This is a genomic window from Acidithiobacillus concretivorus (assembly GCF_018853445.1).
In the GTDB taxonomy this organism is placed as follows: domain Bacteria; phylum Pseudomonadota; class Gammaproteobacteria; order Acidithiobacillales; family Acidithiobacillaceae; genus Acidithiobacillus; species Acidithiobacillus concretivorus.
This window is the reverse complement of sequence record NZ_JABELD010000022.1, coordinates 1-47,285: the sequence shown is the minus strand read 5'-3', so window position 1 is coordinate 47,285 and position 47,285 is coordinate 1. Positions and strand designations below refer to the sequence as shown.

At 54.0% G+C, this 47,285-nt stretch carries 48 protein-coding genes, 1 tRNA gene, 1 other RNA gene and 1 pseudogene; 17 read left to right on the top strand and 34 right to left on the bottom strand.

Annotated elements, in window-relative coordinates:
- Positions 1-102: 102 nt before the first annotated feature.
- From hpnJ to HJG40_RS03435, 11 genes are all read right to left on the bottom strand, one after another.
- Entirely contained in the window at positions 103-1,533 is a 1,431-nt protein-coding gene (hpnJ, locus tag HJG40_RS03485; RefSeq protein WP_215862909.1) for a hopanoid biosynthesis associated radical SAM protein HpnJ, read from the bottom strand.
- Entirely contained in the window at positions 1,533-2,708 is a 1,176-nt protein-coding gene (gene hpnI, locus HJG40_RS03480; RefSeq protein ID WP_215862908.1) for a bacteriohopanetetrol glucosamine biosynthesis glycosyltransferase HpnI, read from the bottom strand. Before hpnI ends, hpnJ begins: the two co-directional genes overlap by 1 nt.
- A gap of 41 nt (positions 2,709-2,749) precedes the next feature.
- Positions 2,750-3,739: a hopanoid-associated sugar epimerase gene (gene hpnA / locus HJG40_RS03475; RefSeq protein ID WP_215862907.1), complete on the bottom strand. Its 990-nt coding sequence runs from the start codon at positions 3,737-3,739 to the stop codon at positions 2,750-2,752.
- A complete protein-coding gene (locus HJG40_RS03470) occupies positions 3,736-4,473 on the bottom strand; it encodes a phosphorylase family protein (RefSeq protein ID WP_215862906.1) in 738 nt (245 codons plus the stop codon). The genes hpnA and HJG40_RS03470 overlap by 4 nt, the downstream gene beginning before the upstream one ends.
- Complete coding sequence (gene shc, locus HJG40_RS03465; RefSeq protein ID WP_215862905.1) at positions 4,455-6,434, bottom strand: squalene--hopene cyclase; 1,980 nt, start codon at positions 6,432-6,434, stop codon at positions 4,455-4,457. Before shc ends, HJG40_RS03470 begins: the two co-directional genes overlap by 19 nt.
- Positions 6,431-7,471: a phytoene/squalene synthase family protein gene (locus tag HJG40_RS03460; RefSeq protein ID WP_215862904.1), complete on the bottom strand. Its 1,041-nt coding sequence runs from the start codon at positions 7,469-7,471 to the stop codon at positions 6,431-6,433. Before HJG40_RS03460 ends, shc begins: the two co-directional genes overlap by 4 nt.
- Positions 7,472-7,591: 120 nt before the next feature.
- The gene (locus HJG40_RS03455; protein ID WP_215862903.1) at positions 7,592-9,001 is read right to left on the bottom strand and encodes a sigma-54-dependent transcriptional regulator; all 1,410 of its coding nucleotides are present in this window, start codon (positions 8,999-9,001) and stop codon (positions 7,592-7,594) included.
- 6 nt (positions 9,002-9,007) lie between these two features.
- Positions 9,008-10,459: a sensor histidine kinase gene (locus HJG40_RS03450; protein ID WP_215862902.1), complete on the bottom strand. Its 1,452-nt coding sequence runs from the start codon at positions 10,457-10,459 to the stop codon at positions 9,008-9,010.
- A 4-nt stretch (positions 10,460-10,463) separates the two neighbouring features.
- A complete protein-coding gene (locus HJG40_RS03445) occupies positions 10,464-11,504 on the bottom strand; it encodes an NAD(P)H-dependent glycerol-3-phosphate dehydrogenase (protein ID WP_215862901.1) in 1,041 nt (346 codons plus the stop codon).
- Between the two features lie 3 nt (positions 11,505-11,507).
- Positions 11,508-11,957 (bottom strand): protein-export chaperone SecB, encoded by a 450-nt coding sequence (secB, locus tag HJG40_RS03440; protein WP_010636876.1) that lies wholly within the window; start codon positions 11,955-11,957, stop codon positions 11,508-11,510.
- A gap of 168 nt (positions 11,958-12,125) precedes the next feature.
- Positions 12,126-12,380: an AbrB/MazE/SpoVT family DNA-binding domain-containing protein gene (locus HJG40_RS03435; protein WP_368355869.1), complete on the bottom strand. Its 255-nt coding sequence runs from the start codon at positions 12,378-12,380 to the stop codon at positions 12,126-12,128.
- A gap of 167 nt (positions 12,381-12,547) precedes the next feature.
- On the opposite strand from HJG40_RS03435, the gene HJG40_RS03430 reads away from it, so the two are divergent.
- Positions 12,548-12,623, top strand: a tRNA-Glu gene (locus HJG40_RS03430).
- A 166-nt stretch (positions 12,624-12,789) separates the two neighbouring features.
- Here the strand turns inward: HJG40_RS03430 and HJG40_RS03425 are convergent.
- Together HJG40_RS03425 and HJG40_RS03420 are read right to left on the bottom strand one after the other, a co-directional pair.
- A pseudogene (locus HJG40_RS03425) lies at positions 12,790-13,968 on the bottom strand (IS1182 family transposase).
- Positions 13,969-14,155: 187 nt separating this feature from the next.
- A complete protein-coding gene (locus HJG40_RS03420) occupies positions 14,156-14,377 on the bottom strand; it encodes a PIN domain-containing protein (RefSeq protein WP_215862899.1) in 222 nt (73 codons plus the stop codon).
- Between the two features lie 383 nt (positions 14,378-14,760).
- Between HJG40_RS03420 and HJG40_RS03415 the strand changes: the two genes are divergently transcribed.
- From HJG40_RS03415 to HJG40_RS03405, 3 genes are read left to right on the top strand one after another with little or no spacing between them, the layout of a single operon-like run.
- Entirely contained in the window at positions 14,761-16,479 is a 1,719-nt protein-coding gene (locus tag HJG40_RS03415; RefSeq protein ID WP_215862898.1) for a proline--tRNA ligase, read from the top strand.
- Positions 16,480-16,490: 11 nt separating this feature from the next.
- Entirely contained in the window at positions 16,491-16,991 is a 501-nt protein-coding gene (locus tag HJG40_RS03410) for a universal stress protein (protein ID WP_215862897.1), read from the top strand.
- The gene (locus HJG40_RS03405; protein WP_215862896.1) at positions 16,972-17,382 is read left to right on the top strand and encodes a hypothetical protein; all 411 of its coding nucleotides are present in this window, start codon (positions 16,972-16,974) and stop codon (positions 17,380-17,382) included. Before HJG40_RS03410 ends, HJG40_RS03405 begins: the two co-directional genes overlap by 20 nt.
- Here HJG40_RS03405 and HJG40_RS03400 read toward each other — a convergent pair.
- The gene (locus HJG40_RS03400) at positions 17,376-18,002 is read right to left on the bottom strand and encodes an ABC-type transport auxiliary lipoprotein family protein (protein WP_215862895.1); all 627 of its coding nucleotides are present in this window, start codon (positions 18,000-18,002) and stop codon (positions 17,376-17,378) included. The two genes, HJG40_RS03405 and HJG40_RS03400, sit on opposite strands and share 7 nt — an antisense overlap.
- Before the next feature lie 19 nt (positions 18,003-18,021).
- Positions 18,022-18,960 carry an MlaD family protein gene (locus HJG40_RS03395; protein WP_215862894.1) on the bottom strand — a complete coding sequence of 313 codons (939 nt, stop codon included), beginning with the start codon at positions 18,958-18,960 and terminating at the stop codon, positions 18,022-18,024.
- Positions 18,961-19,112: 152 nt separating this feature from the next.
- Between HJG40_RS03395 and HJG40_RS03390 the strand changes: the two genes are divergently transcribed.
- Genes HJG40_RS03390 through HJG40_RS03380 form a run of 3 tightly spaced genes read left to right on the top strand, consistent with a single transcriptional unit; the run spans position 19,113 to position 22,110 of the window.
- A complete protein-coding gene (locus HJG40_RS03390; protein ID WP_215862893.1) occupies positions 19,113-19,766 on the top strand; it encodes a protein-L-isoaspartate O-methyltransferase family protein in 654 nt (217 codons plus the stop codon).
- A 6-nt stretch (positions 19,767-19,772) separates the two neighbouring features.
- The gene (locus HJG40_RS03385) at positions 19,773-20,318 is read left to right on the top strand and encodes an isochorismatase family protein (protein ID WP_215862892.1); all 546 of its coding nucleotides are present in this window, start codon (positions 19,773-19,775) and stop codon (positions 20,316-20,318) included.
- A gap of 16 nt (positions 20,319-20,334) precedes the next feature.
- Positions 20,335-22,110, top strand: coding sequence for a M61 family metallopeptidase (locus HJG40_RS03380; protein ID WP_215862891.1), 1,776 nt, complete (start codon positions 20,335-20,337; stop codon positions 22,108-22,110).
- 29 nt (positions 22,111-22,139) lie between these two features.
- On the opposite strand, the gene HJG40_RS03375 is transcribed toward HJG40_RS03380, so the two are convergent.
- The 4 genes from HJG40_RS03375 to HJG40_RS03360 all read right to left on the bottom strand — a co-directional run bounded on the left by HJG40_RS03375 (position 22,140) and on the right by HJG40_RS03360 (position 23,533).
- Complete coding sequence (locus HJG40_RS03375) at positions 22,140-22,769, bottom strand: 5-formyltetrahydrofolate cyclo-ligase (RefSeq protein ID WP_226856995.1); 630 nt, start codon at positions 22,767-22,769, stop codon at positions 22,140-22,142.
- A gap of 1 nt (position 22,770) precedes the next feature.
- A non-coding RNA gene (gene ssrS, locus HJG40_RS03370) (6S RNA) lies at positions 22,771-22,951 on the bottom strand.
- Between the two features lie 8 nt (positions 22,952-22,959).
- A complete protein-coding gene (locus tag HJG40_RS03365; protein ID WP_215862890.1) occupies positions 22,960-23,274 on the bottom strand; it encodes a cell division protein ZapA in 315 nt (104 codons plus the stop codon).
- A gap of 19 nt (positions 23,275-23,293) precedes the next feature.
- Positions 23,294-23,533 (bottom strand): hypothetical protein, encoded by a 240-nt coding sequence (locus HJG40_RS03360; RefSeq protein ID WP_215862889.1) that lies wholly within the window; start codon positions 23,531-23,533, stop codon positions 23,294-23,296.
- Between the two features lie 88 nt (positions 23,534-23,621).
- Between HJG40_RS03360 and mrdA the strand changes: the two genes are divergently transcribed.
- From mrdA to HJG40_RS03335, 5 genes are all read left to right on the top strand, one after another.
- Positions 23,622-25,574 carry a penicillin-binding protein 2 gene (gene mrdA, locus HJG40_RS03355; protein WP_215862888.1) on the top strand — a complete coding sequence of 651 codons (1,953 nt, stop codon included), beginning with the start codon at positions 23,622-23,624 and terminating at the stop codon, positions 25,572-25,574.
- 12 nt (positions 25,575-25,586) lie between these two features.
- The gene (locus HJG40_RS03350; RefSeq protein ID WP_215862887.1) at positions 25,587-26,195 is read left to right on the top strand and encodes a 50S ribosomal protein L25/general stress protein Ctc; all 609 of its coding nucleotides are present in this window, start codon (positions 25,587-25,589) and stop codon (positions 26,193-26,195) included.
- A 6-nt stretch (positions 26,196-26,201) separates the two neighbouring features.
- On the top strand, positions 26,202-26,771 hold the full coding sequence (gene pth / locus HJG40_RS03345; RefSeq protein ID WP_215862886.1) for an aminoacyl-tRNA hydrolase: 570 nt from the start codon (positions 26,202-26,204) through the stop codon (positions 26,769-26,771).
- A 9-nt stretch (positions 26,772-26,780) separates the two neighbouring features.
- Positions 26,781-27,872: a redox-regulated ATPase YchF gene (gene ychF / locus HJG40_RS03340; RefSeq protein ID WP_215862885.1), complete on the top strand. Its 1,092-nt coding sequence runs from the start codon at positions 26,781-26,783 to the stop codon at positions 27,870-27,872.
- Positions 27,873-28,013: 141 nt separating this feature from the next.
- Positions 28,014-28,418 (top strand): YidB family protein, encoded by a 405-nt coding sequence (locus HJG40_RS03335; RefSeq protein ID WP_215862884.1) that lies wholly within the window; start codon positions 28,014-28,016, stop codon positions 28,416-28,418.
- Here HJG40_RS03335 and HJG40_RS03330 read toward each other — a convergent pair.
- From HJG40_RS03330 to HJG40_RS03320, 3 genes are read right to left on the bottom strand one after another with little or no spacing between them, the layout of a single operon-like run.
- Positions 28,387-28,908: an RNA pyrophosphohydrolase gene (locus tag HJG40_RS03330; protein ID WP_215862911.1), complete on the bottom strand. Its 522-nt coding sequence runs from the start codon at positions 28,906-28,908 to the stop codon at positions 28,387-28,389. The two genes, HJG40_RS03335 and HJG40_RS03330, sit on opposite strands and share 32 nt — an antisense overlap.
- Positions 28,909-28,963: 55 nt before the next feature.
- Positions 28,964-29,413: an NUDIX hydrolase gene (locus HJG40_RS03325; RefSeq protein ID WP_215862883.1), complete on the bottom strand. Its 450-nt coding sequence runs from the start codon at positions 29,411-29,413 to the stop codon at positions 28,964-28,966.
- Positions 29,414-29,415: 2 nt separating this feature from the next.
- Positions 29,416-30,123 (bottom strand): pseudouridine synthase, encoded by a 708-nt coding sequence (locus tag HJG40_RS03320; protein WP_215862882.1) that lies wholly within the window; start codon positions 30,121-30,123, stop codon positions 29,416-29,418.
- Between the two features lie 85 nt (positions 30,124-30,208).
- Here HJG40_RS03320 and HJG40_RS03315 point away from each other — a divergent pair, with 85 nt between their 5' ends.
- Positions 30,209-31,240, top strand: a complete 1,032-nt coding sequence (locus HJG40_RS03315) for an agmatine deiminase family protein (protein ID WP_215862881.1) — start codon at positions 30,209-30,211, stop codon at positions 31,238-31,240.
- 49 nt (positions 31,241-31,289) lie between these two features.
- Here the strand turns inward: HJG40_RS03315 and HJG40_RS03310 are convergent, their stop codons facing one another.
- From HJG40_RS03310 to HJG40_RS03265, 10 genes are all read right to left on the bottom strand, one after another.
- Positions 31,290-31,994: a hypothetical protein gene (locus HJG40_RS03310; protein WP_215862880.1), complete on the bottom strand. Its 705-nt coding sequence runs from the start codon at positions 31,992-31,994 to the stop codon at positions 31,290-31,292.
- Positions 31,995-32,303: 309 nt separating this feature from the next.
- Complete coding sequence (locus HJG40_RS03305; protein WP_215862879.1) at positions 32,304-33,533, bottom strand: pesticin C-terminus-like muramidase; 1,230 nt, start codon at positions 33,531-33,533, stop codon at positions 32,304-32,306.
- A 108-nt stretch (positions 33,534-33,641) separates the two neighbouring features.
- A complete protein-coding gene (locus HJG40_RS03300) occupies positions 33,642-34,094 on the bottom strand; it encodes a lysozyme inhibitor LprI family protein (RefSeq protein ID WP_215862878.1) in 453 nt (150 codons plus the stop codon).
- A 133-nt stretch (positions 34,095-34,227) separates the two neighbouring features.
- The gene (locus HJG40_RS03295) at positions 34,228-34,677 is read right to left on the bottom strand and encodes a universal stress protein (protein WP_215862877.1); all 450 of its coding nucleotides are present in this window, start codon (positions 34,675-34,677) and stop codon (positions 34,228-34,230) included.
- A 37-nt stretch (positions 34,678-34,714) separates the two neighbouring features.
- Complete coding sequence (locus tag HJG40_RS03290) at positions 34,715-36,250, bottom strand: DHA2 family efflux MFS transporter permease subunit (RefSeq protein WP_215862876.1); 1,536 nt, start codon at positions 36,248-36,250, stop codon at positions 34,715-34,717.
- Positions 36,247-36,690: a MarR family winged helix-turn-helix transcriptional regulator gene (locus tag HJG40_RS03285; protein WP_215862875.1), complete on the bottom strand. Its 444-nt coding sequence runs from the start codon at positions 36,688-36,690 to the stop codon at positions 36,247-36,249. Before HJG40_RS03285 ends, HJG40_RS03290 begins: the two co-directional genes overlap by 4 nt.
- A 135-nt stretch (positions 36,691-36,825) precedes the next feature.
- Complete coding sequence (locus tag HJG40_RS03280; RefSeq protein WP_215862874.1) at positions 36,826-37,500, bottom strand: YceI family protein; 675 nt, start codon at positions 37,498-37,500, stop codon at positions 36,826-36,828.
- A gap of 90 nt (positions 37,501-37,590) precedes the next feature.
- A complete protein-coding gene (locus HJG40_RS03275; RefSeq protein WP_226856991.1) occupies positions 37,591-38,310 on the bottom strand; it encodes a M48 family metallopeptidase in 720 nt (239 codons plus the stop codon).
- Positions 38,311-38,318: 8 nt separating this feature from the next.
- On the bottom strand, positions 38,319-38,795 hold the full coding sequence (locus HJG40_RS03270) for a TspO/MBR family protein (RefSeq protein ID WP_215862872.1): 477 nt from the start codon (positions 38,793-38,795) through the stop codon (positions 38,319-38,321).
- A 56-nt stretch (positions 38,796-38,851) separates the two neighbouring features.
- Positions 38,852-39,601, bottom strand: a complete 750-nt coding sequence (locus tag HJG40_RS03265) for a hypothetical protein (RefSeq protein ID WP_215862871.1) — start codon at positions 39,599-39,601, stop codon at positions 38,852-38,854.
- 236 nt (positions 39,602-39,837) lie between these two features.
- On the opposite strand from HJG40_RS03265, the gene carA reads away from it, so the two are divergent.
- The 4 genes from carA to HJG40_RS03245 are packed head-to-tail and all read left to right on the top strand — an operon-like array spanning position 39,838 to position 45,540.
- A complete protein-coding gene (gene carA, locus HJG40_RS03260) occupies positions 39,838-40,980 on the top strand; it encodes a glutamine-hydrolyzing carbamoyl-phosphate synthase small subunit (protein ID WP_215862870.1) in 1,143 nt (380 codons plus the stop codon).
- Entirely contained in the window at positions 40,973-44,191 is a 3,219-nt protein-coding gene (gene carB, locus HJG40_RS03255; protein WP_215862869.1) for a carbamoyl-phosphate synthase large subunit, read from the top strand. Before carA ends, carB begins: the two co-directional genes overlap by 8 nt.
- 18 nt (positions 44,192-44,209) lie before the next feature.
- Positions 44,210-44,686, top strand: coding sequence for a transcription elongation factor GreA (gene greA, locus HJG40_RS03250; protein ID WP_215862868.1), 477 nt, complete (start codon positions 44,210-44,212; stop codon positions 44,684-44,686).
- 23 nt (positions 44,687-44,709) lie between these two features.
- On the top strand, positions 44,710-45,540 hold the full coding sequence (locus HJG40_RS03245) for an undecaprenyl-diphosphate phosphatase (protein ID WP_215862867.1): 831 nt from the start codon (positions 44,710-44,712) through the stop codon (positions 45,538-45,540).
- Positions 45,541-45,559: 19 nt separating this feature from the next.
- Here HJG40_RS03245 and HJG40_RS03240 read toward each other — a convergent pair whose 3' ends face one another.
- Both HJG40_RS03240 and HJG40_RS03235 read right to left on the bottom strand, forming a co-directional pair.
- Positions 45,560-46,747 carry an MFS transporter gene (locus HJG40_RS03240; RefSeq protein ID WP_215862910.1) on the bottom strand — a complete coding sequence of 396 codons (1,188 nt, stop codon included), beginning with the start codon at positions 46,745-46,747 and terminating at the stop codon, positions 45,560-45,562.
- A gap of 31 nt (positions 46,748-46,778) precedes the next feature.
- Positions 46,779-47,285: UbiA family prenyltransferase (locus tag HJG40_RS03235; RefSeq protein WP_215862866.1), on the bottom strand; the 507-nt coding region annotated here is incomplete at its 5' end.

Here is a 47,285-nt window from a genome sequence, read left to right as displayed (position 1 = left end):
ACACCCTTCTGATATGCTGATTCCACCGCCTCATTAACCGCGAGATCCAGTCCGAAATCGTCGGCGTTAACGACCAGCCGCCGGGTATGCCCCTGCCCCACTTCAGCCGTGGCGTTGCCGCAGGAAGCGCACAAACTCGACGCCTTCCCGCAAACGACGCTTCATCATTTGGGTGCTTTTAAGCATCTCACCAGTAATTTCAGCAATTTTTCCGGCGCGGAAATAGAAACGCTTGTACATGGTTTCCACTGAATCAAAAATTTCCGTGTGGTTCAGATGCGGATAACTCATGGGGCTGATCTGCACACCGCGATCATTGACCATGTGGGCCTCGTCTTCCTCGGTCAACCAACCCTGTTCCTTGGCTTGGTTGTACAAAAAAGTGCCGGGATAAGGTGCCGCCAGTGAAACCTGAATAGTGTGAGGATTGATTTCTTTGGCAAATTCAATAGTCTTCTGGATGGTTTCCTTGGTTTCACCAGGCAGACCAAGTATGAAAGTACCATGAATGACAATGCCCAACTTGTGACAGTCCGCAGTGAACTTACGCGCCGACTCCACTTTGATGCCTTTTTTGATGTTATTCAGAATCTGCTGATCGCCCGACTCATAACCCACCAGCAACAGCCGCAGGCCGTTTTCACGCAGCACCTTGAGGGTCTCGTATGGCACATTGGCTTTGGCGTTGCAGGACCAGGTCACCCCCAGCTTGCCCAGCCCCCGGGCGATTTCTTCGGCGCGCGGGCGATCATCGGTGAACGTATCATCATCAAAGAAAATTTCTTTTACCTGCGGGAAATTTTTCTGGATGTAACGCACTTCTTCAATGACATTGGCTGCACTGCGGGTCCGATAACGATGTCCGCCAACCGTCTGCGGCCAAAGACAGAACGTACACTGAGACCGGCACCCTCGTCCCGTGTAAAAAGAAATATAAGGATGCTTGAGGTAGCCAATAAAATAATCCTCAATGTGCAGATCCCGCTTGTAGACTTCAGACACAAAAGGCAAGGAGTCCATATCTTCAATCATGGCCCGGTCGGGGTTATGAATCAGCTGGCCATCTTCCGCACGATAATTGATGCCATCCACTTCACTCAAGGGCCGACCTTCGGCAATTTCCTTGAGAGTAAAATCAAATTCTTCGCGAGCCACAAAATCGACAGCAAGACCCGCATCCCGCAGGGACTCATCGGGTTCTACCGCCACTTTGGCCCCGACCAGGCCAATCATCATTTTCGGATAGTGCTCCTTGAGCAACTCTGCCATGCGCACATCCGATGCAAAAGAAGGGGTGCTGGTATGGATGATGCACAACTCGTAGCCTGCAGCCACTTCCAGGGTTTCTTCCACGCTCACGTCGGCAGGGGGTGCATCCAGCAGGCGACTGCCGGGGATCATTGCAGCGGGCTGGGCCAGCCAGGTGGGAAACCAGAAAGAACGAATTTCCCGCTTGGCCTGGTAACGGGAACCAGCACCGCCGTCAAAACCTTCAAAGGAAGGTGCCTGCAGGAAAAGGGTTTTCATCGTCATTATGTTACTCCATCGTGGCCGTTCAGCCGCCCGTCGGCGCTGACCGCATATTGTGACCCTCTCCAGGCAACGCGCCGTGCAAAGAGGGCATGAAACCAAATCCACAGCCCCAGAAAATCTGCCAGCAGGGCCGTACCCAAAGAATCTGTTGCACTGAGTTTGTGCATAATTTGCCTATGGTACACGAGGCGCAACAAGAGAACCATACCCAGCGGTATGATCCCCCAATAACCGACCCCCCAAAACATCCATGGCGTCAAAACCGTCACCAGCGGCAGTGGATAACTGAAAAAAGAAAAAAAGTGGCCCACCGGCTGAACACTGCGCGTAGTCCGCGACCAGCGCAGGGCGTGTTGGTAAAACGCCCGAAAACTGGCCTCATGGACCTGAGTATCCACCACATAATCTGACAAGATGGTGGCCTTTCCCAGCTGGCGGGCACGGGCTCCCAGCCAATAGTCGTCCGCCAGTTGATCAGCCAGGCTTTCCAGCCCGCCGATCGCCTCCAGCGTCGAACGCTGCAACGCCATGGTTGCTCCCCCACAAAATATATTGGGACCCAAGTGCGCGGAGACCCGTACCGAAGGCAGAAAAAGGCTGTTGATTTGGCTTGCAAGCAGTCTGGAACTGAAATGATGGTCAGGAAGCCCGCGATACAAACAGGTCAGCACACCGGTCTGAGCATCCATCAGCGGGGTTAGCAGATGATGCAAATACTGCGGTCCCACCACGATGTCAGCATCGCTGATCAGCAGTAAATCGTGATTGCAGGCCGCCAAAATACCCGCAAGATTATTCACTTTGGGATTACAACCCAAGGTGTTGTCGCTCAGTATCCAGCGCAGGGACAGGGCAGGAAATTCGTGTTGCAAGCGCTGCACCACAGCCACTGCCGGATCAGCAGCGTCCTGTACTCCGCAGATCATTTCGTAAAGGGGATAATCCTGCAAACAAAAACTACGCAGGCAGGCATAGAGGTTGCCATCATCTCCATGCAGGGGCTTGAGCAGACTGAGAGCGGGCAATTCTTGAATGGTATGGGGTGAAAAAGTGGCACCCGTATGCGTCAAGACCGGTTGCCAAACACGTAGCACCCACATGACCAGCAATTGATAAGCCAATGCCGCCAGAGCCAGCAGAAACGCCAGGCCCAACAGCCCTTCCTCAAAACCCATAAGCAGTCATATCCTGAACGGTGCGTTCTTGAATTTCAGTTTTAAAGATAATGATTTTCCGCAAACCACTTTACCGCATCGCGCAGGGCCTCTTCGGCGGGACGATGTACATAATGCAGCATTTCCTCGGCTTTTTGTGAGGAAAAATACATTTTGTGCGCCGCCATCCGCAACTCATCCATGGTCACCAATGGCGTGCCCCGACCACGCGCCCGGACCACACTTTCTGCAGCCCAAGCCAGAGGAAACAACATGTTGCGGGGAATACGCATGAAGGGCGAGCGTTTTCCGGTGAGTCCGGCAATGCGGGTCAAAATAGCCTGCAAGGATAAATTATCACCGCCAAGAATGTAGCGTTGTCCTGGCTCTCCGTACAAATAGGCCTGCCAGTGGCCCATGGCCACATCATCCACATGCACTACATTCAGGCCGGTATCCACATAGGCGGGCATTTTCCCGGCAGCGGCATCACGCACCAGCCGTCCGGTCGGTGTCGGCTTGCGGTCGGCAGGCCCGATAGGTGTGGAAGGGTTTACAATCACAATGGGTGCAGACTCGTTCTGACAAAGCTGTTGCAGAGCTTCCTCAGCCATAAATTTGGAGCGTTTATAATGCCCGATCATATCCGCAAGACTGGACGGAGCGGCTTCATCCGCCACCCGGCCATCCGCATAATGACCCAGTACGGCAACGCTGCTGGTATAAACCATGCGCTCCACCCCGGCGTCCAAAGCCGCCCGGGCCAAACGCTCCGAGCCGCTGACGTTGGCCGCGTACATGGGCTGTGGATCAGGCACCCAAAGACGATAATCTGCTGCCACATGAAAAACCAACTGACAACCCGCTACGACTTTATCCAGTGCCTGCGCATCGGCCAGGTCTCCCAGCACCGGCTCCACATCCAGACCATCCCAGTTGCTGGAATCTGCACCGCTGCGATGCAACACCCGCAGTTCCAGCCCTTCAGCGAGCAGGCGGCGTAGTACCGCGCCGCCGACAAAACCCGAGGCACCCGTCAATAAGGCTTTCATACGCTGCTAGTTTCCCGCGAGGGCGGCTGAAGCAGGCGCGACTGAAACAGGCGTGGCTGAATCAGGCGCAGGGTGTTTACGGCAGCCTGCATCTGCCGGCCCAAACCCATGAGCGGTGGCAAATCACCCGGATGAAGTAACAATCCCCGCAACAGGCGCATAATTTGGGGACGACCATAACCATCGACACTGTGAATGGCTGTGGCGGGAAGGGACTGATGGGCAGGGTCCACCACGCTGCGAATCGCCAGAAAAGGAATATCCGCTCGCGCTGCCCGTTGCGCCACAGCGCCACTTTCCATATCCACCGCCTGGGCTTCCGGATAATCTGCCCGGAGTTGGGCCTTGGCCGCCACCGAAGCACAGGCTTCACTGACCGAACAAAGCCCCCCAGCCAGCACTTTTCCGGAAAATTGTTGCAACAGCGCACTCCGCCAGCCCGCGTCCGCAGACCAACTACGTCCTGCCCAGAATATCTGCTCGGGAACCAGCAAATCGCCGGCCCGACAGGCAGGATTCAAGCCGCCGGCAGTGCCCCATGACAAAAGTCCGTCCACTCCGGCTTGCAACAACTGTTCAGCCGCCTGGTCAGCCCGAACCGGCCCCATTCCCGAAACCACCATGCAAAGCTGCGGCGCAATTTCCATCACTGTCTGGTAGCGCAGCTTCCCGGACAAAAGGATGCGCGCCTCGGCAGCCAGCGCTACAACGATACCTATCCGCTGCGGCTGCATCCCAAATTCCGGAAACGGGCCAGCGCCCAAAGCGGGAAATAAAAATTGTAGCCGTGGTAAATAAGGTAAAACACCTTGGGGAAGCCGGGCGCATTAAAGAAAGGATCCTGCCAGCCACCTTCACCATTTTGATGCGTCTGCAACCATTGAATACCCCGGCGCAGGGCCATAGAGCCGCGATCTCCCGCCGCCATCAAACCCAGGCAGGCCCAGGCAGTCTGGGCCGCCGTAGAAGCCTGACCCGCTCCAGCCAGACCGGATTCTGCGTAAGAATCGTTATTTTCTCCCCAACCGCCATCTTCCTGCTGCATGGCCCGCAACCATTCAGCGGCCCGGTCCATGGCCGGTTGCAAGGAAGGATCCTGCAACTCTCCCAGAGCCATCAGCACCGACCAGGTGCCATAAATATAGTTGGTCCCCCAACGTCCAAACCAGGCCCCGGAAGACTCCTGCTCACGCAACAAATAAGCGACGGCCCGGCGCAACACATCACGATCACGAGGCCTGCCCAGATAACCAAGAAACGCCACCACCCTGCCCGTCACATCCGCTGTCGGCGGATCCAGCAAGGCCTTATGATCAGCAAACGGGATTTCATTCAGATAATAGTGGGTATTATCCACATCATAGGCACCAAAACCACCATTGCGGGATTGCATTCCCGACAGCCAGTTTGCCGCTGTTTCGATACTTTCCCGATCTTCAGGACGCCCGGCACGCGCCAAGGCCCAGGCTACTGCCGCCGTATCATCCAAATCGGGATAATAGGGATTCGCATACTGAAAAGCCCAGCCACCGCCTGCCAGCTGCGGGCGCTGCACCTGCCAGTCACCCGGATCACTGCAAATCTGCCGTTCCTTGAGCCAGGCAATGGCTTTTTCCTCTTCGCCGGTAATGCTGTCTGGTCCACCGGATCCATCCACAGCGTCGGCTTCCAGCAACGCGTGAAGGGCCAGACAGGTGTCCCAGACCGGTGACATACAGGGCTGACAGTAGGCATCATCAGCGCGCTCCACCACCAGCTTGCGCAGCGCCGCAGCCGTAGCCTGACGGTAAGGATGTTCCGGCGCATAGCCCAACAAAGCCAGGGCTTCGTGGGCATTGACCATGGCCGGAAAAATGCCATTCAGACCATCTTCCCCATTAATCCGGGCTGTAAACCACTGTTCGGCGCGACGCACCGCAATGCGGCGAATGGCCGCAGGAATCCAGTTTTCAATAAACCCCCAAAACCGATCCAGCGCCAGAAAACCGCGTGCCACCAGGCCCTGTCGCGATGCGGCAAAGTAGTCCTGAATTTGTTCCGGAGGATGACGAAACAATTCGCGAATATGAACCTGCAAGGGATTTTTAGCCTGGGCCTTGAGGCTGCATAAAATAAAAAGAGGCACCATGACGGTCCGCGACCAGGACGCCACCTTGTAAATCTGAAAAGGAAACCAGCGCGGCAAAAGCATCACTTCCACCGGAATGGAAGGCACAGCACGCCACGGCACCTGGGCGAACAAGGCCAAAGTGATTCGGGTGAATACATTGGCATGTTCGGCGCCGCCATGGGCGAGGATGGCTTCTCTGGCGCGACGCATGTGCGGCAGATCCGGCGCGTCACCCGCCAGTTTCAGGGCGTAATAGGCCTTCACGGAAGCACTCAAATCAAAATGCCCGCCATAATACAGGGGCCAACCGCCGTGATCCGCCTGCTTGTCGCGCAAATACACCGCCATTTTAGACTCCAGCGCCGCATCACGCTCATCCATATAATGCTGCATCAGAATAAATTCGGCCGGAATAGTGCAGTCCGCTTCAAACTCAAAACACCAATGCCCATCAGCGGCCTGTTTTTCAAGGAGTAACGACCGGGTATGCTCCAGAGTCCGATCCAGCGCCCGGTCCAGAGTCTGCTCCAGGGGGCGACGCAAATACCCACCTACCAGCGGCAATGGCTGCAGCACACGGTTCATGCGGTCGCTATCCGTGCCGTTTTGCGCAGGGGTTTAATGCCGGCCCGGAAACCGGCCAGTAACAACACATCCGAACGATGCATGAGCTTGGATAACATAACCACCCACTGCACACTGCTGCGACTGATTTTCACCTCAGCGCCCGATGCAAAGGCCGGATTTTCGGCAATACGCCGTAAAGTCAGCACCGCCATCGCCAAGGCCCAGAGACAAAAATCACGCATACCGGTCTGATCCGCAGGAATCATCAGGGTATATTGCAGAGCGTTTTCCAGATGCCCGGCGGCAATATCCAGCAGGCTGTGCAAGGCGGCCTGAAAGCCCGGATCGTGACTACCTGGCTGGACGGCGGCAATATCACAACCATATTGGGCAAACACACTGGCGGGCATCCAACTAACCCCGCGTGCCCAGTCATCCCATATATCCTTAAGAATATTGGTCATTTGCAGACCCTGACCAAAAGAAACCGCCAAGCGTTGCATTTCAGCTTCCTGAGCACGCAAACGCGGTTCGTACTCCACAAAAAGGCTGGTCAGCATTTCACCGACCACGCCCGCCACCACATAGCAGTAATGATCCATGGCGGGCATGTCCACCAGCCCTTTCAGGGAAGCGTGCTGCTGAAACTCGGCCATGCCCGCCCCCATAATGCGAACACAGCGCGCCAGAGCCGCTTGCTGGCTGGCACTGAAACTGTGGGTAATCTGCACTACATCAGCGGTATGGCGAACCAGATCATGTTCTGCCTCAGGCATATCGGCTGACAGTTGCGCAGCAAATCCTTCGGCAAACACCGCCGGATCTTGGTGTCCCTCGACCACCTGCAAAAACACCTGCTGCCAGTGGGCTTTTTCTTCCCAGGGCATAACCGGGTCATCTTCAATGGTATCGGCAATACGGCACAGCAAATAACCATTTCCGACCGCTGCACGCAACGCTACGGGCAATTGCGGAATAGTCAGCGCAAAAGTGCGGGAAACAAGTTGCAGGCTTTGTTGCTGCCAGGCTAACGCCTGATCTAGCGCCGCAGTCATGCGGCGGTCCTGACTGGTGACATCCAAACTCCTTGTTTTATTGGTCCGGGCGCTAGTGCTGACCGGTCGCATCGCGGCAATGTAACGATCTCGCAACAATTCCGCAAGTGTAGACTATTTTTATCCAGGCTCCCCATCATCACCCAGACCATGTTTACGGACCCGATAGCGTAGCGTCTCGCGGGTAATTCCCAATACCCGCGCGGCCTTGGTGACGTTCCCCTCGTTCAGACTCAGCACCTGCTGGAGAATCTGCCGTTCCATCGCCTCCAGATCCATACTGCCATCCATAGGCAGAATGATGTGTTGGTCATCCACCGGACAGCCAGATGGGGCCGGACAGACGTTGTTGAGATTACCGGGTAACTGCAGCCATTCCCTGGGCAGCTCTTCGGTTTCGGAAAACAGCACCGCGCGTTCAATCACATTACGCAGTTCACGGACATTTCCAGGCCAGTCATAAGACTCCAGCGCGGCCCACACGGCCGGACTGATATAATGCACGCGCTTACCGGCCTGAGCATTGAATTCCGCCACAAAATGCGGCACCAGTTCGTGAAGATCCGTCTTACGCTCGCGCAAGGAAGGTAGGGCCAGACGAAATACGCTCAGACGATGGAACAAATCGGCACGAAAAGCCCCCTGAGCTACCTGCGCATCCAGATCCCGATTACTGGCGGCAATAAAACGCACATCCACGGCAATGGGGCGATCCCCTCCCAGTCGGCGCAAGCTATGATCTTCAATGACTTTCAACAACTTGGCCTGGAGTTCGAGCTCCATTTCCGAAATTTCATCCAGAAACAGGGTACCGCCACTGGCCTGCTCCACCAACCCCCGATGCCGCACGGCCGCCCCGGTAAAAGCCCCCGGCTCATATCCAAACAATTCGGATTCCAGCAATTCCCGGGGTAAAGCCGCACAGTTGATTTCCACCATGGGACCGCCAGCCTGAGCGCCACTATAATGCAAAATGCGCGCAGCCAGTCCCTTACCCGTGCCCGTTTCTCCAGAAATCACCAAGGCACTATAGGGAACCTGGCTGAGGCGATCGAGCATGCTGCGCACGTCAGCGGCAGCCGGACTTTCCCCCAGATAAGTTTCAGGACGATAGCGGCGATGCTGATTGGAGGTGTCTTCCGCCACCCGACGCTGGGCGCGGGCACCCCGGCCAGCCGAGCGCACCACCATTTCCAGACGCTCCATTTCACAGGGCTTTTCCAGAAAATCGTAGGCACCCAGCCGCAAAGCCCGCACCGAATCAGGCACACTCCCGAAGGCTGTCAGAAAAATCCATTCTCCGGTACCGCCTTTAGCCCGCACCTTTTCCAACAAATCCAGACTGTTACCATCCGGAAGGTTGAGGTCCGCTAAGGTCACCAGAGGACTCAGATCCTGCTTCAACAAGAGCTCTTCCGCATCGGCAAAGCGTTCCGCCCAGTGTACTTCCCAGCCTTCCTTTTCAAAAAAGCGGCACATTTCCCGCCCCAGAAAAATCTCATCCTCAATAATCAGCAACGCATCAGCCATGTTGGGTTACTCCTTACCAGCAATGTCAGGACAAGGTAATAACAAGCCTACTTCTGCCCCATGCGGATCCCGATTACGCAATTGCACCTCCCCCCCCAGACTGCGCACAAAACGCCGCACCATCGATAAACCCAGCCCGGTTCCCTGTTCCTTGCTGCTGGCAAAGGGGCGAATGCCCTCACGCAACAAAGTATCGGGAAAACCCGGACCATTATCAGACACCGTCACTTGCAACTGTTTATCCACCTGGGCAATAGCTACGCTGATAGTTCCACCCTCGCTGGCCAGTGCCTGCATGCTGTTTAAAATGAGATTAAGCAATGCCTGACGAAACTGGTCCAGAGGCAACAGACAATCACGACAATCGCCCGGCAAGAGCTCCAGTACAACCTGGGCAGGCATCTGATAACGCAACAGATTCAGCAAGGTTTCCACCGTTTCACGGGGCGCCACCCGGCGACCTTTTTCATGCACCTGACGCGCACCGCGCAATTGCTGATCCAGCAACCGACTGACCCGGCGCAGCTCATCTTCCATCAAGCCCAGACGCTCCGCCAGATCTGGATCGCGGATTTCCCGACGAATATTCGCACAACCCACCTGCAATCCCGCCAGTGGATTACGCAATTCATGGGCAAAGGCCGCAGCGGCTTCTCCCACCGCCGCCAGACGCTCCGAGCGGGCCACCGCCGCCTGTTGCGCGACCAGCGTATGGGCTGCTTCATTCACTTCCCGCTGCAAATCCTGCAAATACTGGCGCCGGGTTTTTTCCAGCTCTTCCAAACGCCCAATCATGTGATTGTAATACTGCAGCAAAGGACTGATGCCCGGATCTGCATGAGCTTCCGTCACCCGCCGAAAAGCGCCGATTTCCAGAGAACGCATAGCCCCCTGCAAACGCCGCAATGGACCCAAAATTCGCAGACGGAAAAACGCCAAAGTCACCAGCACAAAAATCATGAACGCAAACAGTGCCACGGCTGTTCCAATCAGGGTATAGCGGGCATCATGCCCCGCCGCCAATACCAGCCTGCGACCACGCAAATGCTCTTCCATGCTGACATCGGAAAGTTGCAATAAAGCCTGCGGCAAGAGGGCCGGGTCCTGCTTGGCCATCAACGCCTGCAAACGCCTCCAGTGCGCATTGGTTTTGACCTGCTCCGGATGCGCTGCCGCAATCCGCGCCAGATTGCGCTGCAGCACGGGCAGTGCCGCCGCAGAACCGTCACTATGCCAGGTACGCAAGGTTTCCTGAGAAGTCTGCGCCAAGCTCGCCATGTAAGCGGTATAAGCATCTAGCGTATGCAAATCCTGGTTGGTGTGGACCAGCAGCACGCCGAGCAACAGCAAAGCCAGCACCACAAACTGCACCAGCAAAAAACCAATGGTCCGGAAAGGCGCAAAAGGGATGCGCTTGCGGCTGTCTGATCCGCCACCCGGCAAACGCAAAATCGCCATAAACCTAGCAACTCCCCTTAACCGGGGAAGCGGTTATGGACTCCAGATCAGCAGGATGCTCGGCACGTGCAGCACGGCGCATCAGTTGTTCACTGGCCTCGCGTGGGCCCGCGCCAGCGTAAAGCACCCGATACACCTGCTCGGTAATGGGCATATCCACCCCCAGTTGCCGGGCCAGCAAAAACAAAGCCTGAGCACTGCGCACGCCTTCCGCCTCCTGGCCCAAATCACGCAATACAGTCTCCAAAGACAAACCCCGCCCCAGGCCCATACCCACCCGGCGATTGCGGGATAAATCACTGCTGGCCGTCAAAATCAAATCGCCCGCCCCCGTCAACCCCATAAAGGTTTCCGTGCGCCCCCCCAATGCCGTACCCAAACGGTGCAATTCGGCAATACCACGGGTAATGAGCGCAGCCCGGGCACTGTCACCATTGCCCAGCCCATCAGAAATGCCTGCCGCAATGGCCAGCACATTTTTGATCGCCCCCCCCAGACACACGCCCGCCACATCATCACTGCGATACACGCGCATCTGGTCACTGGCAAACACTTCCACCACCCGCCGTGCATCATCCATATTTGCAGCAGCAGCAGTCATAGCCAGCGGCTTACCCAGAATCAGATCATGCGCAAAACTCGGCCCGGAAAGTACCACTTTAGGCAAGGTCGGACAGCTTTCATCCAGCACCTGATCCAAACGCAAGGCACTTGGCAACTCCAGCCCTTTGGAAGCCAGCACCAGCAGCAGATCCGGGTGTAATAAAGCCTGGGGAATAGACGCCAGAAGCGTCCGCAAAGCATGGCTGGGAACCGCCAGCAGCACACCTTCAGCGCCATCCAGCGTCGCCGCCAGATCAGAGCCTATGCCCAGACCGGACGGAAAGTCGATATCAGGAAAAACCGGGGATAAACAAGTAGGGTCAATAAAACCCGGCAAAGTTTCCGGGTGGCGCCCCCAGAGCCGCACCACATGGCCCTGGCGGCACAAATGCACCGCCAACGCGGTTCCCCAGTGCCCCGCTCCAAGAACAGCCCAGCGCATGGTTTATTGCGTCGTGTGGCCCACTTGTTCTTGCTGCGCCTGCTGATACAGCGCCTCAAAATTGACGGGATGCAGATGCAGGGGTTGGAAACCGCCGCGTCCAACCATATCCGCCACCACTTCACGGGCATAAGGGAACAGAATGGTCGGACAATGCACAGCTATCAGCGCCGGCAAATGTTCTTCCGGAATATTCTGAATCCGGAACAGTCCTGCCTGCTGCACTTCCACCGCAAAGTAGGTGCTCTCACCCGCCTTGGCCTTGACCGTCACCGTCAGAATCACTTCCGTCAAGCCATCCATGCCTTCTACCTGATTGCTAGCCGTATTCAGACCCACATCCACGGTAGGCGCTTCGGTCTGTACAAAACTCAAGGGTGCGTTGGGGGACTCGAAAGAACTGTCCTTCACATATACCCGTTCAATCATGAATACTGCTTCTGCTTCTTCCATAAGATCCTTCTTCCTACAGGTGGCTAAAAGTACACTCCGCCCAGTCTAACCGAAGACCCCCCTGCGGGGCTATGGAATGACTAATCACTCCACGGCAAAAACCACCAGCCCGTGTGCGACTGCATTTGTTCCCAACAAATGATCCAGCGTCAAAAACGTAAACTGACATCAGTAACGTGCGTCTTCACGCAGTAACTCGGTGCTGGGCGTGGACGCCGGTTGATTTCGCAAGCGCGCATTCACACGCCCAAAATGCTCCTTGACGCCTATATTCCGCTCATCGCCGCTGACCGGTGATAACGTGATAATTCCATTTGAAGACGTGGACAACTCAATCAGAGCCCCTTCCCGCAAAGCCATAACACGAGTCATTTTTACCGGGATCCTGATAGCCAGACTATTACCCCACTTGGCAACCCTAATTTGCAGACATCACCAGTTGTATCATTTAGACAGTGAGAGTGTATATCCATTGTTAACCCTGCGCAAAACCAGGGTTATTTTTTGCTGCAGCCAACGCGATACATGAAAATCTGAAAATACACTTGCCCTGAAGCGCGCTTCTGTGTACGATTCTCCCCGCTGTCCAGGTCCCCATCGTCTAGCGGCCTAGGACACCGCCCTTTCACGGCGGTAACGGGGGTTCGAACCCCCCTGGGGACGCCAAATTAAACAACAAGTCAGAAACAGAACAGGAAACGTCTCATATCAGTGTCCTGATGGCCTTCGGACTACTGCCAGATTTCGCCTCAAAATTTTTGAAATCGCTCATTTTGAGTCGATTTCGGTCATTATTGCCCTTTTTTTTGCGGTTTATCTGCATTTTCCTGCCCTACAGACGCAATACGGCCATGCGTTTTATGTTCCACGCCAGGCAGACCAGACTCCATTCTCCTTGCACCTGACGTAGGCCGCGCAAGGAGAACTGCCGGAATCCCATCACGGATTTGATTATACCGAAGACTGGTTCTACCGTTTGTTTGCGCAGACGGTAAACGCTTCGGCCTGCCTGCGTCTTCAGGCGATGCATCATCGCCTGCATCCGGGTCGCGTTTTCCGGGAGGGCTTCCGGTTCTGTATGCCGTTGCCGCCAGTCGGGATGGTGTTCTTCTCTGGCTACGGCAATAAAAGGGGTGATCCCCAGGGCTTCGCAGGCCTCCACATTCTTTTCGCTGCAGTAACCCGTATCGGCCACCAACGCTTCTATTGGTCCCAGTTACGCCGCTTGTGTCTGGAGGGTTTCCAGCATGGGGATGACCTGTTCCTTGTCATTGGGGGCCTGACTGACTCCAGTGGCCACTACCAGCATCGTCTGGTCATCCACGGCGGCCTGGGCATTATAGGCCTGTTCAAAGCCACCGCCTGAGACCGGCATGATGCGGGATTCTTCATCGGTGAGATTGATCTGGTCTTGCGCTTTAGGCGCAGGATCTCTTCAGGCAAATTCACGCCCTCGGAAATCCCGGTCTGATCCGCTTGTTCTGCCAGTGTAAAGAGTTCCTGTACTTCGGCCTGGAGATGACGCTCCATCTGTTCAATATGCCCATGGGACAGGGCTTGATGTTTGGAAGTGTTGGCGTGGATCTTGGTGCCGTCCAGACAGACCCGGCCAATCTTCAGCAGTTTCATCTCCTGTGCCAGTTCCAGCACCTGCACAAACAATCCTTGCAGTTCGCCCAGAAAACGGCGACAGAAGGTGGCCAGGGTATCGTGATCTGGATGACTGCCTGCCGCGAGGTAACGGAACGCGACAGAATCATAGGTGGCTTGTTCCAAGTTTACGGCTGGAAAAGACCCCGTTGGCATAGCCGTAGACCAGAATCGCCAGGAGGGTGGCTGGGTGATAAGCCTTATGGCCACGACCCGCATATTGTTGGACCAGTAGCGAGAGATCGAGCTGATCAATGACTTCCACAATAAAGCTGGCCAGGTGACCTTCCGGGAGCCAGTCGTCCATGGAAGATGGCAGAAGATAATCGGTCTTGCTGTCAGCATCGAGGAAGTGGGCCATAAAATCACTCATCACATTGAATCATAAGTAATTATACGATAATTTTAGGCAAACTGAAAGTCCGACAACTGCTAGCTAAACACTCTTTTGGCTTCCATCGGTTCCAGAGCCACTGAATTGATTGTATAGTCGGCATCTTCACGCTCGACGATTTAAGGTCCTACCAGTAAGAACGATCTTATAGTCATCACGCGCACGGTAAGTCCGATAATTTCATCAGTGGGCCGAAATGACGTATATCTCCAGTCAGAAGAACTCTTACGCCAGATGCTACTGCAGAAGCCAGCACCGGAAGATCCTTGGCGTTCAAATCCACAGAGAAATTCACCTGATCGATGAGCGGCACTACGAGAACGTTTGTCAGAAGATTTTCCAGAACAGATTGAGCCGCTGGGCGTTTTTGTGCCATGTTGCGCCGCGCCCAGCGTGGATGTAGTCGCTTAAGGGGTCATTGCCGACTTTCTGGAAAATAGCGAGCAACCTGATGATCAGCACCAGTTTCACCAGGAAGAAGCAGCACGAGGAAGCCGTGGTTTATTCCAGCAATTGACGGGTAATAACAAACACAGCAGACAACTCACAGAAGAGCTCATAGCCGAACGACGCCTCGCAGCAAAACATGAGTAAGTCAGTACTGGATGCTTCCGCGTTGCTCGCTTATCCATAAATTCGGGGGATTCTCGGAAGTACCTGAAGTTCACGTCATCCTTATTCGTTAGTAAAAAGCTTTACCTCTTTCTTTGTGCTGTGGCCTTTCTTACACTGTGCGCTACCTTTTCCTTTGAGATTTTTATGCGCGCCAGTCAGATTTTCATTCCGACCCTGAAAGAAACTCCCGCCGAGGCAGAACTCGTCAGCCACCAGTTGCTGCTGCGCGGGGGCTTTATTCGCCGCCTTGCCTCGGGATTATATACCTGGATGCCTCTGGGTTTACGGGTATTGCGCAAGGTGGAGCGCATTGTCCGCGAGGAAATGGACCGCAGCGGCGCCCAGGAAGTGCTGATGCCGGTGGTTCAGCCCGCCGAGTTGTGGCAGGAATCAGGACGTTGGGAAAAATACGGGCCGGAACTGCTGCGCCTCAAGGATCGCCACCAGCGCGATTTTTGTCTGGGCCCTACCCATGAAGAAGTCATCAGCGATCTGGCGCGTCGTGAAATCCATTCTTACAAGCAGCTTCCCGTCAATTTTTATCAGATTCAAACCAAGTTCCGCGACGAAATCCGGCCCCGTTTCGGGCTGATGCGTGGCCGCGAATTCATCATGAAAGACGCCTATTCCTTTCATGTGGATCATGCTTCTCTGGAAATCACTTATCAGACCATGTACGACGCTTACCAACGGGCTTTTACCCGCCTGGGTCTGGATTTTCGGGCGGTGGAAGCCGACAACGGGGCCATTGGCGGCAAGCGTTCTCACGAGTTTCATGTTCTGGCAGATTCTGGAGAAGATGCCATTGTGTCCTGCGACCACTGTGATTATGCGGCCAACATGGAAAAAGCCAGTAGCCCCGCCAAAGCCGCGCCCGCAGAGGCCCCTCTGGAGGCGGCGCGGGTGCAGACGCCGGGCATCCGGACGGTGGCCGAACAGGCTGCCGCGCTGGGTATTTCCAGCAGCCAGATTGTCAAAACCGTGCTGGTCATGGCGGGTGAGCAATCGGTCATGCTGCTGTTGCGCGGCGATGACGAATTGAACCTGATCAAGGCGGCTCATGCCCTGCAGGTGGATGAAGTCAGAATGGCCACGCCCGAAGAGGCAGAGACCGCGACTGGCGCCCCATTGGGTTTTATCGGCCCCAAGGATTTAAGCACGGCTATTCGGGTGCTGGCTGATCATCGCGCCCTGAATGTCGGCAATTTCAGTACCGGTGCCAATGAAATAGACACGCATTGGGTGAATCTCAACTGGGATCGTGATGTTTCCCGCCCGGACAGCGCCGACTTGCGCAATGTCCGGGCGGGCGACCCTTGTCCTCACTGTAGCACCGGCACGCTGAGCATTCGCCGGGGCATTGAAGTAGGCCATGTGTTCCAGCTCGGGCAGGTATACAGTGAGCGCATGAAAATCACTGTGCTGGACGAAAGCGGACGCGATGCCACAGTGACCATGGGATGCTACGGAATTGGGGTATCCCGGGTAGTAGCAGCGGCGGTGGAGCAGCATTTTGACGAACGCGGCATTATCTGGCCCGCGTCTTTGACCCCTTTTGATGTGGGCATTGTCGCCATCAATGCCCGTAAATTTCCGGAAGTTGCCACCGCTGCACAGGCCCTGCATGATCGTCTGGAACAGGCGGGTTTCAGTGTACTGCTGGATGATCGGGATGAGCGACCGGGGGTGCAGTTTGCGACCATGGATTTGATCGGCTTGCCCCATCGGGTGGTGGTCAGTGACAAGGTACTGGCGCAAAATGTTTGGGAATATCGGGCGCGCCGCGCCAGCGAAAACACGCTGGTGAATGAAGCCGAACTGATGGACCGCCTTAACGCGAGTTTGCCCGTTCACCAACCATAAGGATCAGGATCATGGATAATTTTCCAGTGCAGCATGTGATGGTAGCCGTAGATTTTTCAGAAATGGCGCTGCCTACTGCCCTGGCGGCAGCTCAGGAAGCGCGGCTGCATCAAGCCAAACTCACCGTCATCCATGTGTTCAACCCGCAAATGCTCAATTTGCAAATGCCCGAGGAAATCCTGCCACCGACTCTGGATCTTCGGGAAAAGCTGCTGCACCTGGCCCACGCCGAAATGGACAGGCTCCACAAGGCTATGGACAGCGAAGGGATGCCAGCAGAAATGGTGCTGGAAGAAAGTGCGGACAACATTGGCCGCGCCATTGCTGCTTATGGCAAGGCACATCAGGCCGAACTGCTGGTGGTCGGCAGCCATGGTCATAGTGGTCTGGGACGCTTATTATTAGGTTCTGTAGCAAATGACGTGCTCAACCACGCCCACTGCCCGGTGCTGGTAATCAAACATGATGGTGGACACCATCAGGAGGGAAGCGATGACCATTGCCGAAAGTGACCTGGAGCAAATTGGTACCTATGTCCGCAACCACATGGGGGAATGGCTTGCCCAACTCAGTCTGGGCAAGCCACCTGCTGTCTATGAAATTGAGCTGCGTGAACGCATGGTCCGTGTGGAAGAAGCCTTGCATCAAACCAATTTGCGACTGGAACAAGGGTTCCAGCTCATGGAAAAGCGCTTCGAGCAAATCGAGAAACGCTTCGAGCAGGTAGATAAGCGCTTTGAGTTGATGGAAAAGCGCATTGATCAAATAGACAAGCGAATTGACCAGATAGACAAACGCCTGGATCTGATGACCTTACGAATAGATCGCTTCATGATATGGAGCTTTGGCACCACTGTTTCTGTAGGAGCCATAGTCATTGCAGCTATCAAACTGATTCACTGATACTGGTCAACCCAAGCACTGACCGCCCCCACAAAATCACTGCTGGCCCGGGTCATGGCGGCAGCCCCGGCAGCCGCCGAAGCAGTTTTTAGCGGCACAGTTTGCCGAAATGACTGCTGGGCAATGACCTGATAATTGTGGGCATTCAATAAAGTGGCTGTGCCTGCTATCAGCGCCTGGCCAGCCTGAGGTTCAGTGAAATTTACCACAAAATTATTCAGGTGCAGGCGCAGCACGTATTGTGCGGCACCGCTGGACTGCCCGGAAAGCACGGCTTTCCAGTGCTGGCTTTGCTGCAGATGCTGCAGCAGACGCATATCCAGCATTTCCGCCGGAGTTCCTACCCAACGCGCATCCCGATATGACAGAAGCATTTGGGGATTCTGATAAAGCAGATGGTATTGGTAGGCATTGGTATCCAGCCAGGAAGGCGCACTGACCGAGGCCAGTTGCAATACGACTTGAGCATTGTGCGGTGCATTTTTGGCTTCAACAGGCACCGACGAATGCAGCGCACTGATATTGTAGGGCACCTGCCAGGGCGTCGCCGTGGCACAACCGCCAACCAAAAAAGCGGTCCCCAAAAACCCCAGACGGGCTGCGCTCCATAAACGTGGCATGCGAACAACTCTCATGAGCTTAGTGATCTCCTGCAGAAAAACCCGACTCACCTGGGCCTGGGGGTGGCCACTGAGTTCCGTAAAGCAGGGATTGGGGGGATTGTTTCAGGGACTGGCTGAAGCTGGACAGCGCTTCACTGCTATGCAGCAGGCTGCTGGTTAATTGATGTACCTGGGGAAGCGTCTGGTAGTTCAGGGTATTGATGGCCTGCTCACTGGACGCGCCCAGTTTTTGCAAGGATTTGGCCGCCTGGGTAGCACTCGCCAGAGGGGCTTGCGCCTGTACGGCCAGGGTATCTAAATGCTGGATAAGTTGATGACTGGCGACCATGGTGGATTGGGTGGCTGCCACCATGGCGGGAAGCGCCTTGAGCGCAGGCATCATGGCATCTTCCATTTGCACCAGGTCATGGGTAGCCTGATCAAGATGCGTCAGGGTTTGCCCGAAACGGGCACGGTTCTCGTCATTGAGCAGGTCATTCAGTCGGTCTGCCAGCTCATTGCTGCGGTTTACCAGAGACTCACCATTGCGGGACAGTACTTCAAAAAAGCTGGGATGCATGGGAATTTCGGCAATCTGACCCGACTTGTGCGCAATAGGGGCAAAATCAGTTCCCTTGTCGGTCAAGGATAAGTAGCTGAGACCGGTGACCCCTTGAGGAGCCAGTTCCGCGAAGGTCGCCCGAGTGATGGGTGTCGATTTATCGACTTTGATTTTCACCCGAATCATACGCGGATTGGTCGGGTCCAGGCCGATGGCCGTCACCTCACCCACCCTCACCCCTTTGAATCGCACGGGTGCCTGAATGCTGAGGCCTGTAACACTGTAGGGCGAAATCACATCAAAGTTGACCCCGGGTTTTTCGCCGTGATGCATCCACAATCCGACAATCGCGACCGCGACGCCCAGTACCAGCAAAAAAACTACCGCGACCAGCGCGTGTGCACGGCTTTCCAAGAAGGTAGCTCCAGAATGAGATATGCCCCTATTGGAGCACAGGAACCGTTGCAAGCCAATCTTTCTGAATGGCCTGCCGGCCCAATGGAAGTCATTGACTTGCCCGGAAACCCATGACTAAATGAGCCAAAATCTCTGGAGCCCTTGAAGCTATGGACTTTGACATATTGCGCCGTACCATGATTGATACCCAGATTCGTACCTGGGATGTGCTGGATCCGCGTGTGCTGGCCATCGTTACCGAGGTCAAAAGGGAATTATTTGTGCCGACTGCCTATCGTCATCTGGCGTTTGCCGATTACGCCATGCCCATTGCCCACGGCGAATCTATGTGGACCCCCAAAATGGAAGCCCGCGTTCTTCAGGAGCTGGATTTGCGCGAACATCACCGGGTTCTGGAAATCGGTACCGGTACTGGCTATATGGCCGCACTTATGGCCAGACTCGCTGGCATGGTTCATAGCATTGAGGACCATGCGGATTTATCGCAAATGGCGGAAGGCCATCTGCGGGTACAAGGCATTCATAATGTACAGTTGCATGTCGGCGATGGTTCATGCGGCTGGGCTGGTCATGCTCCCTATGATGCCATCTGTATCACCGGCTCCTTGCCCATATTACCCGAGGCTTTCAAGGAACAACTGGCGGTGGGCGGGCGGCTGGTCGCCATTATCGGTCAGGGTCCGGCCATGCGCGCCCTGCGCATTACCCGTACCCGGCAGGACGTTTATGAAACGGCCGTACTTTTTGAAACCGAAGTTACTCCCCTGCGGCATGCTCCACTGCCCGGTCGTTTTGTTTTTTGAGTCACCATGCGCATTGAAGCCCCGCAGAGTCTGATCCTGACTATTGATATGCAGGATCGCCTGCTGGGGGCTATTCCCGAGACAGAACGCAATAAAGCCATTCAAAACTCTGCACGCTTGCTGACTGCTGCGGCGGCACTGGAAATTCCGTGCCTGGCTACTGCGCAATATCCCCAAGGACTGGGACCGATTCGTGCTGATCTTCGATCATTTTGTACAGATTCTTTTGATAAAACGGTTTTTTCCTGCTGGCAGCATGCTCCGCTCAGAAACTGGCTAGAAACTCAGCAGGGTCGGCACCAAGTCATCCTGACCGGTGTCGAAACCCACATTTGTGTTCTGCAAACCGCCCTGGACCTACACAGCGCTGGTTGGCAGCCCGTTGTTGTCGCCGATGCCTGCGCCAGCCGCGACGATGCGTATGCCCAATCGGCGCTATTGCGGCTGCGTCAGGGAGGTATTACCGTTGCGGTGGCAGAATCGGTATTTTATGAATGGCTCGGAGATGCGGCTCATCCTCAATTTCGGAGTCTCGCCCCGACCTGGCGCTGAAACGGAGTCATTTCCCATGCAATCCCCTGTTCTCTCATACCATATTCATCTGGAACCCGAGGCGCATTTGTTCCGGGTCACCTTGGCAATCCCCGAGCCAGATCCTGATGGACAGGTATTGGTTTTACCGGCCTGGGTTCCAGGCAGTTACACCATCCGCGATCTGGCCCGCCACATTACCCGGATATCCGCAGAATCCCGGGGTGCAGCAGTCCAACTGCGCAAAATCGCTACTGATCGCTGGGTTTGTGGCGCTGTAAAAGGGCCTCTCCAGATTTCTTATAGTGTTTATGCGCTGGATCAATCAGTGCGCACGGCTTTTTTGGATCAACTGGGCGGATTTTTTAATGGTCCCGCCCTGTTTTTACGGGTAGTCGGTCAGGAGCAGCACATCCATGCCTTGCGCATTAATGGTCCGGATCATTGGCAGTTGGGGACTTCCATGCCTCGCGTGGCTGGTGACACTTGGGGCTGGGGTCAGTTTCAGGCAGAAAATTATCGGGCATTCATTGATCATCCGGTGTTGATGGGTACGCTGACCCTGCTGAATTTTGAGGCGGGCGGTTTAGCGCACCACTTACTGATTCAGGGAGAACATCAGGCTGATCTGCAAGCGCTGGGGCGAGACATGGCCCGCATTTGTGACTGGCAGCAAAATTTTTGGGGCGAGTCGCCCTTTAGTGAGTATCATTTTTTGTGCAAGGCGCGCAGCAACGACTATGGTGGTCTGGAGCATCGGGCCTCCAGTGCTCTGATTTGCGCCAGGGATGACCTGACCGGCCGCGACCCTAAAAATTATCGGCGCTTTCTGGGCCTGGTCAGCCATGAATATTTTCATAGCTGGCTGGTACAGGCCATCAAACCTGCAGTATTCAGCGCCAGCGCCCTGGAGCGCGCCGAATTGTCCCGGGATCTCTGGGTGTTTGAAGGTATCACCTCTTACTACGATGATCTTTGCCTTTGTCGTGCGGGTTTAAGCAGCCCAGAACAATATCTGCAAGGGATCGCGCAGGAATGGACACGTCTGCAACGACGCCCCGGCCAATATCTGCAAAGCCTGGCTGAATCCAGCGAAGACGCCTGGCTCAAGCTTTATCACCCGCATGTCAACAGCGCCAATTTTGAAATCAGTTACTACAACAAGGGGGCGCTGCTTGCCCTCTGTCTGGACTTGAGCCTGCGTCTGGAAAGTGCCGGCCATTTGAGCCTGGATATCTTGCTGATGCGCCTCTGGAAAGAGCACGGACAGACGGGCAAGGCACTGCCCGAAGGAGAAGCGCTGCAACAAATAGCCGACCTTGCCGGTACGCAAATGGCAGAGCAGTTGAAAATCTGGATAGAAGCCCGTGCCGAACTGCCTCTGGAAGCTCTCTTGGCACGCATGGGAATTGCCCTGCATAGCCGCCCTGCCACGCAGCAGAGCGATTCAGGCGGTGAGGCCGCTTCGACCGTGCCAACCGCCTGGATCGGCGCCCACTGGCAAACCCAGCCGCAAGGATTACAAATCCGTCAGGTACTCAATGGCAGCCCGGCAGAAGCCGCTGGTTTGTCCCCCGATGACGTCCTCGTTGCTTTGGAAGGAATGCGCTGCACGGCGGAAAGTTTTGCCGGGCAAATCAGTACCGGCATCCCCGGCTGCCCGCTGCGCCTTCACTACTTCCGCGATGATGTACTCTACGAGACCCGCCTGACTCCCACTGCACCGCCGCAGGATACCTTCTGGCTGGAGTGGCTGGAGGACGTTGACGCAGTGGTAAGCGCCCGCCGCAGCGCGTGGCTCACTCCGGCATGACACTCCATATCTGGATATTTTCAATACGATCAAACCATAATACGGTGACAGGCGAGGTCGGTGCAGATGATGCTGAGCGGCACGTCCCAGGGTTCGCGGGGGACTCTGGCTAACTGCTGAAAAGCATGGCCGACCCCCAGCAGACGCGGGTGTTGCCAATGCTGGCGGTGGGACATGCTGGCGAGGCTACGATCATAAAATCCCCCGCCCATACCCAGGCGATAACCTTCTGTATCAAACGCCACCAGGGGCAAAATCAGCAAATCCAGCGACTGCGGAGTCATCAGCAAATCGGCTGCTACCTGAGGCTCAGGAATACGGAAGCCATTGGGGCGCATGCGGCTCTCTCCATGAAAAGGCGCAAAGCGCAGCTTTTGCGCAAAACTTCCTGATAGTACCGGTAAATAGAACTGTTTGTGACGACTCAGGCGATGGTACATCAGCGGGAGAGGATTAATTTCGCCCTGCATAGGCCAATAGAGGGCAATACGCCGGGCCTTTTTGTAGTGACTGAGCTGGAGAATGTGACGGGAAAGTGCCAGCGCCGCCTGCTGGAGATGCTGCGGAGAAAGCGATTGGCGTTGCTGTCGCATTGCTCTGCGCAAGCTGCCCTTGGAAACCGGATCAGATGGATTTACTGCTTCAGTTTCAGAAAACAAGAAACCTCCCGCGATGGTCGTGTGGCCCGCTACCCCCAGAACCTGATGAACAGGTGGGAATCCACACATCGCTTCAGGCTACTCCGCAAGGGAGCTGCACACCACGATGATGACTGGGGACTCCCTGGATAGACAGTATTGGTTCAGGAATCGTCTCGGCCACTCGTGCCTCGCAGGAGGCAATTTCAAGTTACTCTGAGCCCTTGGCCCTGTCAACCAGTTGCTGCAGACGCTGTTCGACGAGATGCAGATCATGCTCACGCGCCAGCAATGTCTGCCGGGTACGCTGCAAATCCGCTGCCAGGTTCACGGCCACCATCAGGGTGGCGCGCTCCCGGCTGAGCAACTTGCCACGGCTTCTCGCCACCTCCAATTGTTCATTGAGTAGTCGCACGGCTTCCAGCAACAGCTCCCGCTCTTCATCCGGACAGGGTATCTGATAATGCTGATCCAGCAGGGTGACGGAAATTTGTTGCACGGCATTTGTGGGCTTTGCTTCGGACACAGACTTCTCCCTGATGATTTTATAGTTCGCTTTCCCAACCATTGACCTGCGCAAGCAGATCATTCAGGCGCAAACAGATTTCTTCCTGACGCTCTTGCAGCGTCCGGTTTTCCGCTTTCAGCTTTTGAATTTGGGCCTGCAGGGCTTGCACGGAATGCTTGTTGCGACCATCTCCTTCCAGTTGGCGACGCAATCCGCGATAATCCGTGATAGCATTCTCCAACACTGCAAACAGGGACTCATATCGGGATTCTAACACTGCGCCACCCACTTTTAGCCGGACATTCCGACACCGAGTTTACGAAGCACCTCCATCATTTGCAAATTGAAGCAGGTTTGTTCCACCCATGCCCTTATCCGAATCATTAAAACGTACGCGCAGTTTTCGCTTTCGCCTGGGTGTTGCGGCACTGTTGATGCTCCTGGCTATCCTGGGAGTTGTCTTGCGGGTACTGGACCTGCAGGTATTGCATTACTCCAAATTTCGCGAGCTGGCCTATGACAATCATGTGGCTCTGGTGCCCCTGGCTCCGCCTCGGGGCCTGATTCTGGCGGATCATGGAGAGGTTCTGGCAGAAAATCAGCCCACCTATGCCCTCGAAATCACCCCGGATCAGGTGCCTCACCTGCAACAAAGCCTGCAATTTTTGCAGCACCTTCTGAGCTTGAGTCCGGAAGATCTGCAGCAATTTGCCGCACGACGCGCCGGCAAGCCGGACTTTGACCCGATTGTTTTGAAGGCTGATCTGAATCCGACGCAAATTGCAGCCGTATCCGTCCGCGCCATGGAACTGCCGGGCGTGCGTATTGTCGCCATGATGCATCGCCATTATCCCTATGACGCCTTGTTTTCCCATGTCGTCGGTTATGTCGGACCGATTACCGGGGCTGACCTGAAAGATTTTCATGCCAGTAAATATGTGGGTCGTAATTATATTGGTAAAAATGGCCTGGAACGCTATTACGAACGCCAGCTGCGTGGCGACATGGGTTATGAAATCAAGGATATTAATGCCCGGGGTTTGCCGGTAGGCACCCTTCGCCAGATTGCCGCTCATCCTGGCAGTAATCTGATTACCCATCTGCGGCTGCGGGTTCAGGAGGCAGGGGCAGAAGCCTTGCAGGGTAAAGGCTATCGCGGTGCGGTCATCGCCATGGACCCCAATAATGGTGGCATTCTCGCCATGGTCACCAGCCCCAGCTTTAACGCCAACTGGTTTGTGGATGGCATCAGTAATGCGCACTGGCAATCACTGCTCAACAATCCGGGCCGACCACTCATGAACCGGGCGGATAATGGCCTGTACCCGCCGGGTTCCTGCGCAAAGCCTTTTTATACCATCCAGGCCGTCCAGGAGGGTGTGATCAGCCCGGATTTTCATACTTACTGCCCCGGCAATTATCAGTTGGGAGGACACACCTACTGGGACTGGAATCGGGGTGGTTTTGGAGAGACCGGCATCACCAAGGCTCTCGCCTGGTCAGTGGATGTTTTCTACTACAAGCTGGCCGTCAAAATGGGGATTAATTTGCAGGACAAGACCCTCTGGCGTTTCGGCTTCGGGCAGAAAACGCCCATTGACCTGCCCGGTGGCGCAAACGGTCTGGTCCCGACTCCGGCCTGGAAACGCGCCCATCTTCATGCCCCCTGGTACACCGGTGACTCGGTGATTTTGGGTATTGGTCAGGGCTATTTACTGGAAACGCCGCTGCAGTTGGTCCGCGCTGTTTCTGCCCTCGCCAATGGCGGCTATCTCGTGCAACCTCAGGTCGCCAAGGCCTTCATTGACCCGCAAAGCGGCAAGACTATTCCTATTCCCAATGCCACACCCGTAAATCTGCATATTTCTGCCGAAGCCATGCATGCGGTGCATCTAGGCATGGAAGCCTGCGTCAATACCGGCACCTGCCATACGGTGAGCATTCCCGGTATCAGCATTGCCGGCAAAACCGGTACCGCCCAGGTCCCTATGGGCTATAAAAATGGACGCACTATTTACAATAATGACTCGCTGTTTATTGGCTGGGCACCGCTGGATCATCCCAAAATTGCCGTAGCGGTGGTGGTCGAAAATGGCGGTTACAATGCCTGGCAAGCCCTACCGGTAGCCCGTGCCGTCATTAAGGCGTATTTGCAGCCGGATCAGACTGCTCCTGCTCCTGCTCCTGCTCCACAAAAATTATCTGCAAAAATGCCGGCAAAGGTTGCTCAATCGGCAAGCGCGCATTATGATGCGCCCCTCAGTTATGGGGAGAAAGGTTCTGTCAACCCTCGCCCCGCTCAATCCACAACACCATAAGGAGTAATGAAAATGACAGATTTTGCAATTGCGGCCATGCCGCGTGAAGAAAATGGTCGGCGTGCCAGCCGTCGCCTGCGCCGTACGGGCATGGTCCCTGCCGTACTTTATGGTGATAACAAGGCAGCCATGGGTCTGAGTATTGAAGCACGTCTGTTGCGCAAGCTTCTGGCTGACGAACGGGCCTACACCCATGTGATCACCCTGGAATTCCCTAAGGGTAAGGAAACTGCCCTGATCCGTGATATCCAGATGCATCCCTACAAGGAAGAAGTCCTGCACATGGATTTCATGCGGGTTCATGCCGGTGAAACCGTGCGTCTGCATGTGCCTATCCATTTCCTCCACGAAAGCACCTGCGTGGGCATCAAGGCCGGTGGCGTACTACACCGCGCCCTGACGGACGTGGAAGTAGAGGCACCGGTTGATCGTCTGCCCGAAGCCATCGAAGTGGACATTGCCAAGCTGGAAAAAGGCGAAAGCCTGCATCTGTCGCAGATCAGCGTGCCGGCCGGTGTTATCCTGATTCCGCTCCAGCATGAAGATGACAAGGAAGTTGTCTCCATTCATAGCCCCCGTACCGGCGCTGAAGCGGAAGAAACTCCCGAAGCCGCCGAGTGAGGTAAAATGGACTGGTTGCTGGCGGGGCTGGGAAATCCCGGGGCAGAATATGCCCGTACCCGTCACAACGCCGGTTTCTGGGCGCTCCAGACCTTTGCAGAAAAGGCTGGGGCGTCTTTACGTTTGGAGTCACGCTGGCATTGCCTGGCAGCGACCACGCAAAATTCCGGACAACAACTGGGCTTGTGCCTGCCCCAGGATTTCATGAATCGCAGCGGTGCTCCGGTCCAGGCCATGGCCGCTTTTTATAAGGTGCCTGCGGCGCGTATTTTAGTGATACACGACGAGCTCGATCTACCGCCCGGTACGGCGCGTTTGAAATGGAGTGGCGGACATGGCGGGCATAACGGCTTGCGCGACCTGGATCGGGCGCTGGGTACGCGGGATTACTGGCGCTTACGCCTTGGCATCGGTCACCCCGGGCACAAGGATGCCGTCATAAATTATGTACTGGGCGCAGCTTCGCCAACGGATAAATCCGCAATTGATCTGGCGATTGAGCACAGCCTGGCGGTTCTTCCGGAATTTCTTCATGGTCGCAGTGATGCGGCCCAGAAAACCCTGCACAGCGATTAGGAGTTTTTTATGGCTTTGGCCTGTGGCATCGTCGGTCTCCCCAATGTGGGTAAATCCACGCTATTCAATGCGATCACCAAAGCCGGTATCGCCGCTGAAAATTATCCTTTCTGCACCATTGAACCCAATGTGGGGCTGGTGTCCGTGCCGGACCCCCGGCTGCAGGCGCTGACCGAAATCGTCAAGCCCCAAAATGTGGTTCCGGCCACTATGGAGTTTGTGGATATTGCCGGGCTGGTGGCGGGTGCAGCCCAGGGCGAGGGTTTGGGAAACCAGTTTCTGGCCCACATTCGGGAAACAGACGCTATTGCTCTGGTTACGCGCTGCTTTGAAGATCCCAACGTCGTTCATGTCAGCGGTCAGGTGGACCCCGTGGCCGATCTGGACACTGTGTTGACGGAGCTCATCCTGGCGGATATCAGTACGGTCGAAAAAGGTCAGGCGCGGGTTGCCCGCCAGGCCAAGGGCGGCAACAAGGATGCCGTCGCCGAAGCCGCTGCCATGGCCCGCCTGCTGCCGCATCTCAATAGTGGCAAACCCGCCGCGAGTCTCAGCATGAGTGCTGAAGAAAAAGCCCATTTGCGTAGCCTGTTTTTGCTCACCATGAAACCCATGATGGTCATTGCCAATGTGGCAGAAGATGAAATTCAGGATGGACCCTGGCGTCCAGTTTTGGAGGCCTGGGCGGGCGAACGCCATGCCAGCGTGGTTCCGGTGTGTGCGGCCATTGAATCCGAACTGGCTGAACTGGAAGCTGAAGAGCAAAGTGCCTTTCTGCAGGACCTCGGACTGGAAGAACCCGGACTGAATCGTATCATCCGCGCCGCCTATGGCCTGTTGGGCCTGCAGACCTATTTTACGGCCGGGGTCAAGGAAGTACGGGCCTGGACCATTCCCATCGGGGCCACGGCTCCCCAGGCAGCTGGTGTTATTCATAGTGATTTCGAGCGCGGTTTCATCCGCGCCCAGACTATCGCCTACGCGGATTTCGTCCAGTACCGAGGTGAGCATGGTGCCAAGGAAGCCGGCAAAATGCGTGCGGAAGGTAAGGATTATGTCGTACATGACGGGGACGTACTGAACTTTTTGTTTAATGTGTAATATGAAACGCTCTGCAGCCTACACCTTGTTAGATACATATTATATTGATATTTATGATTATTTTCTTGAATTGAAACGCTTTAACTGGTGATAATCGGGAGGGGTAAAACCCATCCATAACCACTTTTCAGGAGAATGATCATGAGCTTGCTTGATTCTGCCATGTCCGCACTCAGCGGTGGATCAGATGGTAACCAGAGTTCCCTGCTGGGCGAAGCCGTCAATTTTGTTCAAAACCAACCCGGGGGCATTTCCGGACTCGTTCAACAACTGCAGAGCCAGGGTCTTGGTGATGTCGTGCAATCCTGGATCAGTAATGGCTCCAATCTGCCCATCAGCGCGGATCAGATCCAGCAAGTATTAGGGAGTGACACGGTTCAACAAATTGCGAGCAAAATCGGCATTGATCCGGACACCGCAGCGAGCGGCTTGTCTCAGGCCTTGCCCGAACTCATCAATCACTTGACGCCCAACGGCGAAGTACCTGCCGATGAAGACCTGTTGAGCCAGGGGCTTAACCTGCTGAAGGGGAAACTTTTCTCTTAGACTCAGCAGCATCAGCAGGAGGTGGTCCAACATTAATCAGTGGGGCTAACTCCTGCAATGCCTGCCAGTAAACCCGTCTTTTAAAGGCGATAATTTCCCGGGCAGGCATCCAGTAATCCACCCAGCGCCAGGTTTCAAATTCGGGATGCTGAGTCGTCAAGGTGTTTATTTCCGCCTCATCGCCTTCAAAACGCAGCAAAAACCAGATTTGTTTTTGCCCGCGATAACGACGCCGCTGGGCCCGATGCCGGGAACAGGGAACTTCATAACGTAACCACCCCTGAGTCCGCCCAAGAATACAAACCTTGGCCGTACCCACTTCTTCTTCGAGCTCACGGAACATGGCTTGTTCTGGTGTTTCCGCATAATCAATACCGCCTTGCGGAAACTGCCAGGCATTCTCACCCCGGCGTTTGGCCCACAACACCTGATTGTGTTCATTGCAAATAATCATGCCCACATTGGGGCGATAGCCGTCTGCGTCTATCATATTCATCGTCTCTACCGATGCCTTTTCCCCAATATAGCACGAGGCAGAGCCAGCGTCAGTCTGTCAGACTGTGTAAAATTTCGAGAGGATAGCGATTTCCGGCTAAATAATCCGCAATACAACGCTGCACCATGACATTACGCAGTTGTTCGCTCTGCGCCTGTATTTCTGCCAGCGTCATCCATACCGGGCCAATGATGCCGGTATCCAGCGTGTAGTCTGGACGCTTGGCACCCAACCTGCCGCCAAAAGCAAAACGCAGGTAGGTCAAATCTTTGGCGGGGTGCTCCCAATGATAAATACCGGTGAGATATTCGGGCTCAAAAACATAGGCCGTCTCTTCCATGGTTTCGCGCACGACCGCGTCAAGCAGGGTTTCACCAGGGTCCCAGTGACCGGCAGGCTGATTGAAACATCGACGCCCTTCTACCATTTCTTCGACCAGCAAAAAACGTCCGTCTTGCTCCACCATTGCAGCAACCGTCACATGCGGCTTCCAGACCATGTTTATGACTCCCTTTGCCGTTCGATTTCGCTGAGTTCCCGCCACTGCCCTGGTGCCAGATCGTCCAGGGTAAAAGGTCCGAATGCTTCGCGATGCAGACTGAGCACCAGATTATCCAAAGCCGCAAACATACGCCGCACCTCGTGATAACGTCCTTCATGGAGGGTCAATTGTAGTTCAGTCATGCCGAGCGGGATCATTTCTGCCGCTTTGCAAGGATTCTGCTCTCCCTCCAGCAGCAAGGTGCCCGAAGCCAGTATGTCGGCTTCATGGCCCTGCAAAGGATTTTGCAAAGTTACTCGATACCGGCGCGGAATGTCATAGCGGGGACTGGTCCAACGATGCAGCCAGTCTCCGTCATCGGTCAGCAACAACACGCCGCTGGTTTCCCGATCCAGACGTCCGACGCTGCTGAAGCTGGGTCGCCGGTAACGCCATCGCGGTGGAAAATCCTGATAAATGGCACGAGGATCATCATGCGCACAGACCTTACCGAGGGGTTTGTGATACAGCACATAGAGGGGATAAGGATGATCCAGCGCTTCTTCATCTATCTGCACACTGGCTGGATCTACCTTGGTAGCAGCCTTGCGCAGCGGCATTCCATCTGCTGACACGCGCCCTTCGCGCAGCAAATCACGTACTTCCGAGCGACTACAATAACCCAGTCGGGAGAGCAGATGATCTAAACGTTCGCTGGAATGCGCCATGCGGACAGTTTAGCCTGCCTGCATGGCTGACGGAAACCCCCGAATTGCCTATGATATAGGCATCGCCCCCTGGAAGGAATTCACTATGCAGTCTAACTATACGCTCCCCGCCGAATGGGCTCCGCAGTGGGGGGTGCAACTGACCTGGCCCCATCCCGAAAGCGACTGGGCACCCCGACTGGATGCGGTCCTTCCGGTTTTTGTGCAAATTGCCCGGGAAATCAGTCTGCGCGAGCATCTACTGGTGGCCTGCCATGACCGCAAAAGTTTACGGGATTGTGAACAGCGTCTGGAAAAGGCGCACGCCAACATGACCCACTGCCATCTGTATCTGGTGCCCAGCAATGATTCCTGGGCGCGTGATCATGGACCACTCACCCTCACCAACCCGGCAGGGGAACGTAAATTGCTTGATTTTGGCTTTAATGCCTGGGGCCTCAAGTTTCGCGCCGACCTGGACAATCAGATTACGCGCCATCTCCATGCCCAACAGGCTTTTGGCGAATGTGCTCTGGAAATTTCGGGAATGGTGCTGGAAGGCGGCAGCATTGAAAGTGATGGTCATGGCACTTTGCTGACGACCAGCGCCTGCCTGCTTTCCGCCAATCGCAATCCGCAATGGTCGGCTGCGGAAATTGAAGCCAGCTTATGCCAGCAGCTTGGCATGCAGCGCGTACTCTGGCTGCATAGTGGGCATCTGGAAGGCGATGATACGGATGCACACATTGATACCCTGGCGCGTTTTTGCAATCCGCATACCATCGCCTATCAAAGTTGTGATGATCCCAACGACAGTCACTTTGCCGCCTTGCAGCAAATGGCTGCGGAACTCAGCGCCCTGCGCAGTTATGATGGGCAGGCTTACCACCTGATTCCGCTCCCCTGGGCGCAGGCGCAATGGGATGAGGAGGACAATCGCTTGCCTCTGACTTATGCCAATTTTTTGATCCTCAATGGCGCGGTCTTGCTCCCCGTCTATGATGATCCTGCAGATCATATTGCCATCCAGCGTCTTCAAACGGCTTTTCCAGACCGCCAGATTGTGCCTATCCCCTGCCTGGAACTCGCCCGCCAACATGGCAGCCTGCACTGCGTGACCATGCAGTTGCCAGAGTAATTTCTGAGCAGAGTCAGCTGAGTTTCAGCCAAACAGTCTCCGATATGCGTCATTGCCAGAATAAGCCCGGGGAAACATCGTTTTTTACGGAGGGCAATGGCAAGGCACAATGATCCACCAAAATGTTCCCCTGAGATTTTACCTTACAGTTCAGATTATAAGCCTTGATGGGTAGTGTCTGCGCCATGGCTGCCTGACAAGCCTGTTGATCCTTGCCGGGACAAGTCTGATTAAAACCCAGCAAACTTGCCGCCGCCCAGGCATGAATGGCTGGAAGATTTTCTCTGAGCGCTGCCGGATTCCTGACTAAAAGAGATAGGCGAGCTTCAGAATCCAAGCCAGCAGGGGCCTGCCCACCAGACATACCAAGATAAAGATTATCAACCAGACCCATGACCTGCACATCGCCTTGATGATTAAGAATCATCAGGGACTGCACTTGCGCATTATGCGGCTGGAAGCCCCAGATCAACTCGCTGCCATTTTTTAATGCGAGTCGTGGCAGCGGAAACAAATCCATCCCTTGCTTCAGCCGTTCCAACAGAGGAACCGTTGTAGACCCATCCTGAATATACGCCTTACCGGCAAACTGCTGCAGACTGGACATTTTAATGGGTACGCGCAGGGATTTTTCTATTTTTGCCAGATCCCAGGACCACTTTCGCATCACCTGAAGCACACAGTTGCCGTTATCACCACATTGCTGCAAGGCGACCTGATAGGTTTTATGACCGTTGACCAACTGCCTACACACGGTTGTACCAACACCCGCTGATCGCAGATCACGAACGTAACTAACCCCTACCGTACTATCCAATAGTGGCAGATTGTCTGTCCATTTTTTAGGCTTATATTCACAAATTGCCTTTTGAATAGGACTAAGAGGACCTTTGCAGGTAGTTGTAATGCTATCAGGTGTTCTTGCCGCAATTGCTGGGCAATTCAAGGAATCGTCGGCCGCATGAGCCATGCTACCCAAACTGAGAAGCAAAGCTGTAAATTGTGCCATAAAAGAGGATATTTTCATCTATTGCGATCTCCAGATTAGTACAAATTCAAAGTGCTATGCCCAGTCCAGATTTCGCAACACACGTTGCAAAACAGGATTTTCATTATAGGCCAGGGGCGCTTTGGCTGGTGCACAAGGGTCTCCCTGCGTTGGTAACGAATGATAACTAATAGCATCTCGCAGCATTTGTGCCCGCGCAAGAAAACGACTTTTATATTTTGCATATTTTCCAACAGCGAGATTTTCAAGTTCTTTTGCTGCACCCAACCAGTCAGCCTGATAAAAGAGATGCGCAACACTGGATATGTAGGAATGAAACTTCATATCTGTCAAAACAGTTTGTACAGAAGCAGGCATAGACCAAAAATTCATATTTGAAAAAGAGTTCTTCTTGAACAATGCTGCGGCATCCTCAGCGTAACCATGCCTCACCGCTGAAGAAATAAATTTGGCATTTTCTTCGCTCATATAAGGATATTTACCATTATCGCTGTAATAGTCATTTAATAAAGATATCGCAAAATTTTTTGTTTTACCAATAAATGGCCTGACTTTATCTAATATTAATTCAATATTTACATCATCAGGCTTACCATATTTCTTTTGTTCGGTCTCCATATACCGTCTCAACCCTCCAATCGTTTGCTGTCCCAGGTCTACACCTTCACCTACCGTAACACCACTATTGCCTATCGCTTTCTGGTACTTTTCTCCCGTTTTTTTATCTTTCTTGTATCGCGGCCCAAGATTCTCACCTGTCGCAACATTGGTTCCAAACGCCCCGGGCACATAAAAATCATACATCATGCCTTCGGATTTCTGAATAAAATGATAATCCACCCGGTCCAGCGGGGTACAGTCAGCAACTGCAGCTACTGCAATGGCTTTGTCACTTCTGTAGCAATAATTCAACTCAGCCAGTCGTTTGCCATAGGCATCCGTTAGGCAAAAAATATCACCTTTACACTGGAGCGTTTCTTCCTTCCATTTAGACTGGGTTGTAGTCACATTATTTAAGGATTGATGATAATTTCCTTCTCTATTCATTCTATTCGTCAATTGATTATAATCATGGGATACCTGTCGATCCATTTTTGCCAGCTGCGCATCCTGACAAACCACTTTTTCAGTTTCAGTTTTTGCTGTTTTACAGTTGTAAGAAGTGGTATATTGAGTTGCATGTGCAAGCTGGGAGAAAAAAATACTTATCAGCAATATCCCACCCAAATGTTGCCGATATTTACAGAAAAATTCCTGCTTGTCTTTATAGACGCCATATCTCATGAATTGTATTCCTCAAATCTGAGCGCAATCTTTCACAAGACCCATAGAATATCAAAGGTGACCGGACAAAGCGCCATTGATAATCCTCAAGGTGCAAGATCTATAGTTCTAATGATAACAAGCATCTAGCTCCGCTAAACGTTTTCCATAAGCATCTGTTATACAGAAACTATCATCTTTGCACTGGATTTTCTCTTTTTTCCATTTTTCCTGAGAGACAAGGAGATAACTGAGATTTTTTTGATGATTTCCACTTTTTTTCATATTGTTTACCAATTCATCATATTCATGGGACACTTGCAGATCCAGGCTTGCCAATTTTTGATCCTGGCAAATCACCTGTTCTGTTACGGTATTTGCAGTCGTACAGTCGAATGAAGTGGCGTATTGTGTGGCCATTGCTCCTTGATAAAAAAACAAACCTATCAGCAAATAGCCGCCTAACAATAATCGTTTTTTAATTTTAAATTTTTCTGATATACGCTTTTCTGCCGATATTAAATGACGATCATAACTTTTAACACTATTACCCGTTTCAAGCGAATTGTTCTGAGGGATCATACACTTTGTTTCCTTATTCAGCAGTCATCGAAATTATGGCTAATGCTTGCTTTAATACATGCAAGCATTTCATGCCATTGATTTTAACGACTTCAGAAACAAAATGTTAGATGTTCTTTAATCACATAAACGATCATTCATTTGGATGTTTTATCAGTTTTTTTGCGATCAGAATACTACAGGGCAAACTTCTCAGAAGAGCTTTGGCAACAGATCCTTCCAGCCAGTGACCAAAAGAAAATTGGGGAATATGACCAATCACCAGTAAATCAGCGTGGATTTGTCGGGCATATTGGGCAATGGCTTCAGCGGGGCTCCCCTCAACCGCTTGGGTATGCACGCTCAGGCCATTCGCACGAAGTTTTGTAGCGACCTCGTCCAGCCGGGTACGTATAGCCTCCCCTTCCCTACCCAGCATATCTTCGGCACCTGCTGCTTGTGCCATCGCCATACCGCCGGTACTGACAATGACGCCAAACAAATGCAGTTCGGCCTGCGTGAGGCCTGCAATATCTGTTGCCTGCTCCAGAGCGATGCCTCCAGAGACACTTCCATCGTAAGCGACCATCACTTTCTGGAACATCGGCTTCTCCTCAAAAAATCCTCTCACATGACGCGACCTATTTCAGTGCCGCTGCCTCCCGTTTTGGTGTGCGAATAATCAACAACAATGGAAAAATCGCCAGCGTCATTACCAACATGAGCCAGAAGTTATCTATATAGGCAATCATGCTGGCCTGCCGGGTAATTTCATTATTGAGCAACATTTGCCCCATACTTGAATGCGGATTATACAATTCTGCAACAGCAGGGTTTCCGTAACCCGGGTTGCGACCATCAATGTGCGCCGCCAGCGTAGCATGCGCAATTTGAGTATTGCGGGTCAGCAGGGTCTCGACTAAAGAAATCCCCAGACTGCTGCCGACATTGCGGACCAGACTATATATGGCCGTACCGTTGGCGCGCATCTGAGGACTGAGCGTGGCGAAAGTAGCAGTACTCAATGGCACGAACACCAGACCAATACCCAGACCCTGCCAGACACCGGGCCAAATCACATCACTCTGACTGATCACCAGGCTGTAACCCTGCATTTCCCAAAGAGAAAAAGCCGTTACGCCAAAACCGATAGCCAGCAACAAGCGCAAATCCACTTTACCCACCAGCCGACCTACAATAAGCATAGCAAGCATAGTGCCTAAACCACTGGGAGCCGTTACCCACCCGGCAGCCTCAGCCGTGTAACCCATCAGATCCTGCAGCATGGTGGGAATCAGGGCGCGCGATGCAAAAAGCACCACTCCGACGATAAAAATGAACAGTAATCCGGTCACATAATTGCGATTCAAAATGAGACGATAATCAAAAAACGAGTGCTCGGGAGGCGTGCGCCAGGTATGCCAGATAAAATAAATAGCCGCGAAACCGGCCAGATAGGCTTCCACCCAGATTTCCACCGAGCTGAACCAATCCAGTTGTTGTCCCCGGTCCAGCAATAATTGCAGACCGCCAATGGCCAGGCTTAGGCTCACAAAACCGGCCATATCAAAGCGCATGCCGCGTCCCGGCGTATCGGCCGGAAACGACTTCCAGATACCCCAGAGTGCCAAGATACCTACTGGAACATTGATAAAAAAAACCCAGCGCCAGCCCAAGCTGTCGGTCAGCCAGCCACCCAGAGTCGGGCCGACGATCGGACCCACCATGACCCCCATACCCCACAATGCCATGGCCGAGCCCTGTTTTTCCCGGGGATTGATATCCAGCAAGGTGGTTTGTGAAAGCGGCACCAGGGCAGCACCAAATACGCCCTGAAAAACCCGGGCAATGACAATTTCGAACAAGGAGCTGGAAATACCACACCACATGGAGGCCAGGGTAAAGCCGGCTACTGAGGCCAGGAAAATATTGCGCTTACCAAAGCGGTCTACCAGCCAGCCGGTCAAAGGTGTGGCGATGGCAGTTGCGACAATATAGGATGTCAGCACCCAACCGATCTGATTGAGCGAAACCGACAAGCTGCCCTGCATATGGGGCAAAGCCACATTGGCGATGGTGCTGTCCAGCGTTTGCATGATGGTGGCGAGCATGATGGCCAGGGTAATCAACGGACGGTTCAGCCCTGCAGCATCTATGGGGACAGATGCCGTGCTCATGGAATGGGATCCTCCAACGTCTTTTGCAGTTGCTGCAGGACTCCGGTTATCTGGCGTAGTACCTCTACGTCCAGTTGTTTGAGTTTTTCATGGCGGAAGTCCATCGCCACGCGCCGAACTTCCGCATACACCTCAACACCCTCTGGTGTCAGCAGCACGCGGCGGATGCGACGATCATGGGCGTCTATTTCCCGGCGCAACAGTCCCGCGCGCTGCAGCCGATCGAGCATAGCCACCACGGTTGGTTGTTCTACCGACAGACAATGGGCCAACTCGGTTTGAGTCATTGGTGCGGGGGCTTTCGCCAGATAAGCGATACTCAACCAGCTGGCCTGGCTCAGACCCAAGCCTTTCAGACGGCGATCCAAGGCGTGTCGCCAGGCTCGCGCCGTATCATGCAACGCCAGTGCAAAATCCTGCTGTAACTGATCGTCTGACATGATCCACTCCCAGCTTGGTTTTTATATACTTCGCACACTTATACTTAGCCGTCTAATTAATTGCAAGAAAAAAACGGCTGTGGGCGCAGCCGCATTATAACGTCGTTGCTCTACACCGATTTCAGGATGGATCCATCAGGCGATTTTTTTACCTTCAATTTCTACCCGGATATGGACTTTGTTGGAGAGCCCTTCAGGCAGATAGGCTTTCATGCCGTAATCACTGCGCTCAATGGTGGTAACAGCAACAAATCCAGACAAATAGCCCCCCCAGGGCTTGGGAAGATATTTCACATCGCCAGCGCCGGTTTCCTTGACACGAAACATCATCGCCCGAGTGACACCATGCAGGGTCAACTTGCCATAGAGATCGCCCGTCGTTTTGCTGGTTGGCTGATAACGGGTGCTGACAAAAGTCACATCAGGATATTTTTTAACATCAAAAAAGGTCGGGCTACGGAGATATTTATCGCGAGGGGCGAAATTTGTAAAAATGCTGGCCGCCGGGATGACAATTTTGGCCATGTCTTTGGCCGGATCTTGAGTGTTGACGGTATAAGTACCAGAAATCTTGTTAAAACGACCGCTAAAGGGGCCAATACCCACATGACCAATGGTAAAGTAAGCAGCGGAATGCTCTGGATCAATCTGATAGCTGCCACTCGGATTACCCGTGAGAGCTTGGTAGTGCCCGACCGCAGCGGTGGCCGCTGCAGTAATTGCTGCCTGAGCCGCCTCCTGCATCACCCCCAAACCAAGACCCAAGCTGATGGAAATAATGAGTAATTGCTTTGATCGCTGGTTTTGCATAATTGTCTCCTCTTTCAAATTACCTGAGCCACCATAATGCTGGTCGTCAAAGGATTATAGTAGTTATCTCGGCGTAAGCATCAGGAACCTTCAGCAAGAAGGGGCAGAACCCGAGCGGAGCTGATTTTTCACCTGCCGCCAGTCCGGCATGGCTGCATCGAGGATGCTTTTGAAACGATCATTGTGCAGGCGCTCCAGTAAATGAGCCATTTCATGTAACACCACGTATTCCAGACAAATTTCTGCGTAGCGGGCAAGCTCCAGGCCAAGCCAGATGCGCCGCGCGCGGATGTTGCAGGTACCCCAGCGAGTGCGCATGCGTTTAACCCCCCACTCGGCCACCTGCACACCCAGAATCGGTTCATAGTGGGCAACAATTTTCGGAATGCGGTCTTTCAGTGCCTGACGGTAATGCTTGTGGAGCAAGGCCTGTCGTTCAGCGTGTGCCGCTTCGGGCGAACAGTACATCTCCATAAAGGCAGCTTCGCGCAATTCAATACGGCCGCGACCAGCCACTTCATGCACCCGGAGTATATAGTTCTGTCCCAAATAAGAATGGGTTTCGCCGGATTGATATTCCAGAGTCGGTGACGGAGTCTGATGCTGAAATTGCTGCTGGTGGTGCTTGATCCAGGACAAACGGGCCAGAATGGCCGCACGAATGTCGCCATCGGTCATCGCCCAGGGGGCACTGACTCTTACATTCCCGTCAGGGGGATAAACCATAATGCGCAAATTCCTGATGACCTTACGCGTCAGCTGCACGTTCAGATCAGCCACCTGAACCATGGTTTTTTCCGGATTGCGCATGATCCGCATCAGGAAAAACGATTCAGGCGGTAGGTCGCGGCATTCAGATACAGAGCCACGCAAAGCCAGAGTAAATAAGGCACCAACAACCCGGCGGCCAGCGGCGTGATCCACATAAAAACCAGGAAACAAGCCAATACCAGGAGCAGAAGCAAAACCAGGTCTGCCAGGGCCCAAAGCATCTGATGCCGTCCAAAAAATAACCATGACCATGCGGCATTACAGAGCAACTGCAGGCCATACAAAGACAAACCCGCTGTTCGCAACGGACTTGTCGGGCTGACATAAATCAACGCTGCCGCAAAAGCCATGATGATATACAACAGCGTCCAGACCACCGGAAAAACCCAGGGTGGAGGTGTGCCCTTAGGCTTCTGGAGGCGCGTATACCAAGCATCCGGCCGAAACAGCGACCCCGTTGTCGCCACCGCCAGGGTAATAGCCAGACTAATCAGGGAAACCAGCGCGAAGTGATTCATGTCCATCTAAGTCGTCGCCCACCAAGAAAACGGAATGGCAGATTTTCAGCAGTCTGCAAATTTTATTGCCCTGCAGTGGTTCCAGAGATGCCCACTGAAGCCTTCCACTGCTGCATTTTGCTGATCAGCGGTGACTCCGCGCAAGACTGGGCACTGAGAGAACTACAGGCGCTGGCCCATTCACCAGTTGCACCAAAAAATTTGGAGGCAGATTGCATTTGCTGAGCCTGAGCACCGGTCGCTGTGGCACTCATGCTCTGATACTGCGTGGCGCGCGCTTTCGCCCAAGCTGACACATTCTGCCAGCAGTCACTTTGCGCTGTCGAACTTAAAGCGGCACATTTGGCGCTGTCCTGTCGAGCTTTGACCATATCTTGCTGCCACTTCCCGGAAAAGGAAGACGTTGATGCCGTGTTGAACGGCTGCTGCACTGCGCCCTGGGCACTGCTCACTGCCTGATTTGCAGAATTTCTGGCATTTTCCACCGTCTTGGTGACGGGCTGGGTGATAGATTTTGCGGCACTGGTCAAGGCGGAGGTAGATGATGCCAGAGGCGTCAAGGGCAAAGTCGTTGATGAATAATTCACACTGGGCACTGAAGGCGTGGCTAAAGTTTTAGGCTGAGACAGGGGCTGGGCAGGGACCTGCAAGATGGGCGCGGGTGCTCTGTAGCTGGATGGCGTGGTAATAGCCGAGGGCACGGGGTAAGCATTTTCAGCTTGCGGCGCCAAGCCATTATTAGTCGCTGAACCACAGCCAGATAGAGCCAACACGACCCCAGCAAACAACAACGAACCCTGAAAGCGACGCATACGAAACCACTCCTTTTAGAATTATGAACACCTCATCATGGCCACAAGCTTAACATCAATTTCCACACACTCAAGCACTTATCGTTGTGTAATGTTTCCTGAAGCCACTTTTTTCAGAATGATTGTGCCGACAACTGCGTTGACCAGTGCCCGGCATATCCCTAGAATATGGGCAATCTATGCGGGAGGGGACACCCTCCCTTTTTTGCATCTTCCATGGTAGACGAGGTGAGAAAGTGCAGGCGGTCCTGGCATTGGCAGACGGCAGTATCTACCGGGGTACAGGCTTTGGCAGCAACGGTCTGGCCGTCGGTGAAATCTGTTTTAATACGGCGATGACGGGTTACCAGGAAATTTTGACGGACCCCTCCTATCGCGGCCAAATTGTGACATTGACCTATCCACATATTGGCAATACCGGGATCAACCCCGAAGACATGGAAGGATCAAAAATATTCTGCTCGGCTCTGGTACTGCGTAATTTACCCCGTATCCCCAGTAACTGGCGCAGTACCCAGACTCTCCCCGATTTTCTGACCCAGCAGGGTATTCCTGCCATTGCCGATATTGATACCCGCGCCCTCACCCGCCGCCTGCGCAATGGCGGCGCCCAGAATGCGGCTTTGCTGGTTGGCACTGAGGTGAATGAAAACGAAGCCCTGGCTGCCGCGCGCGGATTTCCCGGTTTGCTGGGTCGGGATCTGGTTCAGGACGTGGCGGCGCCAGAAATATCAGAATGGCTTCTTGCGAGCGGCCTGCCTGAACAGGGTTATCAGGCGCAACCCATCAGCCATCCCCAATATCATGTGGTGGTGTACGATTTTGGTAAAAAGAACAATATATTGCGCCTGCTCGCCGACCGTGCCTGCCGGGTTACTCTGGTGCCTGCCAAAACGCCGGCAGATGAAGTCATCGCCCTGCGTCCGGACGGGGTGCTGTTCTCCAATGGGCCGGGCGATCCCGACGCCCTCGATTATGCCCAGCAAGCCATGCGCGAAATCATTGCGGCACAAATTCCCACCTTTGGGCTCTGTCTGGGACATCAGTTACTCGGCATCGCCTTGGGTGCCAAAACCATCAAAATGAAATTCGGGCATCATGGCGCCAATCATCCGGTCAAAGATCTGCGCAGTGGTCGGGTATTCATTACCAGTCAAAACCACGGTTTCGCGGTGGACGCCCAAAGCTTGCCGGACTCCGTGCGTATTACGCATACCTCCTTGTTTGATGGCAGTTTGCAGGGCATGGCCCATAACAATCTCCCGGTTTTTTCCTTTCAGGGACACCCAGAGGCAGGACCCGGTCCCCACGATGCCAGCATCATTTTTGATGATTTCGTAGCTGCCATGCATCAATACGGAGCCCACACCCATGCCTAAGCATCCAGACATTCACAGCGTCCTGCTGATTGGCGCCGGTCCCATTGTCATCGGTCAGGCCTGCGAATTTGATTATTCGGGGGTTCAGGCCTGCAAGGCATTACGCGAGGAAGGCTGCCGCGTCATTCTGGTCAATTCCAATCCGGCGACCATCATGACCGACACGCAAACGGCTGATGCGACCTATATTGAGCCTGTGGAGTGGCAGACGGTGGCGCGCATCATCGAAATGGAACGCCCGGATGCCATTTTGCCGACGATGGGTGGCCAGACTGCTCTGAATTGTGCGCTGGATCTGCACCGTGAAGGCATTCTGGAAAAGTTCGGGGTGCGCCTGATCGGAGCCTCGGTAGAAGCCATTCGCGAAGCCGAAGATCGGGGCCTGTTCAAAAAAGCCATGCAGGAAATTGGCCTGGAAGTGGCACGCTCAGCTTTTGGACACGATATGGACGGAGCCCGCCAAATTGCCGAAGACATTGGTTTTCCGGTCATTATCCGGCCTTCATTCACGCTGGGCGGCACTGGTGGCGGCATAGCCTACAATCGTGAGGAGTTTGAGGATATTGCCTCGCGGGGTCTGGAGGCCAGCCCTACCCACGAAATTCTCATTGAAGAATCCATTATTGGCTGGAAAGAATTTGAAATGGAGGTAGTTCGCGATCAAGCAGATAATTGCATTATTGTCTGCTCTATCGAAAACATGGATCCCATGGGGATTCATACCGGCGACTCCATTACCGTAGCCCCCGCCCAGACTCTGACTGACCGCGAATATCAGCGGATGCGTGACGCCTCCATAGCTGTCCTGCGCCGCATCGGCGTGGACACCGGCGGTTCCAATGTCCAGTTTGCGGTGAATCCGGTGGATGGGCGTTTAATTGTCATAGAGATGAATCCGCGCGTTTCCCGCTCGTCCGCACTGGCATCCAAGGCTACCGGCTTCCCCATCGCCAAAATTGCGGCCAAGCTGGCCCTGGGATACACCCTGGATGAATTACGCAATGATATTACCCAGGCTACGCCTGCCAGTTTTGAGCCGACCATCGACTATGTCGTCACCAAAATACCCCGCTTTGCTTTTGAAAAATTCCCGGAAGCCGACGCGCACCTGACCACCCAGATGAAATCTGTGGGGGAAGTGATGGCCATTGGTCGGAGTTTTCAGGAATCCCTGCAAAAAGCCCTGCGCGGCCTCGAAACCGGGGTCGATGGACTGGATGAAAAACTGCAGGGCAATGATCCGGAGACCTTGCAGAAGCTGGAGCAGGAGCTGCGCATAGCTGGTCCGGATCGCCTCTGGTACTTGGCCGACGCCGTCCGCCGGGGCTGGGATCAGGACAAAATCCAGCAGATCACGCATATGGACCCCTGGTTCCTTGAACAAATTATTGAGTTGGTGCAACAGGAAGAAAATCTGCGTGGAATGCCGCTGTCCAGCCTCGATGCGCCCCACTTGCGGGCACTCAAGGCCATGGGTTTTTCGGATCGTCGCCTCGCCCGACTGCTGGGCTGCCGGGAATCCCAGCTGCGCGAACAGCGCCACAAACTGGGTATTCGACCCGTTTACAAACGGGTAGACACCTGTGCAGCGGAATTTCATTCGCCAACCCCCTATCTCTACTCCACTTATGAAATGGAATGTGAGGCGGAGCCTGGAAACAAACCCAAAATCATGATTTTGGGTGGTGGTCCCAATCGCATTGGTCAGGGCATTGAGTTTGACTACTGTTGCGTCCATGCCAGCATGGCACTCCATGCAGATGGTTTTGAAACCATTATGGTCAATTGCAACCCAGAAACCGTATCTACCGATTATGACACTTCTGATCGCCTCTATTTTGAACCCCTGACCCTGGAAGACGTGCTGGAAATTGTTGCGGTAGAAAAACCTCAAGGCGTCATTGTTCAGTTTGGCGGCCAAACCCCTCTCAAGCTGGCCAACGATCTTGAGGCAGCAGGGGTCCCCATTATCGGTACGACTCCGGACTCCATTGATCTGGCTGAAGATCGCGAACGCTTTCAGCAACTGCTGCAGCGCCTGGGATTACGCCAGCCGGAAAACGCCATTGCCCGCAGTGCTCCGGAAGCCTTGAGCAAAGCCAAGGAACTGGGTTATCCGCTGGTTGTCCGTCCTTCCTATGTACTGGGTGGCCGCGCCATGCGTATTGTTTACGCTGAGGCAGACCTGCAGCGTTACATGGAAGAAGCTGTCCGCATTTCCAACGATCAGCCCATTCTCCTCGACCGCTTTCTCAATGATGCCCTGGAAGTGGATATTGATGCCGTTGCCGATCAAGATGGCCAGGTCATTGTTGCGGGAATTATGGAACATATTGAACAGGCTGGCGTTCATAGCGGCGACTCGGCTTGCTGTTTACCCCCCTACTCTCTCCCTGAAAACATTCAGATTGAATTGCGGCGGCAAACCGTAGAACTGGCTCTGGCTTTGGGTGTGGTTGGCCTCATGAACTGCCAGTTTGCGGTGCAGGAAGACCGGATTTACGTTCTGGAAGTGAATCCCCGCGCTTCACGGACCGTGCCTTTTGTCTCAAAAGCTACAGGCTGGCAGCTGGCTAAAATTGCCTCACGCTGCATGACCGGTCAGAGCCTGAAAACCCAAGGAATCCCTGAAATTCCCAATCCTCCGCATTTCAGCGTCAAAGAAGCCGTATTTCCTTTCATCAAATTCCCGGGCGTGGATATTTTGCTGGGACCCGAAATGAAATCTACCGGCGAGGTCATGGGTATCGGAGCCAGCTTTGGTGAGGCTTTCCTCAAGGCGCAAATGGGTGCTGGCGAGCATTTTCCATCCTCCGGAACCGTATTTATCAGCGTCCGCGATGCCGACAAAGCCAAACTCACCCCTGCTGCTCGCACCCTGGCCCACTTGGGTTTTCATCTTATCGCCACCAAAGGGACAGCCGAACATCTCCGCCAGCAGGGTCTGGAAGTCAGCACGGTCAACAAGGTCACCGAAGGTCGGCCGCACATTGTAGATGCCATCAAAAATGGTAAAGTACAAATCATCATCAATACCGTGGATGAGCGTCAGTCTGTGCGTGATTCCTTCAGTATCCGCCGGGCTGCCTTACAGATGGGCCTGACCTATTACACCACTCTGGCAGGTGCCATTGCGGGTGCGGAAGCTATTCGTGCCCTGATGCGGGAAGAGCGCAGTGTTCTTCGTCTCCAGGATTTGCAACAAAACTAACCAGTACGAGAGGTTAACATGAGCGATAAAGTCCCTATGACTGTCATCGGCGCACAACGTTTGCGCGAAGAATTACAACGGCTGAAATCCGTAGAACGACCCGCCGTCATTGAGGCTATTGCCGAAGCCCGTGCCAAGGGTGACCTTTCGGAAAATGCCGAATATGACGCCGCCAAAGAACAGCAGGCGTTTATTGAAGGACGCATTCGTGAGGTAGAGGATTTTCTCGCCCGCGCCCAGGTCATAGACCCCAAAACGCTGAATACCGGTGGAAAAATTGTATTTGCTGCAACCGTCGAGCTGGAAGACGCAGAAGGCAAGGAAGTCACCTATCAGATTGTGGGAGATGCCGAGGCGGACATTAAGGAAAATAAAATTTCCATCAGTTCGCCTATTGCCCGCGCCCTGATCGGTAAACACGAAGGTGATCTGGTAGAAGTGCATGCGCCTGCGGGTGCCCGCGAATACACCATTCTTAGCGTTCGCTTCGAATAAAACCAGCCTGAGAGCATCCTATCGTGATTCATCATATCTACCTGTTGTTGCTGGCCATGCTGCAAGGGGTAACCGAGCTGTTTCCCATATCCAGCCTCGGGCACATCATTCTGGTTCCGGCCCTGCTGCACTGGCCCATCAATCGCGACGCCGACTGGTTTTTGCCTTTTGTGGTAGTCCTGCATCTTGCCACCGCCGCCGCCCTCCTGCTGTTTTTCTGGAAAGACTGGGCAGCCCTGATTGGTGGTTTTGTTCGGGCGCGGGGCATGCCCAGCAATCCCCAGTCGCGATTATTGTGGATACTATTCGTTGCTTCCATTCCTGCGGGCATTCTCGGCCTCCTTCTCGCCCATAAAATCCGCTATCTTTTTGGCGGCTTCACTTTTGCGGCCGTCGCATTGATGGTAAACGGGGTCATGTTGATCTGGGGTGACCGACTGCGCTCCCGTCATCCCAGTCATTCACTGGATAACATAAGCTGGATACGCGCCATCATTATTGGCTTTGCGCAATCCATCGCTCTGATTCCCGGGTTTTCCCGTTCAGGGGCCACTCTGGTGGCCGGAATTGGCGTAGGACTGGATTATGAAAACTCTGCCCGCTTTTCCTTTTTACTGGCAACACCGATCATTGCGGCTGCTGGCGCGTTGGAAGTACCCAAACTTTTTCACGCCCACATGCAAAGCGGCTTGCTGGGAACCATTTTTTTGGCAGGGGCCCTCGCTGGACTTTGTGCCTGGGGTTCAGTCTGGTTTCTGATGCATTACTTTCACAAAAATGAAGTCACCGCCTTGCGCCCCTTCGGAATCTACTGCATCGGTTTCGGGGCACTGGCACTGCTGATTGGCGGCTAAAAAACTGCGCTCGGGAAGCTCAGGAATGACTATCCGGAGAAAGTAATAAGGCCATGCGTTTACCATTCCAGCTCTGGATAGCCAGAATAATGCCCACTGCGGTGAGAATGTAAAATACGCCTTGGTCTCCCGCGAGACCAAGACCCCATCCTCCCAACACGCCCCCTACGAAAATACCCAGAAACTGCATCATGGAATAAACACCACTGGAAGCCCCACGCTGTTCGGGAAGCGTGCTACGGCTCATCATTGAGGGCAATATCGCCGAAGCAATATTATAGCCGGCAAAGAAAATAACCGCGCCAATACCTACGGGCCAAAAGTTTCCAGATTCCACTCCCATAATCAGGGCTCCGACCGCAATTGCAAGACCACTGACAATCAGCATCTGTCCGTGTTGCTTGTTTTTTTCCGCATAAATTACCGGAAACAGCATGAGCAGCACCGAAAGCAGCATGACCGGCAAATAGACTTCCCAAATGCCACTTTCAGGAATATGCATGGCATTGACCAGCTCTGGAGAAAGCACCACAAAGCTCGCACCCAGAACCATCTGCAAAATGAAAATACCCACACTGGCCGTGAGTACCGGTGGGTGGCGGAACATTTTCATGGCATCTGCCCAGCCGCCCATGCGATTCTGCTGCGCGTGAGCAATAGGTGGGATAATTTTCCAGAGCGGATATAGCGCCAGCAACCCCAGTGCCGCCGCAACCAGAAACACCCCAGTCAAGCCCCAAAGTCCGTAAAATACCGGACCGATAGCGATACCCAGTACATAGGCAACAGCAATACTGCCACCAATGGCCGCCATAGCTTTAGTACGATGCTGATCGCCAGTCAGGTCTCCAGCCGTAGCCAGAAGCACCGAGGACACGGCACCGGCACCTTGCAGTAACCGCGCCAGAATAATGCCATAAATATTGTGGGTAACTGCGCCCAGCAAGGAGCCCAGAATAAAAAGGATGATGCCGAAAACCAGCACTTTTTTCCGTCCAAAGCGGTCGGAGGCTGCCCCGAAAGGGAATTGCAGAGCGGCCTGGGCAAGCCCGTAAACCCCAATAGCCAAGCCCAGTAACAGGGGTGTACTGTAACGTAACTGATCATTATCCAGAGCCAGCACTGGCATGAGCATAAACAGACCGAGCATGCGCGCGACATAAATGAAGCTCAGACCACTGACAGCCCGTTTTTCCAACGGACTCATGGACGGGCCTTTCACCCGTCCACGGCGTTTTTCAGAAGAAGCCATAACCCATCACCAATTTACCAAGGATCAGGGCAGTATAAAGCAAAAACAGGTAAGAGATGGAATAAGCGAACATGCTGCGGGCGTATTGATCCATTTCCTGACCTTCGGGCAGGGCTTTCAGGCGTAAGGCCATGCCCACAAACCAGGCTCCCGAGAGCCAGGCAATGCCGCCGTAAATCCAGTCTCCGGTCAAAAACGCCGGGATCATGCTGACGATCCAGGTGAGAATGGCGTAGTTCAGGACTTCCTTGCGGGTCCGGTCGATGCCGTGGGTGCAAGGCAGCATGGGAATGCAGGCTTTGGCGTAGTCGCGCCGGCAGTTGATGGCCAGCGGCCAGAAATGTGCGGGGGTCCAGACAAACACCAGTAGGACCAGAACCACTGGGAGGGCGGCGATGCTGCCGGTAATGGCGGTCCAGCCAATCAGGGGCGGCAGGGCACCTGCCAGTCCACCCCAGACAATGTTCCAGGGGGTGCTGGGTTTGAGGTAGAG

Excerpts from the sequence above, each read along its gene's own strand:
- HJG40_RS03285 (WP_215862875.1), bottom strand. The coding sequence starts at position 36,690 with ATGTCAGACGATCAGTTACAGCAGGATTTTGCACTGGCGTTGCATGAT.
- HJG40_RS03325 (WP_215862883.1), bottom strand. The coding sequence starts at position 29,413 with ATGGTCTGGAAGCCGCATGTGACGGTTGCTGCAATGGTGGAGCAAGAC.
- HJG40_RS03405 (WP_215862896.1), top strand. The coding sequence starts at position 16,972 with ATGACCATTGCCGAAAGTGACCTGGAGCAAATTGGTACCTATGTCCGC.
- HJG40_RS03455 (WP_215862903.1), bottom strand. The coding sequence starts at position 9,001 with ATGGCTGATGCGTTGCTGATTATTGAGGATGAGATTTTTCTGGGGCGG.
- HJG40_RS03450 (WP_215862902.1), bottom strand. The coding sequence starts at position 10,459 with ATGGCGATTTTGCGTTTGCCGGGTGGCGGATCAGACAGCCGCAAGCGC.
- HJG40_RS03275 (WP_226856991.1), bottom strand. The coding sequence starts at position 38,310 with ATGCGCAATCCGGAAAAAACCATGGTTCAGGTGGCTGATCTGAACGTG.
- HJG40_RS03240 (WP_215862910.1), bottom strand. The coding sequence starts at position 46,747 with ATGAGTCCGTTGGAAAAACGGGCTGTCAGTGGTCTGAGCTTCATTTAT.
- HJG40_RS03265 (WP_215862871.1), bottom strand. The coding sequence starts at position 39,601 with ATGCGTCGCTTTCAGGGTTCGTTGTTGTTTGCTGGGGTCGTGTTGGCT.
- HJG40_RS03290 (WP_215862876.1), bottom strand. The coding sequence starts at position 36,250 with ATGAGCACGGCATCTGTCCCCATAGATGCTGCAGGGCTGAACCGTCCG.
- HJG40_RS03280 (WP_215862874.1), bottom strand. The coding sequence starts at position 37,500 with ATGCAAAACCAGCGATCAAAGCAATTACTCATTATTTCCATCAGCTTG.
- hpnI (WP_215862908.1), bottom strand. The coding sequence starts at position 2,708 with ATGGGTTTTGAGGAAGGGCTGTTGGGCCTGGCGTTTCTGCTGGCTCTG.
- HJG40_RS03270 (WP_215862872.1), bottom strand. The coding sequence starts at position 38,795 with ATGGACATGAATCACTTCGCGCTGGTTTCCCTGATTAGTCTGGCTATT.
- HJG40_RS03390 (WP_215862893.1), top strand. The coding sequence starts at position 19,113 with ATGGACTTTGACATATTGCGCCGTACCATGATTGATACCCAGATTCGT.
- HJG40_RS03295 (WP_215862877.1), bottom strand. The coding sequence starts at position 34,677 with ATGTTCCAGAAAGTGATGGTCGCTTACGATGGAAGTGTCTCTGGAGGC.
- HJG40_RS03350 (WP_215862887.1), top strand. The coding sequence starts at position 25,587 with ATGACAGATTTTGCAATTGCGGCCATGCCGCGTGAAGAAAATGGTCGG.
- carB (WP_215862869.1), top strand. The coding sequence starts at position 40,973 with ATGCCTAAGCATCCAGACATTCACAGCGTCCTGCTGATTGGCGCCGGT.
- greA (WP_215862868.1), top strand. The coding sequence starts at position 44,210 with ATGAGCGATAAAGTCCCTATGACTGTCATCGGCGCACAACGTTTGCGC.
- shc (WP_215862905.1), bottom strand. The coding sequence starts at position 6,434 with ATGAACCGTGTGCTGCAGCCATTGCCGCTGGTAGGTGGGTATTTGCGT.
- HJG40_RS03380 (WP_215862891.1), top strand. The coding sequence starts at position 20,335 with ATGCAATCCCCTGTTCTCTCATACCATATTCATCTGGAACCCGAGGCG.
- HJG40_RS03320 (WP_215862882.1), bottom strand. The coding sequence starts at position 30,123 with ATGGCGCATTCCAGCGAACGTTTAGATCATCTGCTCTCCCGACTGGGT.
- hpnA (WP_215862907.1), bottom strand. The coding sequence starts at position 3,739 with ATGAAAGCCTTATTGACGGGTGCCTCGGGTTTTGTCGGCGGCGCGGTA.
- HJG40_RS03335 (WP_215862884.1), top strand. The coding sequence starts at position 28,014 with ATGAGCTTGCTTGATTCTGCCATGTCCGCACTCAGCGGTGGATCAGAT.
- hpnJ (WP_215862909.1), bottom strand. The coding sequence starts at position 1,533 with ATGACGATGAAAACCCTTTTCCTGCAGGCACCTTCCTTTGAAGGTTTT.
- HJG40_RS03400 (WP_215862895.1), bottom strand. The coding sequence starts at position 18,002 with ATGCCACGTTTATGGAGCGCAGCCCGTCTGGGGTTTTTGGGGACCGCT.
- HJG40_RS03410 (WP_215862897.1), top strand. The coding sequence starts at position 16,491 with ATGGATAATTTTCCAGTGCAGCATGTGATGGTAGCCGTAGATTTTTCA.
- HJG40_RS03315 (WP_215862881.1), top strand. The coding sequence starts at position 30,209 with ATGCAGTCTAACTATACGCTCCCCGCCGAATGGGCTCCGCAGTGGGGG.
- pth (WP_215862886.1), top strand. The coding sequence starts at position 26,202 with ATGGACTGGTTGCTGGCGGGGCTGGGAAATCCCGGGGCAGAATATGCC.
- HJG40_RS03445 (WP_215862901.1), bottom strand. The coding sequence starts at position 11,504 with ATGCGCTGGGCTGTTCTTGGAGCGGGGCACTGGGGAACCGCGTTGGCG.
- HJG40_RS03330 (WP_215862911.1), bottom strand. The coding sequence starts at position 28,908 with ATGATAGACGCAGACGGCTATCGCCCCAATGTGGGCATGATTATTTGC.
- HJG40_RS03420 (WP_215862899.1), bottom strand. The coding sequence starts at position 14,377 with ATGGCACAAAAACGCCCAGCGGCTCAATCTGTTCTGGAAAATCTTCTG.
- secB (WP_010636876.1), bottom strand. The coding sequence starts at position 11,957 with ATGGAAGAAGCAGAAGCAGTATTCATGATTGAACGGGTATATGTGAAG.
- HJG40_RS03300 (WP_215862878.1), bottom strand. The coding sequence starts at position 34,094 with ATGATCCCTCAGAACAATTCGCTTGAAACGGGTAATAGTGTTAAAAGT.
- HJG40_RS03470 (WP_215862906.1), bottom strand. The coding sequence starts at position 4,473 with ATGCAGCCGCAGCGGATAGGTATCGTTGTAGCGCTGGCTGCCGAGGCG.
- ychF (WP_215862885.1), top strand. The coding sequence starts at position 26,781 with ATGGCTTTGGCCTGTGGCATCGTCGGTCTCCCCAATGTGGGTAAATCC.
- mrdA (WP_215862888.1), top strand. The coding sequence starts at position 23,622 with ATGCCCTTATCCGAATCATTAAAACGTACGCGCAGTTTTCGCTTTCGC.
- HJG40_RS03460 (WP_215862904.1), bottom strand. The coding sequence starts at position 7,471 with ATGACTGCGGCGCTAGATCAGGCGTTAGCCTGGCAGCAACAAAGCCTG.
- HJG40_RS03385 (WP_215862892.1), top strand. The coding sequence starts at position 19,773 with ATGCGCATTGAAGCCCCGCAGAGTCTGATCCTGACTATTGATATGCAG.
- HJG40_RS03415 (WP_215862898.1), top strand. The coding sequence starts at position 14,761 with ATGCGCGCCAGTCAGATTTTCATTCCGACCCTGAAAGAAACTCCCGCC.
- HJG40_RS03305 (WP_215862879.1), bottom strand. The coding sequence starts at position 33,533 with ATGAGATATGGCGTCTATAAAGACAAGCAGGAATTTTTCTGTAAATAT.